Origin of the sequence: Sphingobacterium sp. UBA1498 (assembly GCF_002325125.1) — a bacterium.
In the GTDB taxonomy this organism is placed as follows: domain Bacteria; phylum Bacteroidota; class Bacteroidia; order Sphingobacteriales; family Sphingobacteriaceae; genus Sphingobacterium.
Genome location: NZ_DCRG01000019.1, coordinates 1 through 45,712, shown reverse-complemented (window position 1 = coordinate 45,712; position 45,712 = coordinate 1). Strand labels below are relative to the sequence as shown.

33 protein-coding genes are annotated in these 45,712 nt (G+C 38.2%); 24 read left to right on the top strand and 9 right to left on the bottom strand.

Annotation, left to right across the window (positions count from 1 at the left end):
- The first annotated feature begins 359 nt into the window (after window positions 1-359).
- The 5 genes from B3139_RS10700 (at window position 360) to B3139_RS10680 (ending at window position 9,084) form a co-directional block, all read left to right on the top strand.
- Window positions 360-3,449 carry a SusC/RagA family TonB-linked outer membrane protein gene (locus tag B3139_RS10700; protein ID WP_293882763.1) on the top strand — a complete coding sequence of 1,030 codons (3,090 nt, stop codon included), beginning with the start codon at window positions 360-362 and terminating at the stop codon, window positions 3,447-3,449.
- A 23-nt stretch (window positions 3,450-3,472) separates the two neighbouring features.
- The gene (locus B3139_RS10695; RefSeq protein ID WP_293882760.1) at window positions 3,473-5,194 is read left to right on the top strand and encodes a RagB/SusD family nutrient uptake outer membrane protein; all 1,722 of its coding nucleotides are present in this window, start codon (window positions 3,473-3,475) and stop codon (window positions 5,192-5,194) included.
- Window positions 5,195-5,368: 174 nt separating this feature from the next.
- Window positions 5,369-6,670: a ribosome biogenesis GTPase Der gene (der, locus tag B3139_RS10690; RefSeq protein WP_209580350.1), complete on the top strand. Its 1,302-nt coding sequence runs from the start codon at window positions 5,369-5,371 to the stop codon at window positions 6,668-6,670.
- Between the two features lie 20 nt (window positions 6,671-6,690).
- Window positions 6,691-8,157 carry a cysteine--tRNA ligase gene (cysS, locus tag B3139_RS10685; RefSeq protein ID WP_209580352.1) on the top strand — a complete coding sequence of 489 codons (1,467 nt, stop codon included), beginning with the start codon at window positions 6,691-6,693 and terminating at the stop codon, window positions 8,155-8,157.
- 42 nt (window positions 8,158-8,199) lie between these two features.
- Window positions 8,200-9,084, top strand: coding sequence for a DUF4440 domain-containing protein (locus B3139_RS10680; protein WP_293882753.1), 885 nt, complete (start codon window positions 8,200-8,202; stop codon window positions 9,082-9,084).
- Window positions 9,085-9,162: 78 nt separating this feature from the next.
- Here B3139_RS10680 and B3139_RS10675 read toward each other — a convergent pair whose 3' ends face one another.
- Window positions 9,163-10,509 carry a peptidylprolyl isomerase gene (locus tag B3139_RS10675; protein ID WP_293882749.1) on the bottom strand — a complete coding sequence of 449 codons (1,347 nt, stop codon included), beginning with the start codon at window positions 10,507-10,509 and terminating at the stop codon, window positions 9,163-9,165.
- A gap of 477 nt (window positions 10,510-10,986) precedes the next feature.
- On the opposite strand from B3139_RS10675, the gene B3139_RS10670 reads away from it, so the two are divergent.
- Window positions 10,987-12,078, top strand: coding sequence for a lactonase family protein (locus tag B3139_RS10670; protein ID WP_293882746.1), 1,092 nt, complete (start codon window positions 10,987-10,989; stop codon window positions 12,076-12,078).
- 42 nt (window positions 12,079-12,120) lie between these two features.
- Here the strand turns inward: B3139_RS10670 and mnhG are convergent, their stop codons facing one another.
- From mnhG to B3139_RS10635, 7 genes are all read right to left on the bottom strand, one after another.
- Window positions 12,121-12,471, bottom strand: a complete 351-nt coding sequence (mnhG, locus tag B3139_RS10665) for a monovalent cation/H(+) antiporter subunit G (protein WP_209580360.1) — start codon at window positions 12,469-12,471, stop codon at window positions 12,121-12,123.
- On the bottom strand, window positions 12,464-12,739 hold the full coding sequence (locus tag B3139_RS10660) for a monovalent cation/H+ antiporter complex subunit F (protein WP_209580362.1): 276 nt from the start codon (window positions 12,737-12,739) through the stop codon (window positions 12,464-12,466). The genes mnhG and B3139_RS10660 overlap by 8 nt, the downstream gene beginning before the upstream one ends.
- On the bottom strand, window positions 12,736-13,212 hold the full coding sequence (locus B3139_RS10655; protein ID WP_209580364.1) for a Na+/H+ antiporter subunit E: 477 nt from the start codon (window positions 13,210-13,212) through the stop codon (window positions 12,736-12,738). Before B3139_RS10655 ends, B3139_RS10660 begins: the two co-directional genes overlap by 4 nt.
- Window position 13,213: 1 nt before the next feature.
- Window positions 13,214-14,722: a proton-conducting transporter membrane subunit gene (locus tag B3139_RS10650; RefSeq protein WP_293882739.1), complete on the bottom strand. Its 1,509-nt coding sequence runs from the start codon at window positions 14,720-14,722 to the stop codon at window positions 13,214-13,216.
- A complete protein-coding gene (locus tag B3139_RS10645) occupies window positions 14,719-15,075 on the bottom strand; it encodes a Na+/H+ antiporter subunit C (protein WP_293882736.1) in 357 nt (118 codons plus the stop codon). The genes B3139_RS10650 and B3139_RS10645 overlap by 4 nt, the downstream gene beginning before the upstream one ends.
- A complete protein-coding gene (locus tag B3139_RS10640) occupies window positions 15,075-15,497 on the bottom strand; it encodes a Na+/H+ antiporter subunit B (protein ID WP_209580377.1) in 423 nt (140 codons plus the stop codon). The genes B3139_RS10645 and B3139_RS10640 overlap by 1 nt, the downstream gene beginning before the upstream one ends.
- A gap of 61 nt (window positions 15,498-15,558) precedes the next feature.
- On the bottom strand, window positions 15,559-17,868 hold the full coding sequence (locus B3139_RS10635; protein ID WP_293882731.1) for a putative monovalent cation/H+ antiporter subunit A: 2,310 nt from the start codon (window positions 17,866-17,868) through the stop codon (window positions 15,559-15,561).
- Between the two features lie 408 nt (window positions 17,869-18,276).
- On the opposite strand from B3139_RS10635, the gene B3139_RS10630 reads away from it, so the two are divergent.
- The 18 genes from B3139_RS10630 (at window position 18,277) to B3139_RS10545 (ending at window position 43,581) form a co-directional block, all read left to right on the top strand.
- A complete protein-coding gene (locus tag B3139_RS10630) occupies window positions 18,277-18,798 on the top strand; it encodes an RNA polymerase sigma-70 factor (protein ID WP_293882728.1) in 522 nt (173 codons plus the stop codon).
- A 52-nt stretch (window positions 18,799-18,850) separates the two neighbouring features.
- Complete coding sequence (locus B3139_RS10625; RefSeq protein ID WP_293882725.1) at window positions 18,851-20,002, top strand: FecR family protein; 1,152 nt, start codon at window positions 18,851-18,853, stop codon at window positions 20,000-20,002.
- Between the two features lie 230 nt (window positions 20,003-20,232).
- Window positions 20,233-23,853: a SusC/RagA family TonB-linked outer membrane protein gene (locus B3139_RS10620; RefSeq protein WP_293882722.1), complete on the top strand. Its 3,621-nt coding sequence runs from the start codon at window positions 20,233-20,235 to the stop codon at window positions 23,851-23,853.
- Window positions 23,854-23,864: 11 nt separating this feature from the next.
- Window positions 23,865-25,334, top strand: coding sequence for a RagB/SusD family nutrient uptake outer membrane protein (locus tag B3139_RS10615; protein ID WP_293882719.1), 1,470 nt, complete (start codon window positions 23,865-23,867; stop codon window positions 25,332-25,334).
- Window positions 25,335-25,337: 3 nt separating this feature from the next.
- A complete protein-coding gene (locus tag B3139_RS10610; RefSeq protein ID WP_209580400.1) occupies window positions 25,338-26,336 on the top strand; it encodes a substrate import-associated zinc metallohydrolase lipoprotein in 999 nt (332 codons plus the stop codon).
- Window positions 26,333-27,643: a DUF4302 domain-containing protein gene (locus tag B3139_RS10605; protein ID WP_293882712.1), complete on the top strand. Its 1,311-nt coding sequence runs from the start codon at window positions 26,333-26,335 to the stop codon at window positions 27,641-27,643. The genes B3139_RS10610 and B3139_RS10605 overlap by 4 nt, the downstream gene beginning before the upstream one ends.
- Window positions 27,644-27,721: 78 nt before the next feature.
- The gene (locus tag B3139_RS10600; protein WP_293882709.1) at window positions 27,722-28,516 is read left to right on the top strand and encodes a hypothetical protein; all 795 of its coding nucleotides are present in this window, start codon (window positions 27,722-27,724) and stop codon (window positions 28,514-28,516) included.
- A gap of 316 nt (window positions 28,517-28,832) precedes the next feature.
- On the top strand, window positions 28,833-28,985 hold the full coding sequence (locus B3139_RS10595; RefSeq protein ID WP_293882706.1) for a hypothetical protein: 153 nt from the start codon (window positions 28,833-28,835) through the stop codon (window positions 28,983-28,985).
- Between the two features lie 444 nt (window positions 28,986-29,429).
- The gene (locus B3139_RS10590; RefSeq protein ID WP_293882704.1) at window positions 29,430-29,957 is read left to right on the top strand and encodes an RNA polymerase sigma-70 factor; all 528 of its coding nucleotides are present in this window, start codon (window positions 29,430-29,432) and stop codon (window positions 29,955-29,957) included.
- 46 nt (window positions 29,958-30,003) lie between these two features.
- Entirely contained in the window at window positions 30,004-31,161 is a 1,158-nt protein-coding gene (locus B3139_RS10585) for a FecR family protein (protein ID WP_293882702.1), read from the top strand.
- 255 nt (window positions 31,162-31,416) lie between these two features.
- On the top strand, window positions 31,417-34,977 hold the full coding sequence (locus B3139_RS10580; protein WP_293882700.1) for a SusC/RagA family TonB-linked outer membrane protein: 3,561 nt from the start codon (window positions 31,417-31,419) through the stop codon (window positions 34,975-34,977).
- Window positions 34,978-34,989: 12 nt separating this feature from the next.
- Window positions 34,990-36,612, top strand: coding sequence for a RagB/SusD family nutrient uptake outer membrane protein (locus tag B3139_RS10575; protein WP_293882697.1), 1,623 nt, complete (start codon window positions 34,990-34,992; stop codon window positions 36,610-36,612).
- A 1-nt stretch (window position 36,613) separates the two neighbouring features.
- Complete coding sequence (locus B3139_RS10570) at window positions 36,614-37,525, top strand: zinc-binding metallopeptidase (protein ID WP_293882694.1); 912 nt, start codon at window positions 36,614-36,616, stop codon at window positions 37,523-37,525.
- Window positions 37,526-37,531: 6 nt separating this feature from the next.
- Window positions 37,532-38,401, top strand: coding sequence for a DUF4302 domain-containing protein (locus tag B3139_RS10565; protein ID WP_293882692.1), 870 nt, complete (start codon window positions 37,532-37,534; stop codon window positions 38,399-38,401).
- A 223-nt stretch (window positions 38,402-38,624) separates the two neighbouring features.
- On the top strand, window positions 38,625-39,287 hold the full coding sequence (locus B3139_RS10560) for a hypothetical protein (protein ID WP_293882690.1): 663 nt from the start codon (window positions 38,625-38,627) through the stop codon (window positions 39,285-39,287).
- A gap of 876 nt (window positions 39,288-40,163) precedes the next feature.
- Window positions 40,164-41,165 carry a hypothetical protein gene (locus tag B3139_RS10555; protein ID WP_293882688.1) on the top strand — a complete coding sequence of 334 codons (1,002 nt, stop codon included), beginning with the start codon at window positions 40,164-40,166 and terminating at the stop codon, window positions 41,163-41,165.
- A 604-nt stretch (window positions 41,166-41,769) separates the two neighbouring features.
- Window positions 41,770-42,201, top strand: coding sequence for a nuclear transport factor 2 family protein (locus tag B3139_RS10550; RefSeq protein WP_293882685.1), 432 nt, complete (start codon window positions 41,770-41,772; stop codon window positions 42,199-42,201).
- Between the two features lie 387 nt (window positions 42,202-42,588).
- Window positions 42,589-43,581 (top strand): energy transducer TonB, encoded by a 993-nt coding sequence (locus B3139_RS10545; protein ID WP_293882683.1) that lies wholly within the window; start codon window positions 42,589-42,591, stop codon window positions 43,579-43,581.
- Window positions 43,582-43,746: 165 nt separating this feature from the next.
- Here B3139_RS10545 and acs read toward each other — a convergent pair whose 3' ends face one another.
- Window positions 43,747-45,663 (bottom strand): acetate--CoA ligase, encoded by a 1,917-nt coding sequence (acs, locus tag B3139_RS10540; protein WP_293882681.1) that lies wholly within the window; start codon window positions 45,661-45,663, stop codon window positions 43,747-43,749.
- Between the last annotated feature and the right edge of the window lie 49 nt (window positions 45,664-45,712).

Here is a 45,712-nt window from a genome sequence, read left to right as displayed (position 1 = left end):
GGTCCCCGCTACTAAAGGAAAAGCTGAGGTGTAAATCTTGGCTTTTTTTATGCGCTACTAATCTATTGTAGCCATGGTATATCCTCCAGGGTAGGCGCACTTTCCTTTCATCTAATTTCCCATTGTTTGGTTGTCCACATTTATTGAAAGATCAATTTTTGATACAGCTTTATGCTTCTTCTTCGTGCACATGTGATAGGTTGTATAATGCGTGTTTATGCAATCGTTTGTCTAATTGGCGCAATCGATTTCGTTGTTTGTAAATTTTGATATCCTACCATCTTACTTTAGTTTTAGCATTCATGTACCTAAATTTTGATTAGTAAGCTAATCAATTTTTAAACTAACTATAAAATATTATGATTTCAAAGATTCTTGAAAATCACAAGTTGAGTCTGTTATCAATAGCTTTACTCCTATCAAGTTCGCACAACTTGGCAAATGCTAATGATCTTCCAGTTGCGGGCCAAAATGTATTGTTGCATGGCGCTGTTTATCAACAAAAAGTGAATGGAAAAGTGCAGTCGACGGACGGCCCATTGGCTGGAGCAACCATTAGCGTTAAGGGGAGCGGTAAATCGACATCGGCAGGAGCAGATGGACGTTTTACAATAGATGCTAAAAATGGTGATGTACTGGTCGTTACAAGTGTTGGTTATAAAACACAGGAAGTGACGGTGACAGGACCGGTTGTTAACATCAATCTGGAGTCCAATAGTGAAGCACTTGAGGAAGTTGTTGTCGTTGGGTATGGAACACAACAGAAAAAAGAAAGTTTAACTGGTGCCCTTCAGGCTGTTAAGGGAAACAAATTACGTGATGTCACTACGCCATCGGTTGAGAATATGCTGAATGGTAAGGCTGCCGGTGTATATGTTGCACCAGGGGCTGGTAAACCGGGGTCAAATGGTGGTGTTGTGATTCGTGGTCAGGCAACCCTAAGCGGTACGACGAGTCCGTTGTGGGTCATTGACGGTGTGATTGTGGGTTCGAGCCCCGGCGATATCAATCCTGACGATATTGAGTCTTTAACCATTTTAAAAGATGCAGCGTCCACTTCCATTTATGGTTCACAAGGTGCAAATGGTGTTGTTGTCGTTACAACAAAAAATCCTTCGGCATCCAAAACAAGCATTAGCTTTTCTACAAAAATGGGTATCAACCAACTTTCCAATGGGCACATGGAAATGATGGATGGTGCTGAACTTTATGACTACTTTGCGTCATTCTCCAATCAAGATAAAATTAAATTTCCACGCTGGAACCCTGAATTACGCAATAGTAATTTCGATTGGTGGAAGCTAGCAACGAAGACTGGATTTGTTCAAAACCACAATTTATCCATTCAGGGAGGAAATGATAAACTACAGTCTTATTTGTCTTTAGGGTACTACAACGAAGCCGGTGCTGTAAAAGGGTATGATTACGATCGTTATAACTTTAGATTACGTACCAACTATAAGCCTTTTGACTGGTTGACCATCAAGCCATCTATTGCCGGTTCGAGACGTGCGGTAGATGATCGTCAATATGATGTCAATGCCATGTATGGAAACCTACCTTGGGATAGTCCATACGATACAAATGGAAATTTAGTGCCACACCGTTATAGTGGCTGGGTCAATAATGCAAGCACGAATTACTTGTATGACTTGCAATGGAATCATAGTGCCAATACCAATTATGAATTTATGGGTAACTTAGATTTCGATGTCAAATTAACGGATTGGTTGACCTTCTCTTCTGTCAACAATTATCGCTACAATACGTATTCTGACAGTGGTTATCAAGATCCGCGATCAAACAGCGGTGAAAGTGTAATTGGGCGTGTGATGGATTACCGCATGGAGTTTGCGCGTCGTTATACCAACCAAATCTTGCGTTTCAACAAGACCTGGGATAAACATAGTCTGAATGGATTGGCTGCATACGAATTTAACGACTACTGGACAAAAACTTTAGATGCTTACGGAACGGGTATTGTCAATGGTTTCGAGGTATTGGATGTTGTTGCAAAGCCAGAACGTACGAAAGGCGGAATTTCCGAATGGGCAGTACAGTCATTCTTGTCGAATGCAAACTATGCATACGATAATAAATATCTGGCACAGGTGTCGTTCCGTCGAGATGGAGCATCCAATTTTGGTACCAATGCAAAATATGGAAACTTCTTTTCCGTTAGTGGTGGCTGGAATATCAATAAGGAAGAGTGGTTCAAGGCTGATTGGGTAGATAACTTAAAACTGCGGGCGGCTTATGGATCGGTAGGTAATAGACCAAGTTCATTATATCCGCAATATAGTCTTTACTCGGTGTCTGCATCATCAAGTTACAATGGTATACCAGGGGCATTAATTAGCCAAATCGGTAATAAAGATCTGACTTGGGAAAAAACCTACACAACTGGTTTTGGGGTTGATGCAGCCTTGTTTAAGAATAGATTGCGATTCAATGTTGATTATTATGACAAGAAGACTGATAATGTACTTTATCAAGTGCCAATCAGCGGTCTGACCGGTGTCACTTCTATCTGGAAAAATATTGGTAAGATGCAAAACCGGGGGATTGAATTGACCATTGGTGGCGACATCGTTCGAAATGACAATGTACATTGGAGCTTGGATGTTAATTTGAGTCACAATATGAATAAATTGACCGAGCTATTTGCGACAAAAGATGCCAGTGGTAATCTAGTTTCAAAACCAATTATCGCAGGTGACGGATCGGGTATCGCTGGATCAGCGCAACGTCTGCTTCAACCTGGTTTTCCGGTAGATACCTATTACTTAAAAGAGTGGGCTGGTGTTAACGTAGATAATGGTTTGCCAATGTGGTATCGATACGAGACAGATGCCAATGGCAATGAAACAAGGACAACGACGTCGAACTATTCCAATGCAACCTTCCGTAATGTAGGAAAAGGAAATCCGGATCTTTTCGGCGGTTTCAGTACGGCTTTAAGTTATAAGCAGTTTGACCTGAATGCCGTGTTCGGTTTCTCCTTGGGTGGTAAATTATATAATTATTCGCGTCAGGAATTTGATTCGGATGGAACCTATACGGATCGTAACCAGATGAAATTACAGGATGGTTGGAGCCGTTGGGAAAAACCAGGCGATGTGGCCACTCACCCGATTGCCAGATACGATAACCAAGATAAAGGTAATTCGCCATCAACACGCTACCTGGAAAGTAACAATTTCTTGAAAATGAGATCACTGACCTTAGGGTATAACTTTAATCTAAAGAAATACAATATCAAAAATTTACGCGTCTTCTTAGCTGGAGAGAACTTGTTTACGATTACAAACTACTCGGGCGTCGATCCAGAGCTTCCTTTGACTGAGCCTGATGGCAAAGGCGGGGGCGGTCAAATGATTCGATCTACAGGTGTTTCTGTATATCCTATGGTGCGTAAATACATGTTCGGCGCAAGCGTGACATTTTAATTTTAACGTTTAGAAAATCAATAATGAAAAAGATATTAATCGGACTTTTGATCGCAGCGGCAGTATCTTCCTGCGATATTGATCGTCTTCCTTATACTTCGATGGACGAAGAAAATATAGCAAGTAATCCTGATGCAATGGTAACAGGTACTTATGCGCAGTTAAAAGCTTGGTCTGATCCGATGCACCGTCTTGGTGAATATGCCGGTGATAATATGATGATCCGCGGGTCATCCACAGATGCGTTCTACGAATTTATCTCCTATGCAAGAACACCGAATAATTACCGTTTGCAGAACTTTTGGGATAGCGGTTATAAAGCGATTGCCCAATCGTCGAACCTGATCAAGATGTTTGCTGAAGGTCAGAGTCCAGAAATGGATAATAAGATAGGTGAATGTTACTATATCCGGGGGATGATGTATTTTTACCTTTGTCGCGCATTCGGGAAGCCTTACTACCAAAGTCCAGAAACAAATTTAGGCGTTCCGATTGTCAATGGTACACCTGAAGATGTTTTCAATGATTTGAATTTACCAGACCGTGCGTCTGTAAAAGATACTTACGCGCAAGCGATCAGTGATCTGAAAAAAGCAGAAGCTTTAATGACACTTGATAAAGGGGCAGCATATGCGTCTGAGGGTGCAGCGCAAGCTATGCTTTCTCGTATCTATCTGTATATGAGTGGTACATATAAAAATCCAAATGCGGAATATGCACGTCTTGCTGTAGAATATGCGGATAAAGTGATTAACTCAGGCAAATATGTCCTGTTGGGCCGTGAGCAATTTATGAAATACAATACATTTAGACCTGAAGATAACAAGGAGACCATCTTTGCAGTGAAACGCGTGGCTTCTGAATTTTCGGGCGATGATCACTATTATGGTATTGGTGGTATGTACTCGAATATCGGTGGTATGGGCTGGGGTGAGATGTATTCCAGTGCCAAGTACATTGATTTATTGAATGAAACTGGTCGCAATGACTGGAGACCTGATCATTATACGATTGTCGATGCGCGCGCAGCCTTTATTGAACCTACTTATTCAAAAGATGATGCCGGGAAATATTCGACGGTGTTTCGATTTATTAAGCAGGATGTGCCCCAAAAAGCAGGTGATCCGGTTACATTGAGTTATGTGCAGGCTCCTGTTACTATTAGCGGTAGTACCGTTACTTGTAAAGATGGTGAAAATGTCTATACATTGACTGCTGTCAATGCTGCACAGCAAACCTATAAAATTGCCTATGCAGATGGTAAAACATATGTAGGTATGATTGATTATTATATTTCCTTAAACCGTGCTTATCCACAGTTTTATATTGTGAAGTGCTCACGTGAAGGCGAGGAATCACAGTTGCACTCACCAGTCATCAGCCGTTTAGGTGAAATTTATTTAAACCGTGCTGAGGCTAATGCAAAATTAGGTAATTATGGAGCTGCTTTAAATGATTTGAATACTATCAGAAATCGTTCTATTGTAAATGGTGGCTACGCATCGCTCGATGCAAGTAATGCATTTAAATTGATTGATAAAGAACGTCAACTGGAGCTGGCCTATCAGGCGGAACGCAGTTACGATGTTTTTCGTAACGGAGAACCTCTAAATAGAACATATCCTGGACCGCAGAAGCAGTTCGAAGATATTGCACCAACAGATTTTAGAGTAACCTATTTTATACCACAAGATGCGATAAACTCATATCCGGGCAAATTGACACAGAATCCAACGTCTAATTAGAATTAGATGTATACGATCATTTAATCAATATAAATGGCTTTACTTCACGGTAAAGCCATTTTTGTTTTTGTGTCTCAATTATCCCTTTCGAATCCGTATCTTTGTTCCCTTAAGTATAATTTTAGCATAAAAGTGCCACCTGCTGTGATAGTGGGTGGATCAAATAAAATAAATATGGCAAATATTGTTGCAATTGTTGGTCGTCCAAACGTTGGTAAATCTACCTTATTCAATCGTCTTACAGAAAGTAGAAAAGCGATTGTCGATGACTTTAGTGGGGTGACGCGCGACCGTCATTATGAAACAGCCGAGTGGATCGGAAAGAGATTTACAGTAATTGATACAGGTGGTTTTGTACATGGTTCAGATGATGTCTTTGAAGAGGCAATCCGTGATCAGGTCTATATCGCTATTGAAGAAGCGTCTGTCGTGATCTTTATGGTAGATGTCACTACCGGAATTACCGATTTGGATGACGAAATCGCTGATATTCTGAGAAGAAGTTCCAAACCTGTTTATGTGGTAGCGAATAAAGTCGATCACGCAAAATTGCACCATGAATCGGCTGAGTTTTATGCCTTTGGATTAGGAGAGGTGTTCAATATTTCCTCAGCTACAGGATCGGGTACAGGAGAACTGTTGGATGCTGTTGTCTCTCATTTTGAAGAAGAGCAGGAAGAAGATGAAGCTTTACCTAAATATACGATTGTTGGTCGCCCAAATGTGGGTAAATCCTCTTTGACAAATGCATTGATCGGTAAAGATCGCAATATTGTTACGCCAATGGCTGGTACAACACGTGATTCAATCCGTATTCATTATAATCAATATGGACACAACTTTTTATTGATCGATACGGCAGGTCTTCGTCGCAAATCCAAAGTAAATGAAGATATCGAGTTTTATTCGGTCATGCGTACCATTAAAGCGTTGGAAGATTCTGATGTGACGATTTTAATGCTCGATGCGCAAGATGGATTAGAGGCGCAGGACGTTAATATTTTCAACCTGGCAGAGAAAAACCGCAAAGGTATCGTGATCGTTGTCAACAAATGGGATTTGATCGAAAAAGATAATAAGACCATGAAGGCGTTCGAAGATCGCATCAAAGAAAAAATAGCGCCGTTTACTGATGTACCTATTGTTTTTACTTCGGTGACTGAAAAACAACGTGTTCTTAAGGTGTTGGAGGTTGCTGATAAGGTATATGCTAACAAAACAAAGAAAATTCCAACGTCCAAGCTGAATGAAGTGATGCTGGATATTATTGAAAACTATCCACCACCATCCTTAAAAGGCAAATACATCAAAATTAAATATGTAACACAATTGCCAGGAAGAACACCGATGTTTGCGTTCTTCTGTAATTTACCACAATATATCAAAGATCCATATAAGCGCTTTGTAGAGAATAAATTACGTGATAATTTTGACTTTACTGGTGTGCCAATTCAAATATACTTTAGACAAAAATAGCTTTCAAGCAGCGATTAGACATGGACCATAATCTCGTTTTATACAATACCCTTTCGCGAACAAAAGAAAAATTCGAACCCATTCATGCCAATCTCGTTGGTATGTACGTCTGTGGCCCGACTGTATACAGTGATGTACATTTGGGTAACTGTCGGACGTTCGTGTCTTTTGATTTGATTTTTAGATACCTACGTCATCTTGGCTATAAAGTGCGTTATGTACGCAATATTACGGATGCGGGGCATTTGGAAGGCGATCGTGATGAGGGAGATGACAAGTTTGCAAAAAAGGCAAAATTGGAACAGTTGGAGCCTATGGAAATTGTACAAAAGTATACGATAGGTTTTCACGACGTATTGCGTCTTTTTAATACCTTGCCGCCAAGTATTGAGCCTACGGCGACAGGGCATATTTGCGAGCAGATCGAGATGATCGAACAGATTATGGAGAATGGCTATGCTTATGAAAGGAATGGTACCGTATATTTTGATGTTGAAAAATACGTTGAAACATATGATTATACGATATTGACCAATCGTAAATTAGAGGATATGCTCAATAACACCCGTGAATTGAGTGGTCAGGATGAGAAAAAGGGGCGTTTGGATTTTGCCTTGTGGATCAAAGCAAAACCCGAAACGATCATGCGTTGGCCCGCTCCTTGGAGCGTTGGCTTTCCGGGCTGGCATATCGAGTGTTCAGCCATGAGCAGAAAGTACCTGGGCGATCAGTTTGATATTCATGGTGGTGGAATGGATTTGGCTGCTACACATCATACCAATGAAATTGCACAGTCTGAAGCATGTAACCATACGAGTCCTGCAAAGTACTGGATGCATACCAATATGTTGACTGTAAATGGTGCCCGTATGTCTAAATCTGCTGGAAACGGATTCTTGCCGGGCGAGTTATTTACAGGAAATCACCCCTTACTGAATAGAGGATACTCGCCGATGGCTGTACGCTTCTTTATGCTACAGGCGCATTATAGAAGTACTTTGGATTTTTCAAACGAGGCACTGGATGCAGCCGACAAGGGTTATAAGCGCCTAATGACTGCTATAAGCCTCTTAGATAAATTGAAAGTATCGAAAGGTGCTGATTCATTTAATTTAGCGGAAATCCGCCGCAAGTGTTACGCCGCTATGGATGACGACTTTAATAGTCCAGTACTCATCGCCGAGCTGTTTGAAATTGTACGTATCATCAACTCAATTTATGATGGTAAAGCGAAAGTGTCGGCTGAAGGATTGGAAAACCTGAAAGTATTCATGAAAGAATTTGTCGAGGATATCCTCGGGCTTAGAAACGATCAGACATCCGCATCTGATGATATTGACGATGTCATGAATCTGGTTATTAAGCTACGTAATGAAGCAAAAGCAAATAAAGACTTCGTTACCTCAGATCGTATTCGTGATGAGCTTAATACTATTGGAATTCAATTGAAAGATAGCAAAGAAGGAACACTTTGGAATAAGATTTGATAGAGAAGAAATCGAATTATAAAAGAGGAAATCATTTTGCGTATGAATTTTTGGAATAGGCTATCTGTTGTTACATTGATGAGTGTTGTTGGTACAACACTACATGCACAGATACCCGAGAAAGTTGGCAGCCTCCTGCAGGCAGATAAGGATGCAGCAGCATTGGCTAAAGCATCTACGCCGCACCAGGCATTTCTTTCGATTATTGATAAAGAATCTACGTTTTATGTTCCGTCAGCAGTAAATGCTTATAATTATCTGAATAATAGACCAAATATTCCGGATGTCTTACATTGGCAACCTACGTTTGCGCTGATTGCCAAGAGTCAGGAGTTCGGTGTGACTTCGGGGTCTATGGATTTTCAGAAGGTAGGTGCGCGATTGCGACACGGAGAATATCTCACCGTATGGAAGCGGAATAAGAAGGGCAAGTGGCTGGTCGATATTCGCGCCGAGGTGGAAAACAATGGGAACGATGGTGAATTTGATTTGGAATATATCGAACCTACTGATTCTTGGTATCTGAAACATCGTTCTAAAGTACGCTTAAATCAGCGGGAAGATATTGTTTTAGAAACAGACAAGTTAATGTCAACAGTATTGAAAGCCGACAACCCAACCGCTTATAGGGAATTTTTAAGTGAGGATGTACGGTTTTTGTTTCCGTGGACTAGTCCGATGGAAGGAAAGGCTACTATGATGGCCTATCTCAAAAAACAACGGATGACGATAGAGACAGTCCCCGAAGAAGTAAAACGTTCGTATAGTGGAGATTTTGCCTATACAAAAGGAACGGCAACGGTGAGACAGAAGGATAAAGTTGTCAAGTATAATTATATTCGCATCTGGCAACTCAGTGAATTGGCGAAAGATGATGTGAAGAAGGCCAATTGGAATATCCTGATTGAGATGATGTTTGAGAAATAATAACGGAGACTGCAAAATAAAAAGGGCTTGAATATCAATTATTCAAGCCCTTTTTAGGTGATAAGTGTTTTAAGCTTATTATTTTCTCCATTTTTTCAATTCATCACATGAACCAAATTCGTCACTGATATCAATAAATGTTGTTTTGGATTTATCGTCAAACCATTTGCTCAGATTGCGATTGATTTTATCTTGTCTGGCCGCCTCTTTAATTTTGGTAAAATCCTCGTCCAAATTAGCTTTGTGTGGAGGGATACGTGTTTTTAAATAGTTGAAGCGATAGCCAACATCGCCCATTTTGTCTGTAAATTGCACAGGTTTGGAGTATTCTCCCGGTTTTAGCTGATCGATTGCTGTAAATACTGATTTTTCCAAGCCATCCATAGGAATTACGGTTGTACGGCTCGATCCTTCTTGATTAAGGATCATACCACCATTGAATTTACTTTCCTCTGCATCCGAATAATTTGTGGCAGCGTGATAGAAATCCATTTTTTTGTCAACGACTAATTTATAGATACTGTCCAGTTTATTTTTAGTCCGTTCTAACGCTGCGGCACCAGGATTAATCTTCATTAGAATATGGCGTGTGTGAACCTCTTCGCCACGTCTTTCGAGTACCTGAATAATATGGAATCCATATTTAGATTCTACAATGGGCGATATTTCTCCAGGTTTTAATTTAAATGCCATTGCAGAGTATTCCTTGACGTAGTTGTCGCGTGTACCGAAACCCAAATCTCCACCGTAGGGTGCTGATCCTGGGTCTTGGGAATATATACGAGCCATTGTACCAAAATCAGAGCCCTCTACAATCTGTTTTCGGATACCTTCAATTTTGTCTCGTTGTTCTTTTTTTTCCTCATCTGTCAACTTCGGCATCATGACAATTTCACCAATTTCGACTTCAGTATTGAAATAAGGGAGGCTATCTTGATTCAGGCCTTCAAAATAACGTTTTACTTCCAATGGTGTTACGTCAACTTTTTGAACAATGTTTTGCTGCATTTTGTTCGCTTTCAACTGCTCAAAAACACTTGCACGCATTTCTTCCTTGTATTGTAATAACGAGCGGTTGAGAAATTTCTCAAGACGTTCTTGACCTCCAGCCTGTTGTGACATATGGCGTAAACGGGAGTTAAGGTTGTCGTCAACTTCGGTTTCTGTTACATCAATAGAGTCAATTACGGCCTGTTGGGAAAGCAGTTTCTGAATGATTAATTGCTCAAGTACACCGCATTTAAAGTTTTCATTAGGTTTGTTTCCTTGCGCTAACCATTGCGAATATTGCATATCCACGTCGGACTGTAAGATAATGCCCGATCCAACTGTTGCGACAACACGGTCAATCACCTGACGTTGCGCTAAACTAGCCTGAATTGAAGCTAAAAGCAATAAAAACAATATATAAATGTTTTTTTTCATTCGTATAAATTATTTATGATATTTATGAGTGTCCACCATTTGTTTAAATGGGCTCTTTTCACTCGGTCATTTGTTCATGATTTATTCATTATTAAAGGCTTAGGCCTTTGCAGATATGTAAGCTAATTATATTCAATATATACTTTTTTGAACAACAGCACAAAATTATCAGATTATATGAATTATTCGTACTTTTATTTAACAATATTTTTGCACTCCCCATATTTTAAATGGGTGATTTTGGAATTGTTAAAATTGATGCGCTAAAATACGCATTTGCCTATTAGAAAGGGCGGTTTTAACCAAATTTAACAAGTCTATTGACGATATTTGTGCCGATAAAATGGTTGCGGGTTTTTGAATTTAAGCACCGAAAAATGAATACATAAATTTAATCGAGGTCGCAAATAGTGTATACACAAACCCGTAGCAACGATCTCATTAAATACATGGGTATCAATTTATAAAATAATTTCGATGAAAAAAGCATTTATTTACTTAATGACAATTTTACCTTTCGCTAGTTTTGCACAACAGACTCCTATGTTTGTCGGTACTTACACTAGCAAAACTGAAAGCAAAGGTATTTATGTCTATAATTTTGATGTCAAAACTGGTAATGCAACGTTGTTGAGTACACAGGAAAGTAAAGACCCTTCATTTCTCGCCCGCAGTAACAACTTTATCTATGCTGTTAATGAGGTTCCGAATCAAGAAGGGACGGTTTCTGCTTATTCTTTTAAAGACGGGCATTTAACATTTCTAAACTCCCTCCCTTCAGGTGGAGGGGCGCCTTGTTTTGTCGAGGTCCATCCTAACGGAAGCCTGCTGGCCGTAGCAAACTATACAGGCGGATCTGCGGCTCTATTTGATCTAGAAAGTAATGGTGTCTTGAGTAAAAGAGCGCGACTGATACAACATGAAGGTAAGGGCGTTGATCCAGTTCGGCAAGAAAAACCACATGTACATTCTACTTTTTTCTCTAAAAAGGGCGATAAGTTGTATATCCAAGATCTTGGTCTGGACGAGGTCTCAATTTATTCAGTCAATAAAACTGGAAATACCTATAGTCTCGCTGAGGAATCGGAAGATATCTTTACTCCTGCTGGGGGCGGTCCGCGACATATCGTTTTTGATAAGAAAGAGAAATTCTTGTATGTTGTATTGGAAATGACGGGTCAAATTGCCTTTTATAAGAAAGATGGCAATGCCTGGATGTATCAAAGTACATTTGATATCAATCCGGAAGGTTTTAAAGGAAGTAACGGTGGGGCAGATATCAAGATGTCTGCTGATGGCAAATTTTTGTATGCAACCAATCGGGGCGATGCCAATACGATAGCTACTTTTTCGGTAGAGAAAGATGGAGAATTAAAGAAAATAGCCAATAATTCGGTAAAAGGTAAGGGACCGCGCAATTTCAATCTTTCTCCAGATGGTAAATATCTTTTAGTTGCCAATCAATACACGAACAACATTGTTTTGTTTAGCCGGGATACGAAAACTGGTTTGTTAACAGATACCGGGAAAGAAATTTCTGTGCCTGCTCCTGTTTGTATTCTATTTTAATCAAGGTAAGAAGATTTTTAAGAAAGGCTCAATGGACTTTTCTTAGAAATCTTCTTTTCTGCAATCTAATTTTCCCTCTTTTTCCAGATCATTTAAGGTGGTTCCCTTCCATGTTTTTACGCGTTGTATGTATGCGGCTCTGCCAATCATGTGTGCTGCAACTGGCGCCGTTAGAATCAGAAAGAAACCAATAGCTATGGCCTTTGTCGTTACGGATACATCCGGGAAAGTGACAGCAGCACAAATGAGCAATAGCCCAACACCGAGTGTTGCTGCCTTGACGGTTACCGAAAGACGTAAATAAAAATCCGGCATCCGCAAGATGCCAATAGATGCAAACAATATGGCCAGTGCCCCTATGGTGCTGAGTATGGCTAAAGTAATATCATTCATCTTTGCTTTGTTTTTCTAAATAAAATGAAAATGCGATTGTGCCAAGAAATGCGATAAGTGCTAATATCATGGCAATATCTAAAAATACTTCCTGCGAAGTTCGTATACTATAGACGGTAATGATACCGATTCCAATGGTAATAATAAGATCTAAGGCAATAACACGATCAAATATCTGAGGTCCTTTATACAGGCGAATAAAAGCCAATATGACTGAAATAGTCAAGATTGGAAGGATTACATAGTCAAAATAGCTGTTTAAAGTCATCTTAAGAGTTCTAAAAGTCTTCGTTCAACATTATTTTTAAGGGTAGAGACAAACTGTTCCCTGTTCTTCATGTACATCACGTGGATAAAGATCGTCTTTTTATCTTCACTTACATCGAGTATAAGTGTGCCTGGTGTTAACGAAATAAAAGTTGAAAGTAGGTTGATTTCTAAATCTGTTTTTGCATCCATAGGATATTTCACAATGGCCGGTTTGATGAAAAATTTTGGCGTGATGACATCATAGGCAACCTGAATATTAGCAACGATCATTTCCCAAAGGAAAAAAAGAATAAAACTCAATGTTTTAGGTACCCGATAGAAGTAGCGCTGATCGGCTTCATTTCTGTTCATCAACCAGAGTATGCCAAATCCGAGCATAAAACCAAATAGAAAGTTCGAGTAATACATTGATCCCGTCAGTGCAACCCAGATAAAGGATAACATGAGGTTCATTAAAAACTGCTTTATCATATTATTTCTGCCCTCCTAGTACAGCGTTTATGTAAGGTGATGTGTCCAATAATTGTGTAGCAATCTGATCCGCCACGTGAATGATAGCCTCGGCGTTGAGCCCGATATACAGCGACGCAGATGCCAAAATAATAACCGGGAGTATGAGCATTGTTTTTTTATACCCAACCATATCTGCAAATTTATCTTCAACTATTTCTGGGTCAGGTGCATCTTTCCAGAATACCTGTGCCCACATTTTCGCGATGACAAACAAAGTGATAAAACTACCGATGATCAGGGCTCCTGCAAAGGCATACTTTTCGAGCTGGAACGCGTCCCGGAATAAATAGATTTTAGGCCAGAAACCCGATAGGGGCGGTATGCCGACAAGAGAAAAAAGAACAAGGGCAAAAAGTAAAGAAATTTTGGGGTATTGTGCATACAGTCCACCCAATTTATTCATATCCATGGTACCGCGGAGTTGACGTACAACACCAGCAATTAGGAATAAATTGGTTTTAACCATGATATCGTGGATGAGATAGAATATTGCTCCTAGTAAGGCCCATTTACTGTATAGGCCCAGCCCGCCAATCATAAAGCCGATATGGCAAACGATTAAATAGGAAAACAACCTTCGGATATTGGTTTTGATCAATGCACCAAAGGCACCGGTCAAAATTGTCAATATGGCTAGTGCGATCAGTAGTTCTTTGGTAAAATGATTGGGAATAAATAGCAAAGAAAACACTCTGAATAATGCGTAGATACCTACTTTTGTCAATAAGCCGCCGAAAGTCGCCGCTACTGCGGAGGGCGGGGTATGATAAGATGATGGTAGCCAAAAGTAAAGTGGAAATATGGCAGATTTAATACCAAAACCGATCAGAAAAAATGTTGCTGTGATTTCTACTAAGGCTTGGTTCTGTATCTTTGGGATACGCAAAGCTAAGTCGGCCATATTCAATGATCCTGAAATACCATAAAGTATACCTATCCCTGTTAAGAAAAATGTGGAGGCCAGGATATTCATGGCCATGTATTTTACAGCACCTTCCAGTTGGGATTTTCTCCCACCCAATGTCATGAGTACGAAAGAAGAAATGATAATGACTTCAAACCATACATACAAGTTGAAGATATCTCCAGTAAGAAAGGCTCCATTCAGTCCCATCATTAAAAAGTGGAAGATCGGGAAATATCCGTAGAGAATACGCTGGCGGCCCACGCCGACACAGGAAAAGATGGAGACAGCGAGGCCGGCAATTGATGTGAGAAGGACAAGGGTGCTACTGAATAGATCTGCAACAAAGACAATTCCAAAGGGAGCTTTCCAATTGGCGGCATTCATGGTTAAAATACCACCTTCGTAGACCTTAAAGAATAATTTAAAAGCAAGAATAAGGACGAGCAAACTTCCACCAACGCTCAGAAAACGTTGCGCAGTAGATTTGCGCCAAAACATCAGTTGGACAATAGCAATAAATAAGTGCACGATGATCGTGGCAATAATGTGGTTGTCTATCATATATCTTCTTCCTCAGGGGTGTTCAAATCATCCAAATCGTCTGTACCCAGCAATGCATATACACGCTTGAGTAGAACGATGGCAAAGGAGGTTAAGCCAAAGCTAATCACGATGGCTGTTAAAATAAGAGCTTGCGGAATTGGATCTGCATAAATATCGTTGAATACTTTCAGATCGGGTGCAATAATAGGCGGTTTTCCTTTAATAATATTGCCCAATAAGAAGATCAGTATATTGGTGCCATTGCCCAGTAACATAATACCCAACAACAGTTTCACCATACTTCGACGGAGGATAAGGTATATCCCAGCGGCATATAAAATGCCTATTAATAAGACAAGAATCAGTTCCATTATTCTTCTTCTTCAGTAGTTAACGCAATTGTAAATAAAATTGTAAGCACGACGCCAATAACAACAAAATATACACCAAGGTCAAAAAACAAAGCTGTTCCGATCATGCCGATGACTGGAATTTTTTCCTCAAGCCACAGTCCCGTCATCACGGGATAGCCAAAGAAAACGGGCAGGAACATGCTTATCGCCGAAACTCCCAGTCCAATGGGAATGAGTGATAAGGGTTTATATTGAATTAATTTCATGGTGTTTTGTGGACCAAAGGCAAAACTATGCAAAACAAAGGCAATAGAAGCGACCAAGCCTCCCACGAACCCTCCCCCAGGGTAATAGTGCCCTCTTAATAGCAGGAATACCGAGAAAAGTAAGAGTATCGGTAATAGATATCGCGTAGCGGTCTGTAATATTGTACTGTTCATTTGTTACTATTTAGCTATGCATCCTGCTATGCTTTTACGGACCCATAGCTGTTAAACATTATTATTCTTTATCCGAAGGTTTTAAACGCAATTTTAATAAGCTGTATACTCCCAATGCAGCAATACTTAAGACGACAATCTCAAACATGGTGTCAAAGCCTCTGAAATCTACAAGCAGTACATTGACGACATTTTTACCCTTAGCAAGCACATAAGCATAGTCGCCGTAGAAATCACTGATATTAGTCGTTGTTGGTTCATGCAATACACGCAGTGCTACCATGGATAGCAAAACGCCAAAAATGACAGCGACTATGGCGTCACGAATGACGGTGCGTCTGTTTGCCAGATTCAAGAAGGAAGGGAGTTTAAACAGTACCAAGACGAAGAGTACTACCGTGAGGGTGTCTATGGTAAATTGCGTCATCGCTAAGTCTGGAGCACTGTAAAATACGAAAATAAGACATATGGCATAACCTACGACACTAGTGGCTACGACTGCTGTCAATCGGGATGTGGTTCGTATCGTCAATACAATAGCGCCGATCAAAATACAGACCGTAGTTACTTCATAGAAGCTTACGGGCGATAGCGTTTCCCATTTGATGTGGAGCGGCCCCCCGAGATATAGCTGGTAGGCGATCAATACTTCCGCAAATAAGATGATTTTTAATAAATATGACCGCAAGTAGCCGTTGTGCATTTTGTTTGTAAAGAAAGCGGAGAACAGCGCAATTTCCTGTGCACACAGGTTGATCATATATTCTGGAGAAATTTTATTGAATTTCGCGATCCAGGTCAATTTGTTATGACTTGGCTTGTTTACGAAATAGAGGAGCGTACCGGCAGCAATTGTAATTGCACTTAGGAGCAGGATTAAATTAAAGCCATGCCAGATTTTTAGCTGAAAAACTTCCGTTTTGGCAAGAATACTTACCGCGGTTGGGCCTGCAATCCATTCACCAATAAGTCCGGGCATACAGCCAAAAATAACACCAAGAACGGCTAAAAGTAATGGTGGGATCCACATGGCTTTGTAAGGCAGATGGATTTTACTGAATTGTTCGGGCAACTTCCCCATAAAAGGTTTGATACCGGCCATAAATCCAGCGGAGACCAATAATATATTTGTTGCGACCGCAGCCGCTGTCAAATAGAGAAATAAATCAGGTGCTGCGTGTAGTGTTGCCTCATAGATCAGATCTTTTCCAATAAATCCAAAAGTAAGCGGAATACCAGCACTGGAAAGTGCAGCAAGAAAACCTGCGATAGCGACAGGCATCAAAACCTTACGCAGTCCCCGTAAAACCGTCAGATCCCTTGTCTCGGTTTCATGATCTATAATTCCCGTAATAAGGAATAAAGCGGCTTTATATAAGGCATGTACAAGTATAAAGACACATGCTGCAATAATGGCGTCCTTTGTACCAAGACCCAATAAAAAAACCAAAATTCCTAGTGCGGATATCGTTGAATAGGCCAAAACGCCTTTTAAGTCTGTTCTGAACAGCGAATGAAAGGCGGTGTAGAGCATGGTAAAGCCACCAATGGCCATCAGGGAGTACATCCAGATGGGGTTCCCTCCAAGAATCGGCGAAAAGCGGGCCAAAAGATAAATACCTGCTTTGACCATGGTTGCAGAATGGAGGTAGGCCGAGACTGGCGTTGGCGCTTTCATGGCACCAGGTAACCAAAAATGGAAAGGGAACTGTGCAGATTTTGTAATTGCTCCAAGTGCCACCAAGCCAAATACCAAGGGGAAGAGTGGATGTTGTTGAATGAGTGATACTTTGTCGAGCAGTGCTGTAATATGATAAGTACCTGCGATATTACCCAGTAAAATGAAACCTGCCAGTAGAAAGAAGCCACCTAGACCCGTGATGGAAAGAGCGGTCAATGCGCTTTTGCGTGAATCGTTGTTGTCATTGTTAAATCCAATGAGAAAAAATGAGCTGATTGAAGTCAATTCCCAAAAGATAAATAATAATAACATATTGTCCGATAGGACAAGCCCCAGCATCGCTGACATAAATAAGCAGAGATAACCAAAGAATCGATCGATATACCGATGCCCTTTAAGATAGGCATTCGCGTAGAAGAAAATACAGGCTCCGATACCGGTAATCAATAAGGCGAAAAGTAGGGATAGCCCATCCAGTTTAAAATCCAGATTGATACCTAGAGAGGGCACCCACGAGGTTGACTGTACAAAATAGGAGCCTCGACCAATAGGTACAATATATTGAGCAAAATATAGAAATAGAAGTACCGGTAAGAATGCGAGAATAAAACCCCATTTGGTTTTTAGGAAACGACCAAATGGAACAATAAGGCTCGATGTTATTAATCCTGACAGAACAGTAAATAGCATTTAGTCTTTGTTTTAATTTTTATTGAAGTGTTTGTTTTACTTGTCAATTAGAACCTTCGATATTTCATCTTAGTCAACGCTAATAGGGCGATGAAGGTTTTTTGAAAGTTTACAATATAGTAAAAAAAAGCGACATATTGGCGCTTATAGATCATTTTTTCTATTTATAAATACGGAGAATAGTCTTTTGATTTAAATATGATTGAAATTTTTGAGGCCAAATATCACTAAATTATGGATGCTTAAAGATGATTTTATTGAAAAACAAGATCATTATGTACTGATATTAACATTTTATGCAATAAAAATGTCAAATCTTGTTAAAAAAAAATAAAAACTCTATCTTTAAAATAGTTATCTGCCTAAGAGGACTGTTTGCTAATCAATTTTGTTATACCCGTTAGAATTATGGGCCCAGAAGAGAAATTATTTAGAACGTATTATAGGAGTTTGTGCCATTTTGCTTGGAAATTTGTGGGGGAATCTACTACTGCGGAGGATTTGGTACAAGAAGCATTTGTTACATTCTTCAGAGATCAACAACGAATGGAACAATCCGATGCATTTATACGAAACTATTTGTATACTGCTGTTCGATTTTCTTGTTTAAAGCATTTACGGCATGAAAAAGTAAAGGAAAAGTATTGGACTCGGGTTGAGTTCAACGAGGAAGATGGGCATTCGGTTGAGCGTTCCATTATTCATACCGAAGTGATTAATGAAATTTACCGGATTATTGCTCAAATGCCTTCCGCTTGTCAACAGATTTTTAAGATGGGATATTTAGATGGGCTGTCAAATCTTGAGATCACAGAAAGACTTCAAATCAGCGTAAATACGGTTAAAACGCAAAAACAAAGGGGCATGAAAATTTTGATGGATAAGCTGCACCCCGAGTTTTTACCCTTTATTATTTTTTTATTAAAATAATTTTAATTTCTTGTCACCCTCGACGAATCTATAGGGTTTATAACCTATAGATATGAAAGCTAATACCAATTACATAACCAAACTCATTAATAAATTGCTTCGTGGTCAAGAAACCATAGCAGATCGGGATGCTATTGAACAGTGGCGGAAATCTGACAAAAATAACGATGAATTGCTTGAAAGCTTTCGGGATGCAAAAAATATTGAGGAGGATCTTATCTTTTTAGATAATCTGGACGAAGATGGTGCTTGGCGTAATATTCAGGAGACTACTCAGAGAATTAAGAAACATTATAATCCTATTCTCCGTGTGGCAGCTAGTCTTGTCGTATTGATGGGTATGTCACTCTTTTATATTTTTCATCAGAAGGGTAAAGTTTCGGAGAAAGTTGCAATTATCAGTTCAGTGAAGGGCGATATACAACCGGCAAAGTCCGGAGCTTTGCTTGTTTTGGCTGATGGATCAATTATGCCATTGGAGAAGTCTAACAAAGCAGTTGATCCGAAAATAGTAGCCTTAACGAATAAAGCTAACATTGACCAAGTCAATCACGCTCAAGCAGTGGCTGAAATACAATTTAATACATTGGTTGTTCCTAAAGGCAATTTTTATAAATTAAATTTAGAAGATGGAACTCAGGTTTGGGTAAATGCTAACTCTCAGCTTAAATTTCCTGTAAAATTTAAAGAAAATGAGCGTCGCGTTATGCTAGAGGGCGAGGCTTATTTCGAAGTCGCTCATGAAGCTGATCGTCCTTTTGTAGTGGAGTCTAGAGGAAGCGAGGTAAAGGTGTTAGGTACACATTTCAATATTAACGCCTATAGTAATAATGTTCGTACGACATTATCCTCCGGAAGAGTTCAAGTCAGCCATTTAGGCAATGTTATTGTTCTTGAGCCCGGAGAGTATGCAAATCTGAAAGGTGAACTTCTCAGCAAAGGGAAAGCAGATCTGGATCACGATCTTTCATGGCATAATAATCAGTTTTATTTTAAGAAAGAAACGATTGTTGAGATTGCTTCTACGCTGTCTAAATGGTATGATGTCCAAGTTCGATTTAAGAAAGATGTTGCACTGGATAAAGTGTATAACGGTAATTTTAAACGCGATGTTACGTTATCTGAAGTTTTGGAAATGTTGACTTACGTCTGCGATTTGAAATTTGAGCTTCATGGAAAAGAATTAATTGTCGAAAACAAATAGAAAGGAGTGCTTATGTGAGAATAGATACCTAACCTAGAGGTTTTAGAAGCAAAGTAGAACAGGAATGTTGCAGCATCCCTGTTCCGAAATGATCAAAAGGCCTAAAAATTTTAAAGCGAATTAAGTAAACCCAATTAACCACAAAGAGTAAATGTATGAATAACTTACCATTTGGCAAAACTTGGCGAATGCTACCTCATGACCCACGGTTTTGTAAACCTTTACGTATTATGAAAATTAGTACCTGCCTTCTTTTTGCCTTTGTGACCGGAGTTCAAGCCAACGGCATTGCACAGAAAGTTACTTTAAAGATGAAAAATGCAAGGATTGAAGAGGCGTTGAACGCGATCTCCAAACAATCTAATTTGCAATTATTTTATGGTGAAAACGTTGATTCTAAGTTAAGGGTCAATGTGAACTTAAAAAATGCTTCGGTAGAAGAAGCATTAAATTCTGTCTTGCGCAATAATCACATTGATTATAAGATCATTGCGAATACTATTTCAGTAAATGGTGATGAGGGCGGTCGTTTCGAACGTAATACGCAGCAACAGGTTGTTTCTGGTACTGTTAAAAGTCAAGATGGCAAAGGATTGAGTGGAGCTACAGTAACCGTAAAAGGCACTTCTATTTCAACACAGACTGATGATATAGGACATTTTAAAATTAATGCTTCTTCATCGGCTGTTTTGGTAGTACGGTACGTTGGATTTGGCACTAGGGAAATTTCCGTGGATGGGAAGTCTAGCGTAAATGTGGTGCTTACGGCTGATGACCTTAAGTTAAAGGAGGTTAATGTTGTTGCTACAGGTTACCAAAATTTGGACCGTAAATTATTCACTGGAGCATCATCCAAAATCGACGCTAAGGAAGCTGAGCGTGCCGGTGTTCCAGATATTTCTAGGATGTTGGAAGGGCAAGCGGCAGGTGTCTCTGTGCAAAACGTCTCTGGTACATTTGGTGCGGCTCCGAAAATCCGGGTTCGTGGGGCAACTTCCTTAACGGGAGATAATAAACCTTTATGGGTGATCGACGGGGTTATTTTGGATGAGGCTGTCAATATCTCTAACGAAGCATTATCCACTGGTGATGCAAATACCTTACTAGGGTCCTCTGTAGCGGGCTTGAATCCCGATGATATTGAGTCGATCACGGTATTGAAAGATGCCGCTGCAACAGCGATGTATGGTGCGGCAGCGATGAACGGGGTAGTCGTGGTAAATACGAAGAAAGGACGTAATACTGAGGGAGTTGTTAACTTTAATTATTCAGGCAACTTTACAACCTATATAAAACCCAATTATAGCCAGTTCGATATCATGAATTCTGCGCAACAGATGCAATTAATTATTGATATGGAAAATAAAGGCTACTTGAATCATTCGCAAGTCTCCCGTTCTCCTACAGGCGGAGTCTTTAATAAGATGTATAATCTCATGTATCAGTATAATCCAGCTACGGATTCTTTTGATCTGAGAAATGATGCTCCTTCACGCTATAATTTTTTACAGCGTTATACGAATGTCAATACCGACTGGTTTGATTTATTATTTAAACAGTCTCTGGTTCATGATCATTCTTTAAGTATGTCTACCGGGACTACCAAGAGCCAAACGTATGCTTCTACGAGTTTTATGAACGATTCCGGTTTTACAATAGGTAATAGCGCGAAACGGTTTACGGGCAATATTAGAAACAATTATAAAATTAGTGATAAACTAAGTACGGAATTCATTTTTCAAAGTAATATCCGCGATCAACGTACACCAGGTACTTTAAATAGAGTTTCAGATGCTGTTTTCGGGACTTACTCGCGTGATTTTGATATTAATCCTTACTCTTATTCTCTTAATACTAGCCGTATCATCACTCCTTATGATGAAAACGGAAACTTGGAATATTTCAATCGAGATTATGCCCCTTTTAATATCTTAAATGAAATTGATAATAACTATATCAAACTTAAATTGATGGATATCAAGGTGCAAGGAGGGATAACTTACAAAATTCTACCTTCCTTAACCTATTCTGCAAATGGAATGTACCGTTATTATAATTCAGAAAGACAGCATACGATAACAGAAAATGCAAATTTGTCGAAAGCATATCGGGCAAATGGCGATCAAACCGTTAATGCAGGAAATCGCTTTTTATATGCCGATCCGGATTTTCCGAATACAGATAAATATGTTCTATTGCCTAATGGAGGATTCTTTAATGTCGCTAACAATAATATGATTAGCTATTACATGCGACATAATTTAGAGTATAATCAAAAATGGAATGATCATAGTTTAAATTTATTTGGAACCTATGAATTGCAGTATGCCGATAAGCAAAACCATGATTTTAATGGCCCAGGCATCGAATATGATAATGGAAATCTTGTTATGCCTACTTATCGGTATTATAAGTATGCTATTGAAAGTGGGAATGTACCCTTCGGAATGGCCTACAATTACGATCGAAAGTTAGCTTATGCAGTCCGTGGAGCTTATAATTATAAAGATAAATACTCTTTGAACTTTACCACACGATATGATGGCTCCAATAAAATGGGACACACAAGCGTCGCACGGTGGTTGCCAACCTGGAATATATCGGGAGCCTGGGATGTTGATCAAGAGAATTTTTTTAACAAGAATAGTAATATTCTTTCTCATGTACGTTTGCGCGGTACATATGGCCTAGTCGCCAATATGGGGAATGCTTCAAACTCATCTGCAGTGTTTTATAATGCCGTGGCTTATCGGCCGTACGAGTCAGAAAAAGAGGGGAAGATTAATATCAGCGGTTTAGAAAATTCGGAGCTGACTTGGGAAAAAATGTATGAGCTCAATGTTGGTGCCGATTTGAGTTTTTTAAAGAACCGAATAGATCTGAATGTTGATTATTACCAAAGGAATATTTTTGATCTGATTGGTCCTATCCGAACCTCAGGAATAGGAGGTCAATTTGAGAAATATGGTAATTACGCGGATATGAAAAGCCACGGTGTGGATATTCAAATTGGAGGTTATCCATTTAAAGATCCGCAAGGCTTTACATGGAGAACGCAATTTACATTTGGGTACAATAGAACCGAAATTACTAAGCTGAATGTTACCAGAAATATTTGGGACTTGGTGTCCGCGGAGGGAGGAGCTAAACTTGGAAATCCGCATCGTGGATTATACTCTATTGATTTCGATAAGCTTAATGCGAGAAGCGGTTATCCGATGTTCATTGGTACTGACGGTACTCCCGGAACGACCTATTTTTGGCTTCAAGATAATGAAACAGATTTCTTGAAATATGAAGGACCAGTAGATCCGACCATAGCCGGTGGTTATTATAACCGAGTGGAATATAAAAATTTCAGTTTTTCTTTTTTACTGAAATTTGCTTTTGGTAATAAGGTCAGATTACAACCTAGTTATTCATCGTCTTACTTGGATATGTACAATGTATCGAAAGATCTCGTAAATCGCTTTATTTTTCATGGAGATGAATATTTAACCGTAATCCCGTCGACACTTGATCCTTTGTCCGCCGAATTCGATGTCAAGAACTTTTTAGGAGAAAGGAATGCTGCTAACTACACGTATAATGCTTATAACTATTCATCTGAACGAGTGGCTAAAGGTGATTATATCCGTTTGTCTCAAATTTCTATAGGCTACAACGTACCCAAGGAATTGGTGTCACGTATAAAATTCAGGACTGCTCAATTTAATCTAGTGGGCAATAATTTATGGCTATTACATGCTGATAGGAAATTGAATGGCGTGGATCCAGAGTTTTACAGCAATGGAGGTGTCGCTCTTCCAGTGCCTAAGCAAATTACATTATCGGTGAAGTTAGGATTCTAAATAATTATATTATGAAATTAAATACGATTAAATATATATTGCTAACGTCTGTTTTTCTATTTAGCGGATGTAGTAAATATCTGGATCAAGAGCCGGATATGCGTGCTCAGATCAATACGGTAGATAAAGTTAAAAGATTAGTCGCATCAGCCTATCCTGGAAGAAATTCATTGGCCATGGCCGAGACCTACTCTGACAATGTGGAGGACAAAGGTGTTGGAGGTATTTATCAACCGGTACCCTCTCTTTATGAATGGAAAGATATCATAGGTGATGATACGGACTCTCCTACAGCGTACTGGAATTCCTGTTATGAAGCAATAGCTGCAGCAAATCATGCCCTAGCAGCTATAGAAAAAAATAATTTTGGTGACGAGGTTCTGGCCTATAAAGGAGAAGCACTTGTGGCCAGGGCTTATTGTCATTTTATGTTGGCGATTTACTTTGCTAAAGTATATGACTTCAAATCGAATGCATCGAATGATTCTCCAGGAATACCGTACGTGAAAGATCCAGAAACGGTTTTAATAAAGCAATATGATCGAGGTACAGTTAAGTCCACATATGACAATATCCGTAAAGATTTAGAAGAGGGATTGGCCTTATTGGATCAAGGGAATGGTTTGTGGGATGTTCCGAAGTACCATTTTACGCCCGAAGCCGCGCATGCTTTTGCTTCTCGTTTTTATCTGTTCACAGGCGAATGGCAAAAAGTGGTGGATAACGCAAATAAGATTTTTGGAGGTAATTATGTAGGCAAGCTTGTTCCTTATAACTCAACTTTAAAATCATTAGGCTTTGAGGCTGCCCGTACAGAGATTACCAAGGCTACACAACCCTATAATTTGTTGATTACAGAAACGTATAGCGGTTATCAGCGCTGGTGGGACAATCGCTATGCTATGGGAATTAGTGTCGTACAAAATATTTATAATAGCATGACTGCTGCAGGAGCGAAGCTCTACAATTTTGGTGTAAGTTATGGCTCTCCACATTACACAACCTATATATGGAAGGAATTTTGGTACGTAACGAACCCTACCGCCAATACAGGGTTTCCTATGTTAATGGTTCCGGTACTAATGTCAGATGAGGCTTTATTAAATCGAGCAGAAGCTTATGCCGAATTAGGCAATGTAAACGGGGCACTAGCTGATCTCAATTTATTTGCACGCAATAGGATCGACAACTACAATTCAACTGATTATGCTGTTACAGTGGCTAAATCAAAACAATTTTTCGACGTCACTGATGACAAAGAAGCTCTTGTTAAAACAGTATTGCAATTTAAACATGTTGGATTTATGTCCATGGGACTACGGTGGCTTGACATTATTCGTAAAGGGATAACGGTCAAGCACAATGTCATAGGAAGCGATGAACGAGAAACATTTATTGAATTAAAACCCGATGATCCTAGAAGGGTATTCCAAATCCCTCAGGAAGCTAAATTAGCAGGTGTTGAACTAAACCCAAGATAAGTCATGAAGATCATTTTTAAACTATTTACAGGGATTGGTCTAATTGGATTAATTTTTTCCTGTTCGAAAGAAGATAAATTAAATTATACCTTACAAAATTACGATACTTTCGTTCCTGGTACTATCGACAATTGGATCAGCGCGAATCTGACCGATCCATTTAACATCGAAGTTATTTATAGATATCAGCGGAATATGCATGATATTAATAAAAATATAGCACCGGCCGATGAGTCGAAAGTAATCCCGCAAATGAAAATCGTACTCAAGGGATTTTTGGAGGTATATGGTAAAATCGGTGGCTCTAAATTTATTAAACTCTATACGCCGAAGCAATTTGCACTTTTTGGATCTGGTGATTATGATCCTGATGGCTCTGTGAAAGGAGGTACGGCAGATGGGGGAAGAAGAATTACATTGTACGGTCTCAATGGACTGAATGATAACGATGCCAGTTCTGTGATTGGAAATCTACAGGTAATACACCATGAATTTACACACATATTAAATCAAAATCGTTTTATACCAGGCGAATTTGGTTTAGTCTGTGTAGGAGATTATTATGCAGAGTGGACTGCGGCTGAAAATACCGAGGCAAAAGCTAGATCTTTGGGATTTATCAGTCCGTATGCGCGTAAGTCGATTGGTGAGGACTTTGCTGAAACACTTTCACATCTGGTCGTTCGAGGACAAAAGTTTTATGATGATTATGCATCACAATCGGGTGAAACAGCTTATAAGAAATTCAAGGAAAAGGAGTCCATTGTAAGAGATTATATGATAAAGTATTTTAACATTGACGTCACGCAATTGCAAAATGAATTTCAAAGGGTCATGGTTGAAGAATATCATAGCACGGATTATACTTCTGTAATGATTTCATCAGGTAAATATGATCCTTTTTGTACTGATTTCTATACTGAATATACTTTGAGTATGAATAGGTATACGAGATTGAATTCTTACTTATTTGGCCAATTAACCCAGAAAATTACCGTATGAAAAAGATATTTTATGTTATATGTTTGGTTTTACTGACAGTAAGTTGTAATAAGCCGAAAGAAGTTGCTTTGGAATTTGAAAAGGATCCTGACTCCCGTATTGCAGACACACTTTCTTATGTCAGAAAGATGCTTGTCGAATCTCCTTATGGTTGGAAGGGATCATTAGTAACCGAGTATGCCGGAGCCTATGGTTTTTATATGCAGTTTGGTAAAAATGACCGCGTGAAAATGGTTGCTGATCTGGATGAGGAGACGGCTTCAAAAGAGAAAGAGTCGACGTACCGGATACGTCAAATCATGACTTCTACACTTTCTTTTGATACCTACACCTATTTAACTATGCTTGAAGATCCGAACCCAGCTACCTACAATGGGCAGCCAGGAAAGGGGATGGGAAGTGATATCGAGTTTAATTATATTAAAAATCATGGAGATACGTTGTTTTTTGAGGGACGTAAATTTCAGAAATCAATGATCTTGGTGAAAGCAACCGCCAGTGAGAGTCAACAGTATCTCAGTAATGGCTTTGGTAAAAGCAGAAGTCAACTGCTAAATTATACAGATGCTAATCCCAATTTATATATACAAATTCCCTCACTAGAAAGTAAGATTTCGGTATCGTTTAGTGATGAGAGCAGGACAGCCTCTCTTACATATATTTCAGGTAAGGAAATTGTTTCCAAGATTGGTAAATACAATTTTGATCTAGGTGGACTAAATTTTGCTGAGCCTGTAGTGTTGGGCGATTTGACGATTGTAAAGGCAAAGATGCAAGATGGCAAATTTATGTTATTAGATTCGTCCAATAAACCCTATGAAATTATGTCGAACGCTGTACCTGTATTGCCAATTACGGCATTTTTTGGTTATCGCGACACCTACAATTCTATTCAAATTGATGGAGCAACTTTGCCTGGCGGCATAAATTCGGCTTTTAATGATATATGGGCAAGGCAAATCAATACCTACAACGGGTGGGGTGTGAAAATGGTTTCCATGACCTTCCGACTCGTTAGTTCGCAAAAAGCTAAATTAGAAGTATGGTTTTTTTTCAATGGTTATAATTACCGCGTTGACGTCGGCTACGATTATATAATGACTGATAATATAATCAAACTATCCAACGAAGTTCAAAATGATTTAGGATGGATACATAGTGATATTAAGAGCTATTTCAAAAATGCTGAATTTAAGCTGGATTATGTCGCGAGTTCAGATCCGAAAGTAAGAGGAGTAGGAGGATTGATAAAAACAAATAATCCGAATTCGTTTTTCTATGGAAAATTAGTGAAACTAAGTAATTAATATGTAGTAAAATCGGAAAATCAGTATTGTTTCTAATGCTTACTAGAGACAATACTGATTATAAAAATTCAAATTTTGATGAAATACAGCTTGTTATTGTCTTTTTTTCTCATGTTTACTCGTTGCGAAACTTCTGGTCCATGGAACTTAAGCGGTGAATTTAATGTTTCGCCCCCTATTTATATGGATCTTTTTCAAGTCAAAACAGGGCGAAAAGTGTTGTGTGATACGATAAAATCTCTGAATTTTGCTTTAAGAGTAGAGAATTTGGAAAAAGGTATCTATCAAATTATCCTTTCATGGGATAGGGATATTGTAAGGCCTCAAGAGAAGGAAAGATTTGCTCGTCAGCCCGAGCTCGGCACACCAAAATATTATATGTCAACTACATTTTGGTTGGATTCAAAAGAGTCCAATAATTATAAACTGTTATTTGATAGCGTCTATCACCAAGAGCAACTACAAGAACTGTTGTTGGCTAAGAATGGAGGCGAATCAATTAAAATGGCGGTCGTATCCGATGGGGAAAACAATAAACTCTATAATGAATACTTAACTTTATTGGATTATTATAAGGCAAAAAATCGACAACAGAAAGACAGTCTTCGGCAAGTAGCAACACATTTCAATGATCTTAAATTATTCAAAGATTCAGCGCGAATAAATGCGTTCTTAGCAAAGGATTGGCTGGTAAATGTCAAGGCCGCATTGTTGCAGGAAGAGATAATCTTTATGAAAAATAATATTAACCGCGAAGTCATTCCTCATATCTATCATATATTGGTGAACACGAAAGATGAATTCGAACAATATCGCGACGTATACAATTTATTTCCAATTTCCGTTAAGCGAGATTTAGCTGTTTGGAATTAAAATAATCTACCTCTAAAAATCTTTAGTTATGAAAAAAGTCTTTAAAACACACATAAATTTTGGAAGCTATATCTGGGGAATAGTTGTGATCATATTTATTGGAGTATTATTATTTGAGGCACTTGAAAAAGAACGCTATATCGGCACATTACTCTTGTTTGGAATATGTGTGTCAATCTGGTATTTTACATTTTTTTTTAAACGTTATTGGATTGAAGGTCACAACCTTTTTATTAAGACAATCTGTGGTGTAAGATCGATAGATATTTGATCTATACACAAATTAGAAACAAATAAGGTTGACTGGTTTGGATCAATGGGATTTACAGTTTTAAAACCTTACAGAAGAGGAATGGTCTTACGTTATAATGTGGTTGACCACGTATTTGTTGATCCAGAAAATGCTATCGAATTTATTAATGAACTAAAACATATTACACCCAATATCGATGTTGTACAAGGTAAATAGTCTATAGTTTTGAGCATACTTTATTATACTATTTCGGTCTTTTTATCCGAGAATTTCGTGTCTTCTATCGCACTAGCTTGCTACTAATTTATCATTATACATAGAAAATTGTAGATAATTATTAGGATATCCGTTGGATATAGATAAACGGGAAGTGTCTTGTTACAATTAAAACTCTCGTATCGGGAACGATCTCATTTTATAAACTGCTCTATTTTTTTCGTTTTACTTCCCCTAAAGCAATTAGCTTTTATTTTTTAGATCTTTTTTTTAGATTTATATAGAAAAAATATAAGTTAAATTTTGCTTAGTAACTTTTTTTTGAAAAAAGTAAAAAATATTAAGCATTTTTACAGAACAATTATTAAGCATCCTGATGAGATGTACATATATGTCCTAAAATTTCCGCTATGAAGCACGACTTGTAGTTTGGAAGATGTAACTATGCAGAAAGAAGAATTATTATTTAAAACACACTATAATGGGCTCTGCCATTTTGCCTGGAAGATTGTAGGTGATCTGCATGTAGCTGAAGATTTGGTACAAGATTCTTTTATAGCCTATTTTAAAAATACAGATCAAGTCAGTGATAATGAAATAGCGATAAAGAATTATCTCTACAGTTCAGTTCGTTTTGCATGCTATAATCATATTCGTCATGAAAAAGTCCGCCAGAAGTATTGGAATGTAGTTGGGTTTACTGAGGAAGATAACACAGCTCTTGAATTAAACATGATTCATAGTGAGGTTATTCAAGAAATATATAAAATTATTGAAGAAATGCCTTTTGCTTGTCAACAAGTTTTTCGGTTAGGCTATCTTGAGGGGCTTTCTAATCTAGAGATTACGAAAGAATTACAGGTCAGTATCAATACCGTAAAAACTCAAAAGCAGCGGGGTATGAAGATACTGTTGAAGCGTTTGAATCCCGAATTTCTCCCCTTTATTATTTTTTTGTTAAAAAATATTTAAATTCTTGTCACCCCTTTTTTTTCCTTAGGTTTCTTTACTGTAATTAATGAAAGAAGATACAAGATATATTACTGACCTAATACGAAAATTCCTTTTTGCGCAACTGACTAAAGAGGAAGAAGTAATATTTGATGAATGGCTCAATGCTAGTTCACAGAATCGAATGCTTTTAGAATCCTTCCGAAGTGCAAAAAATATAGAAGGAGATTTAGCCATTATTCGACAATTGAATGCAAATACAGCATGGGATCGGCTGAATAATAAAAAACCTAATTTGGTGAAGTCGTTTAGAAAATGGTCACTAAGTATGGTTGCGACCATTGTGTTCATATTCGGATGTTTTTTAGTTTGGAAAGAAGATTATATTCATTTGGGTTCTGATCGTAAAAGTGATATGGTTTCTAAAAAGCAGGATATTGCTCCTGCAACAAGTGGGGCTGTATTAGTCTTGGCCGATGGTACCAAGGTTTCCTTAAATGGTAATACAACAAAAACTTTGTCTAAAAATAGTAATTTGATAGGTAATAGCAATGAATTGATTGTCAAGCAAACAGATCAACCTATCCCACTGCAATACAATTCTCTGATCGTTCCAAAAGCGAGTTTTTATAAAATGACATTAGCCGACGGGACTAAAGTTTGGGTAAATGCTTTATCCCAATTGAAATTTCCAGCGCAGTTTTCAACTAAAGAGCGGAGAGTTTTTTTGGAGGGAGAAGCCTATTTTGAAGTAATCCCTAATACAGATCATCCATTTATTGTAGAATCGCGAGGAAATGAAATTAAGGTGTTGGGAACGCATTTTAATATTAACTCTTATTCCGATCATGTTCGGACAACGTTAGCGGAGGGAAGAGTGGAGGTGCGCCAAAATGAGCAACGGGTGGAGTTGTATCCAGGTGAATATGCTTCGTCTTTTAAAGATAACTTATTTAAGGGAAAGGCAGATTTGGCGCATGATCTTGCTTGGCATAATAATGAGTTTTATTTCAAAAAGGAAACTATAGTGAATATTGCACATCAATTATCTCGGTGGTATGATTTGGATGTGATATTCAGGGGAAATGTTCAATTGGATAAGGAATATACGGGGAGTATTGAGCGTGACGTTAAGTTATCGCAAGTACTTGAGATGTTGTCCTATGTCAGTGATCTTAAATTTGATGTCGAAGGCAAGAAACTAATTATTGCGACAAGAACTTAAAAATAATTTATTTAAAAACTTCTGAGAGCTTATGAAAGAATAATACCTAAACACAATGGCCTAAAAATAGAGAACAGGAATGTTGGCGCATCCCTGTTCAAAAAATAGATGTGATCATCTGGCCCTAAATCTTAAAGTAGAAGCAATTAAAATACCAAATTAACCACAAAGTGTAAATGTATGAATAACTTACCATTTAGCAAAAAGTGGCCCTTGATCCCTCAAGATCCGCGTTTTTGCAAACCATTACGTATTATGAAAATTAGTACATGTCTTTTATTCGCATTTGTAACAGGTGTCCATGCCAAAGGGACGGCACAAAAGGTTACATTGAATATGAAAAATGCACGTATTGAAGAAGCGCTATCTGCTATTTCAAAGCAATCGCATTTGCGTGTATTGTATAGCGAAAATCTGAATTCCAAATCAAGAATTTCAGTTAATGTTAAAAACGCTTCGGTAGAAGAGGCGCTGAATGCTGTATTGAAGCAGAATAATATAGAGTACAAGATTATTGCGAATACAATTTCAGTCAATAGCAATTTAACGGAAATTGCTGAGGCTCCTTCGTTTAATATTGTACAGAATACTGTTTCCGGAACGGTGAAAGGTCAAGACGGTAAAGGACTAGCAGGGGCAACAGTTACGGTCAAAGGAAGTTCAGTGTCCACGCAAACCGATGGAACTGGCGGCTTTAGAATTGCTGCATCATCCAATTCCACGTTGATCGTACGATTTGTCGGTTTTTCACCTTTAGAGGTGCGAGTAAATGGTAGAAATGTATTATCAATTGTATTGGAAGCGGACCAGCAGCAAATCGAAGAGGTTGTTGTAACAGGAATAGGTAGTAAAATAGATCGTCAAAATTTTACGGGAGCTACGACCAGAGTGAACATGAAAGATGTTGAAATAGGGGGCATGCCTGATCCGAGTCGTTCATTAGAAGGTCGTGTGGCTGGGGTTTCTGTTCAAAACACAACTGGTACGTTTGGTACTGCACCAAAAATTCGTGTACGTGGAGCAACTTCTATTTATGGAAGTTCTAAACCGCTATGGGTCGTTGACGGGATCATTATTGAAGATGTTGGTGATGTTTCTTCGGACGCTTTGTCCTCTGGTGATGCACTAACATTAATCAGTTCTGCTGTCGCTGGATTAAATGCAAACGATATAGAATCATTTCAAGTGTTAAAAGATGGTTCTGCTACCTCAATTTATGGCGCCCGTGCTATGGGCGGGGTAATTGTGATCACAACAAAAAAGGGTTCTTCAGGCAGAAACTCTTTTAATTATTCAACGGAGTTGACATCAAGAGATATCCCAAGTTATAATACATTTAATATCATGAACTCGCAAGAACAGATGTCTTTTTATCAGTTCTTGAATCAAAGAGGTTGGTTAAATCTATCTGATCTATCAGCTGCCTCAGAAAGTGGTGTCTATGGGAAAATGTATGAGCTAATAAATAGAGGAGAATTGTTAAACACGCCTGAATCAAGAAATGCTTATCTGCGTCGGGCTGAATATCGGAATACCAATTGGTTTAAGGAGCTTTTTAGTAGAGCTATTATGCAAAACCATTCCGTCAGTATGTCTTCGGGAACGGATAAGGCCCAATATTATACCTCGTTAAGTGCTGTTAATGATCCAGGATGGGCCAAACAGAGTGGTGTTAAGCGTTACACTGCTTTGTTAAATGCATCTTACAATCTGTTTGACAACTTGAAATTTAACATTTTATCGAACGGATCGTATCGCGATCAACGTGCCCCGGGTACCTTAGGACAGTCTATTGACGTTGTTAGTATGCAAGTAAAACGTGATTTTGATATTAATCCATATCAATATGCGTTAAATACCTCCCGTACATTAGATCCAAATGAATCTTATACGCGTAATTATGCCCCGTTTAATATCTTAACAGAGTTAGACAATAATTACATGGATATTAATGTTGGTGATTACAAATTTCAAGGCGAGCTTTCTTGGAAACCAGTAAAACAATTGGAATTAACAGCAATGGGCGCGATTCGTCATCAGCAAACTTCGCAACAACATTATGTTAAAGATTATTCCAATCAGGCGTTGGCATATAGGTGGATGCCTACCACAACAATTAGAGATAATAACCCGTATTTGTATACCAATCCTGACGACCCTTATGCAGTTCCAATTTCAATTTTACCTTATGGCGGTATTTATAATCGTACCGATTACAAAATGGATTCGAAAGTGTTTAGGTTTAACTTTAATTATAATAATACATTCAATGAAGTCCATAAATTATATGCGTTCGGTGGAGCCCAAGTTACAAATGATAGCCGGAACAATGAATGGTATAGAGGCTGGGGTATTCAATATGAACTAGGCGAAATTCCTTTTACGGATTATAGAGCCTTTAAACAAAATCAGGAGCAGAATACAGAATATTTTAAAGTAAATAATACTAGGAATAAGGAGGCTGCCTTTTATGGGCAAGCAAATTACACCTACGATGATCGGTATACTGTCAACGGTACAATTCGTTATGAAGGTACTAATCGACTGGGAAAAGCTACTTCAGCAAGATGGTTACCAACTTGGAACGTTGCTGGCCTCTGGAACATCTATAATGAACAGTTTTTCAGAAATCTTAACACTCCATTTAATGCTTTGTCATTGAAAGCATCTTATAGTCTTACAGCTGACCGAGGACCTGCTTTCGTTTCAAATTCCCAAGCTATTTATTCGAGTTATAACCCTTGGAGACCTGGAACCGTTGATAAAGAGACAGGACTGGAAATGGATCAGTTAGAGAACTCGATGCTTACCTATGAAAAGAAAAATGAATTCAACATAGGGCTTTCTGCGGGATTGTTTCAAAATAGATTAGCCGTCGATATTGACTATTATTCCAGAAAGCAACATGATTTAATTGGAGAAATTAATACACAAGGTTTAGGTGGGCAGATTACTAAATATGGTAACGTAGCAAAGATGAAATCCAGCGGACTTGAAGTCAGTGTTTCTGGGACAATCTTGAAAGATGCTGAATTTTCATGGACCTCCAGTTTTGTTTTTACAAGAGCGACAAATAAGATTACGGAATTGGAAAACCATAAGCGAGTATTGGATTTAATTTCAGGAAATGGCTTCGGTGTCGAGGGATATCCCGTTCGGTCGATGTTCTCTATTCCGTTTAACAAATTAGATATAAACGGTTTACCGATTTTTCAGGGGCCGGATGGACCAACCACAACGGGAATTTATTTCCAGGAAAGGGATAATGTGGGATTTTTGAAATATGATGGTCCCACAGAACCGACCACAATGGGTAGTTTTGGTAATATTTGGGGATATAAAGGTTTTAAATTAAATGCATTCTTTACATATTCTTTTGGAAATGTTGTTCGTTTAGATCCAGTATATCAAACAAGATATTCTGACTTGACAGCTACAACTAAAGAATTCTGGGATGCATGGACAGTTCCTGGTGATGAGACAACGACCAATGTTCCTGTTATTTTGGATAATCGTTTTATTCGCAATGATAATGAATACCGATATGCTTACAATGCGTATAACTATTCAACCGTGAACATTGCTAAGGGTGACTTTATTCGTTTGAAAGACTTGTCACTGAGTTATGACTTATCTAAGGAAGTTGTGAACTCGTTAAAAATAGCCTCATTAGGCTTTAGATTCAATGTAACCAATTTGTGGTTAATCTATGCTGATAAACGCTTAAATGGTCAGGATCCAGAGTTTGTCAATGCGGGAGGAGTGGCTTTGCCAATTCCTCGGCAATATACATTAACTGTACGTTTAGGTCTTTAAAAAATTGAAACAATGAAAAGAAAAAGTTTATTAATATTGGCTTTATCCGGTGTGCTTTTATCAGTTTCTTCGTGTAACAAGTATCTAGATGAGTTGCCAGATAATCGTGCCGAGCTGAATAATACAGATAAAATAGCTAAAATTTTAGTATCTGCATATCCAACCAGTAATTATGGAATGGTTACAGAGTTGTCTTCCGATAATACCGATGATTACGGATCTACAAATCCTTATTCAAGTCGGATATTAGAACAAATTTATAATTGGGAAGATCAAACAGAAGTTGATAATGATGGGGTTAACTCCGTATGGGAAGCCTCATATAAAGCAATTTCGAGTAGTAATGCAGCATTAGCAGCAATAGAGACATCGGCTAATCCAAATAGTCTGAATCCTCAAAAAGGAGAAGCTTTAGTCGCTAGAGCTTACAACCACTTTATGTTAGTTAATATTTTTGGGTTACATTATAATAAAGTAACATCTAAGACGGATTTAGGGGTGACTTATATGTTGAAACCTGAGACGACATTAGATCCAAAGTACTCTAGGAATACTGTTCAAGAGGTTTATGATTTAGTGATTAAAGATCTTGAAGAAGGAATTCCTCTCATCGATGATTCTAAATTTGCGAGCAGTTCTGCAGCAAAGTATCATTTTAATAAAACGGCCGCATATGCATTTGCCGCACGTGTATATTTATTCATGGGAGAATGGCAGAAGGCTGCCGATTATGCTTCGTTAGCTTTAGGAAGTGATGTAACTGGGTCACTGAGAAATTACAGCCAGGTAGCAGCTTTTGCTTCGGTATTTAACAATGCATCCAGAGAATATAACTCCAGTACTCTAAAGTCTAATTATCTTATTTTAACATCCTATTCAAATTTGGGGCTCACTTATGGCCCGTATTATGAAAATTCTAGATTTAATCATAATGCTGTTATTGCTCGCAGAGAAACGGTTTCAGCTACACCGCCATATTTAGCGCCGTCCTATTGGAGCGCTAATGAAACGGGTGTAAATCCGGTATTTAATTCATTAAATTATCGGATTAGAACTTATGTCTACAATGGAACAAACTTGGATAAAACTTTGCTTCCTCACGTAGCTTATATGTTTGAGTATACAGATCCAGTAGCGGGAATTGGTTTCCGTAGAGCTGTTATAAGTGAGTTTACGTCTGAAGAGGCCATGTTAACTCGTGCTGAGGCAAATATTCATTTGAAAAAGTATACTGAAGCGTTAAGTGACATGCAATTATGGGCTGGTAACACTGTTAATTTTGCATCTACTATGAGTGAGGCTCGTATTAATGATTGGGCAAATCTTTTTGGCTATTATACCCCAACAAAACCGACTCCGAAAAAGAAGTTTAATGTTAAGGACTATGTCATCGAATCTGGTACGCAAGAAAATATGTTACATGCTGTTCTTCTTATGCGAAGGATTCAGACGCTGCATACAGGGTTAAGGTGGTTTGATATCAAACGGTATGGCATGGAAGTAAATAGGAGGACACTTTCTGGAGGGCAGGTTGGATCGGTATCAGCAAATGTTTTAAAAGTTGATGATAAAAGACGAGCAATTCAACTTCCTAAAGATGTTATAAGCGCAGGTTTAACCCCAAATCCTAGATAAGATGAAATTAAGAAACATAATATTACTTGGTTGCATGGTGTATCTTGGAGTCACATCATGTAGTAAAGATGAGAAATTAGATTCAGATAGTGTTTTTGTTGATCCTAAAATCGAACAAAATGATTTCGATAAATATATTTTCAACAATTTCACGATCCCGTATAATATGGAGATTATCTACAAATATGTAGACCGTGAATCTGACCTAGATTATCATTTGGTTCCAGCTCCATTTGAATCATCAATTCGGATGACAAAACTCTTAAATTATTTGGGATTGGAACCTTATAACGACCTAACAGGGAGTAAGGAGTTTATCCACCAATACTTTCCAAAGCTTGTTAATTATATAGGTTCTGTTGCGGTTCGGAATAATGGAACCATAGTGTTGGGGACGGCCGAGAATGGGACAAAAATGACTTTGTATAATTTACTGGATTTGAATGAAGAGACTGGTAAGGATGCTGAATTTTTGACCTACTATTATTTTAAAACAATTCATCACGAGTTTCAGCATATTTTGAACCAAACTAAGCCATATCCATCGGATTTTAACACAATTACTGGTACAACCTATGTAGACGATGCTTGGAATACGGTATACCCCGGAACTGCTGCGGGAACTGCTAACGCCATTAGTGCTGGTTATATTTCTCCATATGCTTCTAAAGCCCCAACGGAAGATTTTGCAGAACTCTTCTCAATTTATGTTACGCGCGATCAGGCTGGATGGAATAGATGGATTAATCTTCCAAATGCTTCCGATGCTGGAAAAGCTATTATCAGCAAAAAATTGGCTATCGTAAAAACTTATATGAAAGGACAATGGAATATTGATATGGATTTATTAAGAACCAATATCGTTGGTAGAATGGGTAAGTTAGATACATTTGATCAAACTACAATAAAGTAAAAGAATATGAAACGAAATATAGTTTATTTAATATTTTTTACATTGCTGCTTATTGGTAGTAGTTGTGATAAAAAGAGAGACCGATTTTTTGAAGAAAATCCCACAGCGCGATTAAATACAGCAGTTGATGAGGCATTTAATATATTAAAATCGCAAAAAAACGGTTGGACAATGCAGTATTTTCCAAGTTCAGATCTCGAATATGGTGGGTATAATTTATTTGTGAATTTTTCTACTGACGAAAAGGTTGATCTTCAAGCGGATTATGTGCCTATCTTTGATCCAGATTGGATGCAGTATTGGACGCCAGCTCCATACGCAAAGTTCTCGAGCACATATAAGGTCTATCCTGGAGCAGGACCTATTTTAACTTTTGATACATGGAATGAAATAATCCATTTTTTCGCAATTCCTGGCGCATACAATGGAGAAGGAGCGGTAGATAGTGGAACTAAAGGTGATTTTGAATTTTTGGTATTGAAGGCAACAGCAGATTCTGTAATCCTACAAGGTAGAAAATCATTGAATAGAATTGTGATGCTTCCGATAAAATCTACACCAGCTACATTTATCCAGAAAATGCAAAAAAATGCTGCCAAATTTGATTCATTTGACGACTATGTGGTGGAAGTAGGTGGTAAAACCTACGACGCCTACTTTTATTCAGATCTGAAACGAGCCTTTGTTTTTGATGATCCTGAAGATGAAAATATATACTCGTATGTATATACCGAGGCAGGGTTGGAGTTTTATAAAGAATTCAGTATAAAAGGAGTAAACGTGAAGACAATGACTTACGTTAACCCCACAACAGGTTATCCAAATGGTTATTTTGAAAATCCTGAAAAGACTGTAAAATATATTCCAGTAGGATAGTTATTTATGTTTATTTAAAGGCTCTTCCAACTTGTTTTGGAGGAGCCTTATCTTCAATATATTCCACGGGTAAAGTGAGCTGGAATAAACTGAGGTGAATAAACTTGTAATTAGATAATTTATTCTTGAAGGATGTAATAATTTATCGTTTTGAATTGTCATAGGTAAAGACTGTAATCTATTATAGCGGTAGAAATATAATATTCAACATTTTCATTAATTTATGAGGTATTTTTTAGGCTGTCTATTTAGCCTTTGTGCGGTAAATTTGTTGGCGCAAGAAAAAAATAACAAAACGAAATATTTACAATTTGAGAGTATCTATTTCGCTGGGGTACAATTTAACGGCGCGAGTAATATAAACCGAATTTTGAAGGATCAGAATGCTGGGAAGGTACCAGTATTTGGCTGGAACGCTGGGGCGGGGCTTGCTTATCGGATCAAGCAAACCCTTATTGGGGCAAACTTCAGTTTGACAACAAGTAGTAAAAGTGATAATGCAATGAACACTGGAGATTTTACAGTATATGTAGCTACTAATGTAATACGCACAGGTAAATTAATTTTTAGTCCACAGTTGGGAATCGGAACGCAATCAGCCACTTTTACGGTTCAAAAGAAGGATTTAGGTGGTACATTTGAAAGTTTTTTGACAACACAATCCAACGAGACAAAAATAGAGTATAATGCTGCTATTGTGGATTTAAGTATGACCTTGAAGACAGTAAATAGTGAGCGTAATATCTTCCGTCCAGAATGCAGAGTTGGCTATAAATCTTCTATTACAAAGAATGAATGGAAAGTAGTCAATGCTACTGTAGCGAATGTTCCGAGAGATAGACTAGGGAGCTTCTATGTGCAATTAGCTTGGGGTATAGGACGATAACTATTGAAACCTATGAAAAATATTAAAGCTTACCATAAGTTGTTTTCTCTTTATTGTGGTATAATGCTAATGATAATTGTAAGTCAGCAACTTATTGATGTTTACTTTCGAGGTGAAGGTTCTGAATTTACTGTCGGTAGAATAGTTTCGACATTTATATATTTGATAGTCGGGGCATTTGTACTCACATTAGTGGAAGTTAGGACTAAAAAAACTAAATAGAATACAGAACGTCTAAATATCTCCTAAGGTCGTACGATTTAAATTTGGAGAAATATAGAACAGGTGTTTTTTTAGCCAAAAAAAATATGAAAAGTTAATTGTTTCGCTGATTCTTTTCTTTATCCTAACATGTCATAAAGAAAAAGGCGATATTAACCCCTTATTGGGAAATCAAAGCTAGCTATACAAAATTATCGGTCCTATTGCTGAGCTAAAAGAGGAAAAAACTGATGTGAATACATTTTGTCAAAGAAAGGCTATTACCCATCGACATGTAAAATACTGCTTGTTTTATGCTTGTTGATAGTGCTGTCACATTGATAATATCAGAAACATTCACGATGTCCGAAGATGATGGATAACTTTATGCAGCCTCGGATAAGCCTGGCAGCAAAAGCAAAACAACAGATAGCGCCTAGGAGCTGGCTATAGGTTCGAAGTCAATAGCATCATTTTTCAATTGAAATCACTACCAGTCTCGCAGAAATTAACTTATCATTATGCTTTTGTGAAATCGTATGCTTGAACTTGCTGTAAGAGATTGAGATAGTGAAATATAGAGAAAGTATATGATCGATAATAAAATATAGGCATTGCAGAAAAGAAAATATTAGCATAACTTAGTTGTAGCCTATTTTCTGAAATTTAATGACAATGAGATACATTATTTCCCTATTCATTCTTCTTATACAAACTGTTGCCATTCAAGCGCAACAAAAAAGCAGACCATTCCAATTTAAGAAACCAAATAAAGTAGTTGAACATGCTAAGTATGGCAAAATAAGGCTATACGATGCACGAGAAATAAAAGATAACCTCGGCGTCATACAAGTAGGTATGCTCAACGCAAATCGATTTTTAGTGGCTGAACCATCATTGGAAAAGCAACTGCAGCGCCAATTGGAAGATATGACAGCAAGCCGCAAAGCCGACGACGAATTACTAATACGCCTTGAAAAATTCTGCATAGCGGAATTGACGGAAGGTTTTTCTGAAAAGGGATTTTTGGATTTTAGAGCAATCATATTCTCAAAAAAAGCTAATGGAGAATATTTACAGCTAGCCCGAGTTGATACAACTATCATCGTTAATGGGATGGATGTAACCAAAGCGACTTTGGCACGTGCTAGCGACGTTGTCAATAATTTGATCTGTGATGCGTTAACCAAAGAGGGCGATACCACAAAACTTTACACCCTAAGTCAAATTGAAAATTACGATTCTGTTCAAAAGAGACAATTAGCGTTATACAATACGTCCACTTATAAAGATGGACTTTATCTCACCTACGAAGAGTTTGTGCGTCAAATACCTTCAGGTGGACCTGCACAATTAAAAGATGGAGACTTCTATTCGGGATTCTTTAAAGAAAATGAAAAAGGTAAACTTAAAAAGTTAAATCCAAAAGATTACTATGCAGTGGTGTACAATGGTAATCCTTTTATTTCAAGTCAAGATCAGTTTTACGCATTAATCAGTGAGGAGGATGATTTTATTTTTGTCGGGCCTGTAAAGGAAACTGCTTCTGCAAGCAACGTCGTTGCGGCTTCCGTGCCGTTAGGTGCGATAGGAGGGATTTTGGTATCGGGACCTGAAACAAACTACTGCACGCAGAAACTTGATTATGTTAACGGTACCTTTATTCGAATAAAATAGATGGTTGGGAAAAATTACATGGACGCAATTGTTTCATCAATGTCTTGACTTAATTCATTTGCCAATAAGTTGTACGTAATATTCTCGCGTATCTTTTAATAGGGGAGCTTGCAAATGAAGTAAAACTTCAGTTTTCCACATAATGTTAATAACGATGTGGAAAACGCTTTCAGCGTTCGCATCGAAAATCGCAAACTCATCCACTGTGGTTCCAAGCATACAATCATACCTTTTCTTTCAATTTTAAAGAAAGAGAATTTGAAGAAGTAAGCAATGATGAATGGGAGATTGATATCTTTTATAGGCAAGATCCCAATTCAAGGAAATAAATCAGTATTGGATGCATCAATTTTGCGGGCAGCCCAATGCTAGCGGGATTTACACTCATATATCTTCAATTTTTTCAATCCTAGCCAGTATGCATTTACCGCTCCTTTACCTCCATTTACCGACTTTTTTATTCCGTTGATCTAAATGTAATAAAATGGAACGCTGCGTTGTCTTACTTTTGAATCAGAATCTTAAAGGAAATGATGCAACATAATCAAGATCCTTACGACAATAAGAAAAGAAACAAAAAACTAACACTATAAAGTACAATATTATGAAAACTTTAGTAAAGACATTCGCCGCAGCAGCATTGATTACAATATCAACATTCGCAGTGGCAGCTACCGATCCTGGAAAAGCATTGAACCTTTCCACAGCTGATCTGGCCATCGATAGTTATGTGTCGGTAATGACGGAAGGTGCTTCTCAGGGGGTAGAAAAATTGTTCGCCCAGGAATTTAATCAGAAAATTCAAGGGAAATCAGCTCGGACCAACAGCCGTTCGGAAGTTATTTCCTTCCTCAAGAAACAAAAAGGTGAAAAATTGAACTGCAGTACGCATACTGAAGTTCTGGAGGAATCTCAAAACTATATGGTAGCACGTATCACCATGAAGTTTGACAATTTCATCAAAACAGATTTAGTGACATTGGTCAATGAATCAGGAACCTGGAGGGTTGCAAGCTCCGTAAACTCGTATAAATAGAAACTGTTTAATTAAATTCATATGTTTATTTTGGCCACGTCGGGATGATGTGGCTTTTTTTGTTGTATTAAGGACTTGAAAAGTGCCAAAATTATTCATAAGCCTTTTATCAGAAGTAGTATATTTTATACTGTGTAAAAGAAAATAGGATTTCTTTATGGGAGCACAATTGCTCTATTGCTTCTATGAGGGTGGCGTTTAGTTATAAGATTATGTTGTTCGTTCTACGGGTAAAATGGGTTTTCAACAATGTTATTAACATTGTGTGGATAACTGAAATTACTAATCTATCGTATAACACACAATGAATATAAAAATTATTTAACCGATTATTGTTTTAATTATCTTGTATATTTCTTATTATTACCGTTATACAAACAAGTATTTATGAAAGGTTATTTAAATTTTTGGGCGTCATTAGTCTGTTTTTTATTATTCAATTTTTGTTTATCAAACCTTTATGCTCAGGTTTCTTTTACCACCTATCACAAGAGAAATGATACCGAAACAAAGCATTTGGATTCGGCCTATTACATGCGGATAATTAATATCGATGCATCTGGGAAGGATAAACTTTACCGTGTCGAAGAATTTTATACGCGCAACGACTCCATTAAACTCAGTGGGATCAGTACGAGTCCTCTTTACCCGTTTAAATTTCGCGGGCGAAAATATGAATTGTATGAACAGGGAACGATAAGAAGTATCGAGGACTATAGCGACGACAGCGCGCTTGTAGATTCTGCTTTTTACTTTTATCCAGGTAATAAATTGGAAAAAATTGTTTTTTATCCAACTAGTTCAGCTAAAAAGGGAAAACTGAAAATAGGAGATCCTATTTATGTCGTATATTATGATTCACTCAATAATAAAACACTGGAAAATGGAACGGGTTTTATCCGTTTAAGTTATAGCGGGGGATATGAAGAGGGGAAAATGAAAAATAATTTGCGTGAGGGTGAGTGGAAAGGAAAGTCGGGAAAGGATAGTTTTGTTGAAACTTACACAAATAATCAATTAATTTCAGGCATTAAAACAAAGGCTTCGGGTGAAGTTTTCAAATATGATTCTTCCAACTTTATGAGTCCCCCCGATTACCCTGGTGGAATTTCGAGACTGATGGGCTTCATCGCGAGCAATTATGTCTTCCCAAGGGGCGCTATTAGTAATGGGGTGTCTGGCGTTGTAAGGATAGCGTTTGTGGTCGGCAAAGATGGTAACGTAAAGGATTTAGTTGTAGAGAATGACCTAGGTTTCGGAACAGGAGAGGAAGGAATTCGCGTGATAAAAAGAGCAGGAAAATGGAAGCCCGGCATACAGCGTGGAGAGGCCGTTAATGTGAAGTATACGCTTCCCATACAATTGCACTTATCAAATTAGGCCTATTTAGATCGTATAATTAGCGGATGTGCAAAAGTGATCTCAAAGAGCTGAAAGCGCATTCTGAAGATATATATGTAAAAGCAGTTATATAGATAAATCAAACTAAAAATGGCTGTCCAAAAAAATCGGACAGCCATTTCTAGTTGTATCGTATACGTTATACTATTTTTTCAAGGCTGATGCCCCGCTGATAATTCCTTCTACTACATTCGGATCCTGTAGGGTAGAAGTATCTCCTAAATTGCTGGTATCGCCTTCAGCGATCTTACGTAAGATACGGCGCATAATCTTTCCTGAACGAGTTTTTGGGAGATCATCGACAAATTGGATAATGTCTGGTTTTGCAATCGGACCGATAATACGAGAAACGGTTTCCATGATATCGCGTCTGGTCGCTTCGGCATCTGTGTGGTGATTGGCAATCACATAAGCATAGATACCTTGCCCTTTTACAGCGTGCGGATAGCCTACGATTGCAGATTCTACAACGTCAGCGTGCATGTTGATAGCGTTTTCAACTTCAGCTGTGCCAATACGGTGACCCGAAACGTTGAGTACATCATCTACACGACCTGTGATTTTGTAATAGCCCTCCGGACTACGGAAACATCCGTCGCCCGTAAAATACATATCCTTATAGGTCGAGAAATAGGTTTGACGACAGCGGTCGTGATCTCCCCACGTCGTACGTAACATACCCGGCCAAGGGAATTTGATACACAGGTTTCCTGTAACATCATTGCCCTCGATCTCTTTTCCATTCTCGTCCATCAAAGCAGGCTGAATACCTGGCATTGGGAACATCGCATAACTTGCTTTCTCTGGTGTCACGCCCGCCAATGAAGTGATCAAATGGCCACCGTTCTCTGTTTGCCAATACGTATCAACAATAGGACAATTGTTCTTACCGACTTTCTCATTAAACCAGTTCCAGGCTTCTTCGTTGATTGGCTCTCCCACAGATCCTAAAACACGCAACGAAGAAAGGTTGTTTTTGTCTACAAATTCATCACCAAAAGCCATTAATGAACGTAGAGCAGTCGGTGAGGTATAGATAATATTAACCTTATACTTGTCCACAATATCCCAATAGCGGCTCGCATCCGGGAAGGTTGGTATACCTTCAAACATCAATGAGGTAGCGCCTTGTGATAAGGGGCCGTAAACGATGTAACTGTGTCCAGTAATCCAGCCAATATCTGCTGTGCAGAAAAATACGTCGTTTGGTTGATATTGGAAAGTGTTCATGAAGGTATAACCGGTGTATACCATATAACCACCACACGTATGCACCACTCCCTTAGGCTTTCCTGTAGATCCTGATGTATAGAGAATAAACAGGGTATCTTCAGCATCCATTTCTTCTGCTGGGCACGCTGGATTTCCTTGTGTTTCTACTTTCTTGATCTCATCTTCCCACCATACATCACGGCCTTTGATCATTGATACAGGGGTGCGTGTACGCGTTAACACAATAACTTTCTCCACCGTATCACACTGCATCAACGCGTCATCTACAATATTTTTAAGTCCAATGGTTTTATTTCCGCGGTAACTGCCATCTGATGTGACAATCAGTTTGCATTCGGCATCTTCGATACGATCAGCAATAGAACGCGCTGAAAAACCTCCAAATACTACAGAATGTATAGCACCAATACGGGCGCAAGCCAATACGGCAATGACCAATTCGGGAACCATTGGTAAGTAAATACAGACACGGTCTCCTTTTTTGATGTTATTATTTTTAAGTACGTTGGCAAATTGCTCCACCTTCTGCAATAATTGCTTATAGGAAAGAATGCGGTGTGCTTCATTCGGATCATTAGGTTCCCAGATGATGGCCGGTTTATCTCCATTTGCATATATATGGCGATCAAGACAATTTTCTGTAATATTTAGTTTGGCACCCTCAAACCATTTGACATTGGGTTCTTCAAAGTTCCAATTTAGCACCTTATTCCATTTTCTCTTCCAGAAAAAATGATCTGCAATGCTCGCCCAAAACTCCTCAGGTTGTTCTACACTTCGCTTATATTCACTTTGATATTCTTCAAATGATTTTATTTGTAGGCTCATCGTTATTAGGATTATTATGAATTATTTTAATTTATATTGTTATCGTTGC

Bases quoted from the DNA above. Each gene is read 5' to 3' on its own strand.
- B3139_RS10700 (WP_293882763.1), top strand. From the start codon at position 360: ATGATTTCAAAGATTCTTGAAAATCACAAGTTGAGTCTGTTATCAATA.
- B3139_RS10695 (WP_293882760.1), top strand. From the start codon at position 3,473: ATGAAAAAGATATTAATCGGACTTTTGATCGCAGCGGCAGTATCTTCC.
- der (WP_209580350.1), top strand. From the start codon at position 5,369: ATGGCAAATATTGTTGCAATTGTTGGTCGTCCAAACGTTGGTAAATCT.
- cysS (WP_209580352.1), top strand. From the start codon at position 6,691: ATGGACCATAATCTCGTTTTATACAATACCCTTTCGCGAACAAAAGAA.
- B3139_RS10680 (WP_293882753.1), top strand. From the start codon at position 8,200: ATGAATTTTTGGAATAGGCTATCTGTTGTTACATTGATGAGTGTTGTT.
- B3139_RS10675 (WP_293882749.1), bottom strand. From the start codon at position 10,509: ATGAAAAAAAACATTTATATATTGTTTTTATTGCTTTTAGCTTCAATT.
- B3139_RS10670 (WP_293882746.1), top strand. From the start codon at position 10,987: ATGAAAAAAGCATTTATTTACTTAATGACAATTTTACCTTTCGCTAGT.
- mnhG (WP_209580360.1), bottom strand. From the start codon at position 12,471: ATGAATGATATTACTTTAGCCATACTCAGCACCATAGGGGCACTGGCC.
- B3139_RS10660 (WP_209580362.1), bottom strand. From the start codon at position 12,739: ATGACTTTAAACAGCTATTTTGACTATGTAATCCTTCCAATCTTGACT.
- B3139_RS10655 (WP_209580364.1), bottom strand. From the start codon at position 13,212: ATGATAAAGCAGTTTTTAATGAACCTCATGTTATCCTTTATCTGGGTT.
- B3139_RS10650 (WP_293882739.1), bottom strand. From the start codon at position 14,722: ATGATAGACAACCACATTATTGCCACGATCATCGTGCACTTATTTATT.
- B3139_RS10645 (WP_293882736.1), bottom strand. From the start codon at position 15,075: ATGGAACTGATTCTTGTCTTATTAATAGGCATTTTATATGCCGCTGGG.
- B3139_RS10640 (WP_209580377.1), bottom strand. From the start codon at position 15,497: ATGAACAGTACAATATTACAGACCGCTACGCGATATCTATTACCGATA.
- B3139_RS10635 (WP_293882731.1), bottom strand. From the start codon at position 17,868: ATGCTATTTACTGTTCTGTCAGGATTAATAACATCGAGCCTTATTGTT.
- B3139_RS10630 (WP_293882728.1), top strand. From the start codon at position 18,277: ATGGGCCCAGAAGAGAAATTATTTAGAACGTATTATAGGAGTTTGTGC.
- B3139_RS10625 (WP_293882725.1), top strand. From the start codon at position 18,851: ATGAAAGCTAATACCAATTACATAACCAAACTCATTAATAAATTGCTT.
- B3139_RS10620 (WP_293882722.1), top strand. From the start codon at position 20,233: ATGAAAATTAGTACCTGCCTTCTTTTTGCCTTTGTGACCGGAGTTCAA.
- B3139_RS10615 (WP_293882719.1), top strand. From the start codon at position 23,865: ATGAAATTAAATACGATTAAATATATATTGCTAACGTCTGTTTTTCTA.
- B3139_RS10610 (WP_209580400.1), top strand. From the start codon at position 25,338: ATGAAGATCATTTTTAAACTATTTACAGGGATTGGTCTAATTGGATTA.
- B3139_RS10605 (WP_293882712.1), top strand. From the start codon at position 26,333: ATGAAAAAGATATTTTATGTTATATGTTTGGTTTTACTGACAGTAAGT.
- B3139_RS10600 (WP_293882709.1), top strand. From the start codon at position 27,722: ATGAAATACAGCTTGTTATTGTCTTTTTTTCTCATGTTTACTCGTTGC.
- B3139_RS10595 (WP_293882706.1), top strand. From the start codon at position 28,833: ATGGGATTTACAGTTTTAAAACCTTACAGAAGAGGAATGGTCTTACGT.
- B3139_RS10590 (WP_293882704.1), top strand. From the start codon at position 29,430: ATGCAGAAAGAAGAATTATTATTTAAAACACACTATAATGGGCTCTGC.
- B3139_RS10585 (WP_293882702.1), top strand. From the start codon at position 30,004: ATGAAAGAAGATACAAGATATATTACTGACCTAATACGAAAATTCCTT.
- B3139_RS10580 (WP_293882700.1), top strand. From the start codon at position 31,417: ATGAAAATTAGTACATGTCTTTTATTCGCATTTGTAACAGGTGTCCAT.
- B3139_RS10575 (WP_293882697.1), top strand. From the start codon at position 34,990: ATGAAAAGAAAAAGTTTATTAATATTGGCTTTATCCGGTGTGCTTTTA.
- B3139_RS10570 (WP_293882694.1), top strand. From the start codon at position 36,614: ATGAAATTAAGAAACATAATATTACTTGGTTGCATGGTGTATCTTGGA.
- B3139_RS10565 (WP_293882692.1), top strand. From the start codon at position 37,532: ATGAAACGAAATATAGTTTATTTAATATTTTTTACATTGCTGCTTATT.
- B3139_RS10560 (WP_293882690.1), top strand. From the start codon at position 38,625: ATGAGGTATTTTTTAGGCTGTCTATTTAGCCTTTGTGCGGTAAATTTG.
- B3139_RS10555 (WP_293882688.1), top strand. From the start codon at position 40,164: ATGAGATACATTATTTCCCTATTCATTCTTCTTATACAAACTGTTGCC.
- B3139_RS10550 (WP_293882685.1), top strand. From the start codon at position 41,770: ATGAAAACTTTAGTAAAGACATTCGCCGCAGCAGCATTGATTACAATA.
- B3139_RS10545 (WP_293882683.1), top strand. From the start codon at position 42,589: ATGAAAGGTTATTTAAATTTTTGGGCGTCATTAGTCTGTTTTTTATTA.
- acs (WP_293882681.1), bottom strand. From the start codon at position 45,663: ATGAGCCTACAAATAAAATCATTTGAAGAATATCAAAGTGAATATAAG.